Origin of the sequence: Myxococcus sp. XM-1-1-1, assembly GCF_020037095.1 — a bacterium.
Classification (GTDB): Bacteria; Myxococcota; Myxococcia; order Myxococcales; family Myxococcaceae; genus Myxococcus; species Myxococcus fulvus.
This window is the reverse complement of record NZ_JAIQDH010000028.1, coordinates 57,672-115,342: the sequence shown is the minus strand read 5'-3', so window position 1 is coordinate 115,342 and position 57,671 is coordinate 57,672. Positions and strand designations below refer to the sequence as shown.

The window sequence follows — 57,671 nt, the reverse complement described above, 5'->3', positions numbered from 1 at the left end:
GAGCGCCGTCACCCGGAGGAGCCCCCGCTGTCCGCCGCGCTCCAGCTCACCCCCGAGGCCCTCGAGCGCCTCACCACCGGCGCCCACTACCAGCCGCCCTTCGGCCCGGAGTTCCCCGCGCAGCGCATCACCACGATGCAGGGCTGGGAGGACCTGGTGCTCGACGCGCCCCTGCGCGACGACGTCGAGGACATCATCACCTGGGCCCGCCACCAGGGGACGCTCCTGGAGGACTGGGGCCTGAAGAAGCAGCTCAAGCCCGGCTACCGCACGCTCTTCCACGGCCCTCCCGGCACCGGCAAGACACTCACCGCGACCCTGCTCGGCAAGGCCACCGGCCTGCCCGTCTACCGCGTCGACCTGTCCAAGGTGGTGTCCAAGTACATCGGCGAGACGGAGAAGAACCTCGCCAGCCTCTTCGACCACGCGCAGCTCCAACGTTGGATCCTCTTCTTCGACGAGGCCGACGCCCTCTTCGGCAAGCGCACCGAGTCACGTAACGCCAATGACCACGCGGCCAATCAACAAATCTCCTACCTGCTCCAGCGCATCGAGGACTTCCCTGGCATCGCCATCCTCGCCAGCAACCAGCGCGCGCACTTCGACGAGGCCTTCGCCCGCCGCTTCCAGTCGATGATTCACTTCCCCATGCCCGGCCCCGCGCAGCGCCTGCGGCTGTGGGAGGCGTGCTTCAAGGACAAACCCTTCCCGCTGGCCCCCGACGTGGACCTCGCGAAGCTCGCGCGCGAGCACGAGCTGTCCGGCGGCGCCATCATCAACGTGCTCCGCCACGCGTGTCTCAAAGCCGTCATCCGCATGCCCCAACAGCTGCGCGCCGCGGACCTCCTCCACGGCATCCACCGCGAGCTCCACAAGGAAGGCCGCTACACCCTCCCCTCGCGATGAAACCTGCTCAACACGCCGTGTCAGGGAACCTTGATTGACGAATCAATCCCTCTCTACCGTGAGCGACCCCTCGCAGTCCGGTGAGGTGCTCCATGGCGCAGCGTCTGCTCTCGCGGTGGTTCCCCCGTTCGTCCCTGTTCGTCGCATTGTTGATACCCGTCCTCGCGACGGCGGCGGTGCCCTCGCCGCTCCCGGTTGCCCACGGCGTGCTCACGGCCGCGGCGACGACGGACTTCAAGTTCGTGGACATCCCGGTGGGCGACGGGGTGGTGCTCAAGGCCAACCACATCGCCCCGACGACGCCCGGTCCCCACCCGGCCGTCGTGTTCATCTCCAGTTGGGGACTCAACGACCTGGAGTACCTGGCCCAGGCCAAGGCGTTGGCCGAGCGGGGCTACGTGGTGCTGTCGTACACGCCTCGGGGCTTCTGGGCGTCGGGGGGTGGAATCGACACGGCGGGCCCGGCGGACATCGCGGACACCTCGCGCGTGCTCGACTGGCTGGTGGCGAACACACCGACGAACGCGGCGCGCATCGGCCTGGCGGGCGTGTCGTACGGCGCGGGCATCTCCCTCATCGCCTCCGGCTTCGACTCGCGCGTGAAGGCCGTGGCCGCGCTCTCCGGATGGACGGACCTGGTGGCGTCGCTGTACGGCGGTGACACGCGCAGGCCCCAGGCGGTGGCGCTGCTGGACCTGGCCGCGCGCTTCCTCGGCCGTCCCAGCCCCGAGCTGCGGACCCGCATCGACGACTACTTCGCCAACCGGGACATCGAGGGCCTCAAGCAGTGGGGGCGCCTCCGCTCCGCCTCCACCTACGTGGACCGCATCAACGCCAACGCGCCCGCCATCCTCATCGCCAACGCGTACGGCGACAGCATGTTCCCTCCCAACCAGCTCGTCTCCTTCTTCAGCCAGCTCACCGGCCCCAAGCGATTGGAGCTCGCGCCCGGGGACCACGCCGTCGTCGAGGCCACGGGCCTGGTCGGCCTGCCCAACCCCGTGTGGACCAGCGTGACGCGGTGGCTGGACCAGCACGTCGCCGGCATCGACACGGGCATCGCCAACGAGCCGCCGCTCGTCCTGCGCACCTACGACGGCGACGTGGAGGGTTATTCCACCTGGGCCGCTGTCTCCTCCAGCACCCAGCGCCTCGGCCTGGGCGCCATCCGGCTGCTCGATGGCACCGGCACGCTCGGAGGCGCCCCATCCACGAGCGGCGCGCGGACCCTCTGGGGCGGCGTCGATACCATCGCCGACGCGGGGGTGCCGCTGCTGACCAACGGTCTGCAGGCGCTGACGGGAATCCCTCCCATCGTGTGGCTGCCGGGCGTCAACCGGCTGCGCGCGGGCGTGTGGACCTCGCCGCCGTCCTCGCGAGAGCTGGCCCTGCGCGGCACCGCCACGCTGCGGCTGCGCATCACCCCGACGACGGCCTCCGGTACCGTGGTCGCCTATCTCTATGACGCCGTGGGGGACTTCGGCGGCCTCGTCACCCACGTGCCGCTGAGCTGGCACGGCGCCACGCCAGGCACGCCGCTCGACCTGGACCTGGTGTTCCCCGCCACCGCGTATGACGTCCCGGCCTGGCATCAGCTCGCGCTCGTGGTCGACACCGAGGACCCGCTCTACCTCGGCGCCAGCACCCTCAACGCCACGCTGACCGTGGGCGGACCCTCCTGGTTGGATTTGCCACTGCGCTAGCGTGAGGTGTTCCCACCCTCTCGGAGGGGGAGACTCCGGGAGGGTATGCCAGCACCCGCCCCCTTTCGCTGACACGTCAATGTCGCGTCGGTGCGGGCCAATGGACCTCCTGACACGTCAGCAAAGCCTCGCAGGTCCTCACGTCCCATTCGGTGACGCGATGGCCCGTGCCATGCAGCTGTCCATACCCACACAGTCGTGGCAGAAGGCCGTGCGCGCGCTCAGTGCGACGCCCGGACGTGGAGGAACCCTTGAATTCTCGAAGTCATCATTCCCTGCTCGGAGGGCTGGCCGTTCTCTGGGCCCTCTCCGCTCAAGCGCAGGTCCAGCGGATTCCCAACCTGGAGCTGGAACGGTTGCAGCTCAACCCCGGCGCCAAGGACAGCCTGGTGCTGTCCACCGGTGACTTGCTCCCGGACGGCACCTTCCGGATGGGGCTCACGGCCCACTACGAGCGCAAGCCGCTGGTGCTGCTGCGCAACGACGATGAAGTGGGCACCATCATCTCGGACCGCGTGACGGTGCACCTGAGCGGCGCCTACGCCGTGACGGACTGGTTGGAGTTGGGTCTTCAAGTTCCCATCGTCTCGCAGTGGGGCCCGGACACGACGGCGCTCGGCTTCCAGACGCCGTCCACGCTCGCGCTGGGCACGCCGTGGGCGCAGGCGCGCGCGGGGCTGTTGTCCGAGGCGCGCGGTGGCCCGCTGGACGTGGGCCTGCACCTGGGCGCGGCGCTGCCTTTGGGCAGCAAGGACACGCTCACGCGGGACCAGGGCTTCGTCTTCACCCCCCGCCTGGGCCTGGGCAAGAAGGTGGGCGACGGCTGGCGCGTGGGCGCGGACGTGGGCGCGCTGGTGCGCACCAAGAAGTACGCGCTGACGCCCAACGCGGACCCGCTGCAGGACGAGCTGGGCGTGGAGATGAACGGCGGCGTCAACGTGACGGCCCACCTGTTCGGCCTGCGCGAGGAGCTGGTGGTGCGCGGCACCCTGCCGTTCGCGGACGCGCCCGAGTCGATGGAGGTGCTGCTGGGCCTGCGCTCGCCGGTCAAGGCGGGCACCGAGTTCTACGTCATGGGCGGCCCGGGCTTCGGCCGGACGCCCGGCACGCCCGAGTTCCGCGTGCTGGCGGGCGTCAACTTCGGCCCCCGCGACGATGCGCCCGCATGTGTCGCGGGCCAGCCCCACGAGCCCGCGCGCTGTCCCGACCTGGACGCGGACGGCGACGGCGTGACGAACGCGCAGGACCGCTGCCCCACCACGCCCGGCCTCGCCGAGCTCAACGGCTGCCCGGACGGGGACGACGACAAGGACGGCATCCCCAACCTGGCCGACAAGTGCCCCGCCCAGCCGGAGAACATCAACGGCTTCCAGGATGAGGACGGCTGCCCGGATGACCCGGACTCCGACAACGACGGCGTCACCGACTCCAAGGACGCGTGCCCGAAGGAGCCCGAGGACAAGGACGGCTTCCAGGACGAGGACGGCTGCCCGGACCCGGACAACGACAACGACGGCGTGCTCGACGCCAAGGACGCCTGCATGAACGAGGCGGGCCCGAAGGAGAACCGCGGCTGCCCGGACAAGGACCGCGACAACGACGGTCTGGTGGACCGGCTGGACAACTGCCCGGACGAGCCGGGACCGGTGAAGAACCACGGCTGCAAGCAGAAGCAGCTCGCGCAGATTGGCGAGGGCCAGATTCGCATCCTCGAGGCCGTCTTCTTCGAGAACAACAAGGACCTCATCAGCCCGCGCAGCTTCAAGCTGCTCGACGGCGTGGCCGCCATCCTCGTGTCGCACCCCGAAATCGAGAAGGTGCGCGTCGAGGGCCACACCGACAACACGGGCAAGGCCGACTACAACCTGGACCTGTCGCAGCGCCGCGCCGAGGCGGTGGTGAAGTACCTGGAGGGCAAGGGCGTCAAGCGCGAGCGGCTGGAGCCGCGCGGCTTCGGTCCCCAGAAGCCCATCGCGGAGAACACCACCAAGGCCGGCCGCGCCAAGAACCGCCGCGTGGAGTTCCGCATCGTCGGTGACGCCGATGGCGTCGAGACGAAGAGCGGCGAGCCCACCGACACCCTCGAGAAGTGAGGAAAGACCTTCCATGCCATCATCAGACACGCATCCCATCGCCATGAAGCGGGCCCGGACGGGCCCGTCCGTGGCCGCGCTCGCCCTGGCGCTCATCACCACCCTCACCGGCTGCCAGGAGCAGCAGCCCACCGCGCTCGTCTCGACCGAGGCGCCCGGCGCGCAGCGCTCCGAGCTGGCCGCCCCCGTCGTCGGTGACGGGCGCATCCAGCCCGGAGAGGAGTGCGACGACGGCAACACGGTGAGCGGCGACGGCTGTTCCGCCACCGGCACCATCGAGGCAGGCTACCTGTGTCACGTCCCCGGACGGGCCTGTTCGCTCGCGTCGCTGTGCGGCAACAACGAGGTCAACCCGGGCGAGGCCTGCGACGACGGCAACACGACGCAGGAGGGCAACGGCTGCTCGACGACGTGTGATTTGTCCCTGTGCGGCAACGGCGCGTTCAACAACCGCCAGTGGCCCAACTTCGACCAGGAGGTCTGCGACGACGGCAACCGCACCGAGGGCGACGGCTGCAACCGGATGTGCGAGGTGGAGCCCGGCTTCGCCTGCTCCGGCACGCCCAGCCGCTGCGTGAGGGCGGGCATCGCCTTCTTCAACACGGGCGTGGACCAGAACAACCGCCGCCTGGAATCCGGCGCGGACCCGCACTGGTTCTACTCCGGCACCACGACGGGCGCGGCCGTCGGCGCGCGCAGCGCCGAGGACTGGCCGCAGGAGATCCAGACCGCCACCTTCATGGTGGCCCCGCTGGGTGCCCCCACGTGCGTCTACCAGGACTTCATCATCCCCTCGACGACGAACGTCGCGCAGTTCCGCATGCGCATCGCCACGTTCAACGACAACTCGTTCGACGGCGCCACCGTCAACGGGCAGCCCTTCACGCCCGTCACCGTGAGCGAGCCCCCGGGCTCGCCGTGGCAGAAGAGCATCATCCGTGAGTTCGGCACCACGGCGGCCTGGAAGACGGGCCTCAACCGGCTGGAGCTGTGCAACGAGAACGAGGCGTCGCCCCCCAACGCCTTCCGCTACCTCTTCGTGGACGCCTACGACGACCGCTGCGGCGACGGCGTGGTGTCCCCCCGCGAGGAGTGCGACGACGGCGACACGTCCAGCGGCGACGGCTGCAGCGCCACGTGCGGCATCGAGCCCGGCTACGGCTGCAGCGGCCAGCCCAGCTCCTGCGCGGCCACGTGCGGCAACGGCCTGCTCAACTCCGGCGAGCAGTGCGACGACGGCAACCTCACGCCGAACGACGGCTGCAACGCGTCCTGCCGCGTGGAGTCCGGCTACGCGTGCCCCACCCCCGGCCAGGCCTGCGTCGCCACGTGCGGCAACGGCGCGGTGGACCCGGGCGAGCTGTGCGACGACGGCAACAACATGTCCGGCGACGGCTGCTCCAACGCGTGCCGCGTCGAGAACGGCTACGAGTGCTCGGGCGCGCCCTCCAACTGCGCGCCCACGTGCGGCAACGGCGTGCTCAACCCGGGCGAGCTGTGCGACGACGGCAACACGAACCTGGGCGACGGCTGCTCCAACGCCTGCACCCTGGAGCTGGGCTACACCTGCCCCACCGTGGGCCAGCCGTGCGTGAAGACGTGCGGCAACGGCACCGTGGACCCGGGCGAGACGTGCGACGACGGTAACCTGAACCCGGGTGACGGCTGCGCCACCGAGTGCAAGCCGGAGCCGGGCTACTCGTGCAGCCGCCCCGCGAGCGGCCCGTCCGTGTGTGTCGCCACCTGCGGCAACGGCGCGGTGGACGCCAACGAGGAGTGCGACGACAACAACACCTCCAACGGCGACGGCTGCAGCCAGGGCTGCGCGGTGGAGTCGGGCTACCAGTGCTCCGGCGCGCCCTCCACGTGCACCACCGTCTGCGGCGACGGCATCCGCGCCGGCGCGGAGACGTGCGATGACGGCAACACCGTCGCGGGGGACGGCTGCTCGGCCACCTGCGCCGTGGAGCCGGGCTACAGCTGCCCGCCCCCGGGCAACGTGTGCAGCCAGACGTGCGGCAACGGCGTCGTGAACCCCGGCGAGACGTGCGACGACAACAACACCACCTCCGGCGACGGCTGCTCCAACACGTGCGCCCAGGAGCCGGGATACACGTGCAGCGGTCAGCCCAGCACCTGCGCCACCACCTGCGGCGACGGCACGGTGGCCGGCGGCGAGGTGTGCGACGACGGCAATCTGGAGTCCGGTGACACCTGCTCGCCGCGCTGCCTGTGGTCCAACGGCCAGCCCTGCGCCGCGTCCGGCGTCTGCGACAGCGGCCTGTGCAACCCCTACTCGAACGTCTGCATCAGCGCCAACGTCTGCGGCAACGGGCTGTTGGACGAGGGTGAGCAGTGCGACGACGGTGACACCACCGCCAACGACGGCTGCTCGGCCACCTGCACCGTCGAGACGGGCTACAGCTGCGCGGGCCAGCCCTCCGCGTGCGCGGTGACGTGCGGCGACGGCATCAAGGCCGCCGCCGAGGCGTGCGACGACGGCAACACCACCGCGGGCGACGGCTGCTCGGCCACCTGCACCATCGAGGCGGGCCACGGCTGCAAGAACACCGACGTGCACGCCCTCTACACGCGGCTGGGTCGCTCGCAGTGCACCAACGTGTCGGACATCGCCCAGCCGGACCTGGCGGCGCTCGCCGCCGAGGCGGCGCTCACCGTGCCGGGCCGCTACCGCGCGGCCTATGTCTCCGGCGCGGTGAGCTACTCGGGCACCGACAACTGGTACCCGGGCCTGTTCGGCTTCAACCACGTCACGGGCGCGGGGACCCAGCGCTTCACGCTGGGCCGCCTGCCGCTGTCGGGCCCGGCCTCCGCCACCCGCGACGCGGCGATGGGCCTGGGCTTCGGGCATCACCAGGACTTCGACGCGCTCTCGGGCGAGGTGCGCCTGGCGCTCGTCGACACCGACTGCGCCGACAACAACAACACGGAGACGCAGGTGGCCTACCGGGTGGACTCGCTGTCCATCTGCCAGCTCATCCCCGTGCTGACGGACCCGGCGCCGGGCGGTGTGACGGACCCGGTCATCGGCGGCACCGGCTCGCCGGGCTCCACCATCGACGTCTACGTCGACGGTGGCACCACGCCGGTGTGCACCGTGGTGGTGGACGCCGCCGGCCGCTGGACGTGCGATCTGGGCAACATCCCCGAGGGCACGCACTCGGTGGTCCTCACCTCCACGGAGGTGGGCGCCACGGAGACGGCTCCGCCGGCCACCATCATCGTCGAGCTGACCCCGCCGACGACGCCCGTCATCACGGGTCCGGCCAATGGCTCCACGGTGTCCACCGGCACGCCGCCCATCAGCGGCACGTCCGACCCGGGCACCACCGTCACGGTGCGCGAGGGCACCACCGTGGTGTGCACGGCCACCACCGATGCCAGCGGCAACTGGAGCTGCACGCCGACGACGCCGCTGCCGGACGGCTCGCACACCCTCACCGCTACGGCCGTCACCCCGGAGGGCAGCACCAGCGAGACCTCCGCTCCGACGACGTTCATCGTGGACACCACCGCCCCGGGCGCGCCGGTCATCTCGGGCCCCGCGGGTGGCTCCACGGTGTCCACCGGCACGCCGCCCATCAGCGGCACCTCGGAGCCCGGCGCCACGGTGACGGTGCGCGAGGGTGGCACCGTGGTGTGCACGGCCACCGCCGACGCCAGCGGCAACTGGAGCTGCACGCCGACGACGCCGCTGTCCGAGGGTCCGCACACCCTCACCGCCACGGCCACCGACGGCGCGGGCAACACCAGCCCGCCCTCGGCGCCGGTGACGTTCACCGTCAGCACCACCGTGCCCGGCGCGCCCGTCATCACGGGGCCCGCCAACGGCTCGGTGCTGGCCGACGCCACGCCCGCCATCTCCGGCACCGCCACGCCGGGCGCCACGGTGACGGTGCGCGAGGGCACCACCGTGGTGTGCACGGCCACCGCCGACGCCAGCGGCAACTGGAGCTGCACGCCGACGACGCCGCTGGCGGATGGCTCGCACGCCGTCACCGCCACGGCCACGGACCCGACCTCGGGCAACGAGAGCGGGCCCTCCAACGTCGACACGTTCCGCATCGACACGCAGGCGCCGGACACGTCCTTCAGCCGCACGCCGGGCGCAAGCTCCGGGAACACCGAGTCCCCGTTCGCCTACGCCTCCAACGAGGAGGGCGTGACGTTCGAGTGCAGCCTGGACAACGGGCCCTACGTCGCCTGCCAGGACACCTACGACGTCCGCGAGGGTGAGCACGTCCTGCGCGTGCGCGCCATCGACAGCGCGGGCAACGTGGACCCGACGCCCGCCGAGCACCGGTGGACGGTGCTCAACTCGCGCGCCTTCGCGGGCGGCGGTTGCAGCGCGGCGCCGGCCTCGTCGGCGGGCCTGGCCCTGCTGGCCCTGCTGGGCCTGCGCCGCCGCAAGGCGCGTCGGTAGTCCGTCTTCCACCGCCGGGGGGTCCACATCCCTTCCCCCAGTCCCCTGCCCCGGGGACTCGTGGACCTCCCGGCGGGTCTCCCCGCCTCGTCGCGCAACCCCGTATGCTGGGGGCCGTGGACAAGGCGGGGAAGACGCAGGAGAGGTACGAGGAGGAGCTGCTCCTCGCGCTGGACTACGGGCTCGTCTCCGCCCAGGAGGCGACCGCCCTGCGCGAGGAGGCGCTCGGCCTGGGCAGAAGCCCGCTGGAGCTGCTGCGCGCTCGCGGCGGGGTGAGCGAGCACACGCTGAGCACCCTGCGCGAGGAGCTGGGCCCCCCGTTGGAGGACACGGCCAGTGGGGGCGCCCCGCTGGAGGCCACCACGCTGGACCCGCGCACGCCCCCGGTGGCGCCCCCCGTCGCCGCCCTGGAGGATGACGCGAGCGAGGCCCCCGTCTTCCCGGTGCCGGACTGGAACCGCTACCAGCCGGTGCGCTTCCTGGGTCAGGGAGGCATGGGGCAGGTGTTCCTGGCGTATGACCCGCTGTTGCGCCGCAACGTCGCGCTCAAGTTCGTGAAGGGCGGAGACCCGGAGCTGGCCAGGCGCTTCCTGTCGGAGGCGCGGGCCCAGGCCCGGGTGCGCCACGAGCGGGTGTGCGAGGTGTACGAGGTCGGCGAGGTGCAGGGGCGCGGCTACATCGCCATGCGCTACGTGGACGGCCAGCCGCTCGGGCAGCTCGCCGCCACGCTCACGCCGGAGCAGAAGGTGCTCGTGCTGCGGCAGGCCGCCGAGGGCGTGCACGCCGCCCACCGCGCGGGCCTGGTGCACCGGGACATCAAGCCCGGCAACATCCTGGTGGAGCGCACCGAGGACGGGGGTTACGCGCCCTTCGTCATGGACTTCGGCCTGGCGCGCGACTGGCGCGAGGAGGCGGGCCAGAGCGGCGTGGTGATGGGCACGCCGCACTACATGGCCCCCGAGCAGGCCCGCGGGGACACGTCCCGGCTGGACCGGCGCGTGGACGTCTACGGGCTGGGCGCCACGCTGTACGTGCTGCTCACCGGCCAGACGCCCTTCGCGGGGAGCGGCCAGGACGTCATCACCCGCCTGCAGACGCAGGAGCCGCTGCCGCCGCGCGCGGTGGACCGGGACATCCCCGAGGACCTGGAGGCGGTGGTCCTCAAGTGCCTGGAGAAGGAGCGCTCGGCCCGGTACGACTCGGCGCGCGCGCTGGCGGATGACCTGGAGCGCTTCCTGGGCGGGGAGCCGGTGCAGGCGCGGCGGGGCGTGGGCTACCGGCTGCGCAAGAAGGCGCGCAAGCACCGCGTGGCCTTGAGCCTGGCGGTGGCGGCGCTGACGGTGGTGGCACTGGCGCTGGGGCAGGCGGTGGTGGCGCGCAAGGAGGTGGCCGAGCGCGAGCGGCTCACGCGCAGCTTCACCGAGCGGGTGGAGCGCATCGAGGCGGCCGCGCGCTACTCCTTCCTGTCGCGCCTGCACGACACGCGCGAGGACCAGCAGGCCCTGCGCGCCAGCATGGACGCGCTGGAGGTCGAGGTGCGCGAGGCGGGCGAGCACGCGGTGGGCCCCGGGCACTACGCGCTGGGCCGCGCGCTCCTGGCCCTGGGCGACGTGGAGGGCGCCCGGGCGCGGCTGGAGTCGGCGTGGCGCCACGGCTACCGCGAGCCCCGCGCCGCCTGGGCGCTGGCGCTGGTGCTGGGAGACCAGTACCGGGAGAAGCTGCTGCTGGACGTCGAGCGGAGGAGCCAGGAGCAGCGCGAGGCGCGCCGGCGCGAGCTGGAGCAGCGCTACCGCGACCCGGCGCTGGCCTACCTGCGCCAGGCCGAGGGGCCGGACGTGCCCGCGCCGCCCTTGTACGTGAAGGCCCTGTTCGCCTTCCATGAAGGCCGTCACGAGGAGGCCCTGGCGCACCTGGACGCCATGGGCAACACCTGGCCCTGGTTCTACGAGGCGCCCCTGTTGCGCGGCGACGTGCACCTGGCCCGCGCCACCGCGCGCTGGCACCAGGGCGACAGCGCGGGCTCCCAGGCGGACCTGGAGGCGGGGCGGCGCGCGTATGCCCAGGCCATCTCCACCGCGGAGAGCCAGCCGGACACGCACTACGCCCTGGGGCGCCTGGAGCTGGCGGCGCTCGTGATGGAGCTGTACGGCTCCGGCGACGTGCAGCCCCCGTACGAGCGGGGCCTCGCCGCCCTGGGACGCGCGCTCCAGGCCGCGCCCGGACACCACCGCTCGCTCATCGTGCTGTCGCGGCTGCACCGCCGGCTGGGAGAGCAGCACGCCAACCAGAACGCGACGGACGTGGAGGCGCTCTTCGGCAAGGCCATCGACGCGGCCAGGGCCGCGCTGAAGCTCGCGCCCCCCGCCGAGCGCGTCACGCTGGACCTGGCCATCATCCACCGGCTGTGGGCGCGCCACCTGCAGCGGCTCTCCCAGGACCCGCGCGAGCAGCTGGGCCACTCCATCGAGGCCTTCGAGCAGCTGGGGCCCGAGGAGCGCGACTACGCCTTCCACGCCAACCTGGGCGTGACGCATCAGGTGTGGGCCGACTACGAGAGCGGGCTCGGGCTGGACTCGCTGGAGCACCAGGGCAAGGCCATCGACGCCTACCTGGCCGCCATCCGCCTGCGCGACACCCAGGCCGACGCGTGGATCAACCTGGGCAACGCCTACCGCGCGAGGGCGGGCCTCACCCGGGCGCCGGACGCGCAGGGGGACCTCACCCGCGCGCTGGAGGCCATCCAGCGCGCGCTCGCCCTCAACCCGCGCAACGTCATCGCCTGCTACCAGGGCGCGGACGTGTCCGAGCAGCTGGCGCGCTGGCGCCAGGAGCACGGCCAGGACCCGAGGCCCGACCTGGAGCGGGCGCTCGCGCTCTACCGTCAGGGCCGCGACATCAACCCCAAGCTGCCCCAGCTCGCCAACGGCCTGGGCGCGGCCCTGCTGTGGTGGGCCGAGCAGCGCTGGGAGGAGGGCGAGGACGTGGAGGCGCTCCTGACGGAGGCGCGCGAGGCCTTCGAGCAGGCGCGCGAGGCGGCCCCCCAGCAGAGCTACGCCTACAACAACCTGGGCGAGGTGGAGGCGGTGCGCGCGGGCTTCCTCCTGGCGCGCGGGCAGGACCCGTCCTTCGGCCTGAAGACGGCGGAGGCCGCCTACCGCAAGACGCTGGAGATGATGCCCGGCGACGCGGACATCTGGACCAACCTGGCCCGCGTGCACGTGCTCGCGGCCACGCACGCGCTGCAGGAGCGGCGCGCCGTGGCGCCCGGGCTCACCCGCGCGCAGGAGGCGCTGGACCGCGCCCGGCAGCTCAACCCGCGCCTGGGCTACGCGTGGCGCTACCAGGGCGCCCTCCTCGACGTGCACGCGCGCGAGCGGGTGCGCCTGGGCACCGCGAAGGAGGAGGACTTCCGGCGGACCGAGGACGCGCTCGCCCAGGCGGTGGCGCTGTCCCCCCGGCGCCAGGAGTACGTGCTGGCGTCGAGCGAGCTGGCGCTGGCCTGGGGGCGCTGGAAGGCGCGCCAGGGCGGGGACGCGACCGGGAAGCTGACGCGCGCCCTGGAGGGCGTCGAGCGAATCCTCGCCGCCCGGCCGAAGTGGGCCCGGGCACGGCTGCTGCGCGCCGGGCTCCTGTGGGCGCTGGCGGAGGGCACCGCCGTCCCGGAGCAGCGTCAGGCGTGGACGGCGCGCGCCCGCGAGGACGCGGAGCAGGCGCTGGCGAGCAACCCGCACCTGGCCTCGACGTGGAAGGCGCGGCTGGCACCGGACCTGGAGCTCTCCGTCCGGCCCGCCGCGCCCTGAGCCCCACGCCCGATTACTTCTTCGGGTCCTCGGGCGGGTCCGTCGTCACGTCCAGGCCGCCCTTCTTCGTCTCCGCGTTGGAGCCGATGAAGCTCGCGGCCTGGGACGGCGGGGGCGCGGGAACCACGACGTCGAACGGGTAGAGGCGCTTGAGGCACGTCTGCGTCACCTGCTGGTCGCTCTCCTGCGCCAGCGGATTGGACGTGTCCAGGGTGAAGGAGCCCGGCCCCGAGAGGCAGGTGGTCCCGTCCTTGAAGACCACCAGGGCGGAGGAGATGCCTTGCAGCTTGAACTCCACCTCCTCGCCGTGCTTCACGATGTTCGAAGGGCTGTAGATGATGTCGTCGGACGTGATGGTGACGGTGACAGTCATGGGCCGTGACTCCTTCCGGGTTGGAACCGCAGATGCGCGGTGTGGGTTGCAGGCACCGTACCAGAGGCGACCGACGTGTCCGTCCCTCGGAGCGGGTGCTTCACCCGCGCACGGCGCGCGCACGCGGACACGTCAACGACGTGTCACCCCCGGGGACTGACGTGTCCGGCGCGCTCACGCGTCCGACAGGCCCAGCTCGCGCACGCGGCGCTGGAGCGCGCGGCGGGAGACCTCCAGCCGCTGCACCATCTTGTCCAGGTCTCCCGCGCACTCCTGGAAGCAGCGGGTGATTTCCTCCGGGCTCAAGTCCCGCGCGGTGCGGATGAGCGAGCTCTTGTCGATGAGCACGTAGACAGACGGACGGGGGATGCCGAGGAAGTCCGCGGTGGCCTTGAGGTCCCACGAGCACGCGCGCAGCGCCTCGAGCAGCTCGTCCTCCCCCACCTCCGAGGGCTTGCGGCGCGAGGACTTCGCCTCCCCCGCCGCCTCGGGGACACCCGCGCCGGCCGGGGCCAGCACCCGCCCGGGCACCGGCAGCGACTCGGCGTCCAGCGTCTGCTCCAGCCGCGAGTCCACGCGCAGGCCGGGCAGGCCGCGGCTGCCGATGACGAGCTGCCGGGTGATGTTGCGCAATTGCCGCACGTTGCCGGGCCACGCGTAGCGCAAGAGCCGCACCGCGACGGACGCGGGCAGCCAGGGCGCCGCGCGCGGGTCCGTGGGCGACAGCCGCCAGCCCTCGCCCGTCGTCTCCAGCTCCTGCCGGGCGAAGTGGAGGAACAGCGGGCCGATGTCCTCGCGCCGCTCGCGCAGGGCAGGCACGCGCAGCTCGAAGCCCGCCAGCCGGTGGAGCAGCGGCGCCTTGAACAGGCGCTCCTCGATGCGCGCCTCCAGGTTGGAGTCCGTGGCGGCCACCAGCCGCACGTCCACCGGCACCGGCGTGTGCCCGCCCACCGGGTACACCTCGCCCGTCTCCAGCACGCGCAGGAGCGCGGCCTGCACCTCGGCGGGCGCCTCGCCCACCTCGTCCAGGAACAGCGTGCCGCCGTGCGCCGCGCGGAAGAAGCCGTCCCGGTCGCGGCTGGCGCCCGTGTACGCGCCGCGCTGCGCGCCGAACAGCTCCGCGGCCACCAGCTCCTTGGAGAGCGCGCCCAGGTTCACGCTGACGAACGGCCCCGAGCGGCGCGGCCCCTGCTCGTGGATGGCGCGCGCCACCAGCTCCTTGCCCGTGCCCGTCTCGCCGCGGATGAGCACCGGCACCGCCAGGTCCGCCACCCGCAGGATGTCGTCGCGAAGCTGCTGGATGGACTGGCTCTGCCCCACCAGCCCCAAATCCCGGTGGACCGACGGGGCGGCCGTGGACGCCAGGTGCAGCAGCAGCACCACGCGCTCGGCGAGCACCAGCGGCACCCCGGCCACCAGCTCCTCCTGGGTGAACTCCCGGCCCCCGGCCACCGACTCGCCGGCCACGCACACCTGGGTGCCATCCTCCGGCACCCGCAGGCGCAGCCCCCCCTGGGCCGCGGGCTCGAAGAGCACCGGCGTCCGGCTGAGGAAGGGGTCTCCCAACGGCAGCGCCAGCAGCCCCCCGGGCCGCGAGAAGTCCGGGGCGTTGCGCGACAAGGCCGCCGTCCGGCCCACGCTGGCGAGCACCTCCAAGAGGAGCTGCTCTCCGATGCGCTGGGGGTGGGGATGAGACACGACAGTCAGCGCTGGCACACTCCGCGGGGCCGTCGCGGGTGGGCCTTTCGTCTGCACGGCGGTCGTCGACATGTCGGCGGCGAGCTTCTGCTGCATGGGGCTGAGTTCGGTTTACAGGCGCTTCCAACCTATCAGCCTACACCGGCTCGACAGGGGTTGTTCGCCTGGACCGCTTTCACCGGACAACCCTGCGCCTGTCCGCCTCATGCCTCCCGCCGCGCCACCTCATTCCAGGGAGACTGGAAGAGGACCGGCGCGGCCCGGGAGCGTCTCCCCTACGCGGTGGAGGTCATCCACCGCGTGCGGGGCGTCTTCTTCAGGGGGTGGTGCCCGCCGGGGTGGACGCGGGTGCGGACGCGTTCTCCTCGGTGGTGGTGCTGGTGCTCGCCGCGGCGGGCGCGGCGGGCGTCTCGGCGGCGGGCTTCTCGGCGGAAGGCTTCTCCGCGGCGGCCTTCTCGCCGGGCGGCGGGCCGCGCTTGGCCTCGGCCGCGGCGGCGCGGACCTGCTCGCGGGCGCGCTGGGCCACCTTCGGGTTGGGCGCCAGAATCATGAACATCAAGCGCCCTTCCATCCGCGGCGGCTGCTCCACCACGGCGACATCCTTCAGGTCCTTCGCCACGTCGTCGAGGATGGCGGTGCCCTGCTCCTTGTGCGTGATTTCACGCCCGCGGAACTGGATGACGACCTTCGCCTTGTCGCCCTCTTCGATGAAGCGGCGCGTGTTGCGGACCTTGAAGTCGTAGTCGTGGTCCTCCGTCTTCGGACGGAGCTTCACTTCCTTCAGGTGGACCACGACCTGGGCGCGCTTGGCTTCCGAGGCCTTCTTCTTCTCCTCGTACTTGAACTTGCCGTAGTCCATGATCTTGCAGACTGGCGGCGAAGCCATCGGGCTGATCTCGACGAGGTCCAGCCCCTCGGAGCGCGACTTCTCGAGCGCGGCCTCGAGCGGCATGACGCCGAGCTGCTCGCCGCCCGAGCCGATGACGCGGACTTCGCGGGCGCGGATGCGGCGGTTGGTCCTCTGGTCGCGGCTCTGGCCGCGGCTGCTTCTCTGATCACGAAGAATGTTGCGCTCCTTCGAAGGGGTGTAGGACCTGCTACCCAAGGGTGTGGCAGGTCGCGAAGTTACGGCATGGCTCGGGTGAACCGAACCTCGAATCTAATCGCTCCCTTGCCCGGTGAGAAAGGGAGCTGGCGGGGTGAACACGCCCCCGGGGCGAGGACTAGCCCACCGGCGGACATAACACCAGGGCCCCCGTCGTGCCCTGGAATCCCACGCGTGGGGTCAGCCAATGGACGGAGCCGCGCGGCGGGCCCGCCACTCCTCGCGGGTCTGCCCCCACAGCTCCACCGTGGCGGCCTCGAAGGGGGCGGGGAGTCTGCCGGGCCCCCTCAGGCGCGAGCCCAGCCGGAGCGCCACCTGCTGGGAGGGGGCGTTCTCCGGGGCGATGGAGTGGATGATGTCCGTCCAGCCCAGGTGGTCCACCGCCCAGTCCATGGCGGCGCTGGCGGCCTCGGTGGCGTAGCCACGGCCCCACGTCTCCTTCAGCAGGGACCAGCCGACCTCGGTGCCGGGCCAGCCCTCCGGGCACCAGGGCCCCACCCGGCCAATCCACCGGCCCGTGGAGCGCTCCAGGACGGAGAACATGGAGAAGCCCTGGAGGGCCCAGCCTCCGGCCATCCCGCACATGCCGCGCCAGACGACGGAGCGCGGCTGCACCCCGCCGATGTGCCGCGCCGAGTCCGGGTCGGACATCAGGGCGACGAAGCCCTCGAAGTCCTCGAGCGCCGTGGGGCGCAGGATGAGGCGCGCGGTTTCAATCCTCGGTCCGGGTGCTTGCATGGTGTCCCTCGCGAAGAGCCAAGGCGCGGGAGGGTGGCACCCGCCCCCCACCGGGGCAAGCGCCGTGGCGGCCTGCTCCCACAAGGCGGGCTTCTTCGCGCCTTTATTGGAAAGGGGGCATGGCGGGCCGTCTACCCGGACAGGGCGGGGGCGCCTCGCTACGACAGGGCACCTGGAACGACGACGAGGGCTTTTCCATGTGGACCGACACGCGCGTGGCACGGAAGCTGGGGACCCGGCTCCCCCTGGTGCAGGGGCCGTTTGGCGGAGGGATGTCCTCGACGCGGCTGGCGGCGGCCGTGTCCGAGGCGGGGGGGCTCGGCTCGTTCGGTGCCCATCACCTGAGCGCCGAGAACATCGAGGCCACCGTCCGCGAGCTGCGGGGGCTCACCTCGCGCCCGTTCGCCATCAACCTGTGGGTGCCGCTGGAGGGTGAGAAGGCGCTGCGCCCGACGCCCGCGGAGTTCCAGGCGGCCGTCGACCGGCTGAAGCCCTGGTACGACGAGCTGGGGCTGGCGCAGCCCACGTACCCGAGCGCGTTCTCCCAGGACTACGAGGCGCAGGTGGAGGCGGTGCTCGCGCTCAAGCCGCCGGTGTTCAGCTTCATCTTCGGCATCCCCTCGGCGCGGGTGCTGGAGGCGTGCCGGGCGGCGGGCATCCTCACGGCGGGCACGGCGACGAACGTGGACGAGGGGCTGGCGCTGGAGGCCGCGGGGGTGGACCTCATCGTCGCCTCGGGCAGTGAGGCGGGAGGCCACCGGGCCTCGTTCCTCCGGCCGGCGGAGGAGTCCCCGGCGACGACGGCGCTGGTGCCCCAGCTGGCGGACCGGGTGAAGACGCCGCTCATCGCCTCGGGTGGCATCGCGGATGGGCGCACGGTGGCCACGGCGCTGGCGCTGGGGGCCGAGGGCGTGCAGGTGGGCACGGCCTTCCTCGCGTGCGAGGAGTCCAACGCGAGCGACGTCTACCGGCAGGCGCTGCGCCAGGAGTCCGCTCGGGGCACGGTGCTCACGCGCGTGTTCTCCGGACGCTACGCGCGCGGCATCAAGAACCGCTTCCTGCGGGAGATGACGCCGCACGAGCGGGAGGTGCCGCCCTACCCCATCCAGAACTGGCTCACCCAGCCGCTGCGCCAGGCGGCGGCCCGGCAGGGACGCGAGGACCTGCTGTCGCTGTGGGCGGGACAGAACGCGCCCCTCATCCGGCACACGCGCGCGGCGGCGCTGGTCGACTTCCTCGAGAAGGACACCACGCGTGTGCTGGGACGGCTCGCGGGACTGTAGAGGCCGGGCGCTCACGCCTCCGTCACCCGCGCCGGACGACGGGCCTTCAAGCCTCGTCACGACGACAGCGCCCGAGGTGGAGCGCTCCGCTGCCCGCCCCGCCTTGACGGGGCGGGAAGTCCCGTGCTCAAGCACCGCCCATGTCGGACGCGAGTGACTCCAGCACCGCCCTGTCTCCCGCAGCCCCTGCGTCCCCTCCCCCGGAGACGTCGCGCCGACACCCCTTCCTCCGGTGGTGCGACGAGCAGCAGGGACCACTCCTGGCAGCGCTCGCGGGGCTGCTCACGTTCCTGGCGACCCTCGGCGCCGGAGCGCTCCAGCCTGGGAAAATCGGCTGGCTCATCCGCGACGACTTCAGCCAGCACCTGATGGGGTGGCTCTACTTCCGGCAGGCCCCGCTGGGCTTCCCGCTGGGGTCGACCCCCAATTACATCCATCCGCTGGGGACCTCACTCGGGTACACGGACTCGATGCCCTGGGTGGGCCTGCTGCTGCGGCCCCTCTCCCCGCTGCTGCCCACGACCTTCCAGTACGTCGGCCCGTGGCTGTGCCTGTGTCTCATGCTGCAGGGCGCGGCGGCGGCCTGGGTCGCCCAGCGTCTGGGCGCCTCCAAGCAACAGCAGGCGTGTGTCGGCGCGCTGCTGGTGCTGTCCCCCACGCTGCTGTCGCGGATGGCCCTGTCGCACGTCGCGCTCTGCACCCACTGGCCCCTGGTCCTGCTCGTGGGGTTGCACCTCATCCCCCAGCCAGACGCGCGCGCGGCACGCCAGTCCCTCTGGCTCGCGCTGGCGCTCTGCGTGTTCACCGCGGGCATCCACCCCGTCATCGCGGTGATGACGCTGCCGCTCGCCATCTCCCTCTGCGTGCGCACCGCGCTGGAGCGACAGCTGCCCGTGAAGGTGCCGCTGCTCGCGGCCGTGGCGTGTGTCGCGGCCATGCTGGGGCTCTTCTTCGTGTTCGGCTACCTGGGCACCCGAACTCCCGTGGGCGCGGGCGGCTTCGGCGAGTTCTCCGCGGACCTCAACACGCTCTTCAACCCGCACGGCCACCACTACAACTGGTCGCGCCTGCTGCCCTTGCTGCCTCGACTCGGAGGCCAATACGAGGGGTTCGGCTACCTCGGCGCCGGAGGGCTGCTCGGGGCCCTGCTCGCGGCCGTCCTGCTCGCGCGCCAGCCCACGCCGCACCTCGCGCTGTGGCGACGCTGGCTCCCCGTGAGCGTCTTGTCCGTGGGGCTCGCCTTCTTCGCCCTGTCCTCGCGGGTGACCTTCCTGGGCAAGGACGTCGCCGACCTGTCCGCGCTCTATCGGCCCGTGCTGCCGTGGGTCGAGGCGTTCCGCTCCTCGGGGCGCTTCATCTGGCCGCTCTACTACCTGGTGCTCCTGGGCGGAGCGCTGGTCCTCGCCAGGAGGCTGAGCCCCGCGCGCGCCACCCTGCTCGCGGGCCTGCTGCTCGGCCTCCAGGTGATGGACCTCAACCTGGGCGAGGGCCGACAGGCGAACCAGGGCGCGGGCCGCTGGGGCACGCCCCCCTCTCCCGAGCTCACCGCGGCGTCGAAGGGACGCGAGCACCTGGTCCTCTACCCACCGCAGATGCATGACAGCTCCGGCCGTGGCTGCCGCGCGGGCCCCATGGACTACCACCGCTGGGCCTACCGCGCGTACCTGCTGGGCCTCACCTTCAACAGCGGCTACGTGACACGGCTCGACGACGCTCGCGCCCAGGAGTACTGCCTGGGCCTGGACGCGGACATCGCGGCGGGCCGGTTGGACTCGCGCACCGTCTACCTGTCCATCCCCGCGCGCGTGGCCCAGCTCCAGCGAATCCCGGGCACACGCTGTACGCCCGAGGATGGCCTCTGGCTGTGTGTCCACGACGCGCCCTCGGACGCGGCGCCCGTGACGGGCCGCTGAGGGCTCACGTCGTCGGGGGCGGCTGCGTCGGCTGCGGCTGCGCGGGGATGATGGCCGTCAGGTTGGCGTAGATGGTGGAGCAGATGAGGTCCAGCGGCAGGTCGTTGTCGTCGTGGCCGAAGGGGTCCTCGATCTCGACGCCAATCTCCTCGATGCCGAAGAACACGTACGCGACGATGAACGTGGCCAGCACCGTCAGCCCGCCCAGCGCGTCCAGCAAGGCGAAGGGCAGCGTGTAGCAATACACGAGCAGCGCGCGGCGCAGGTGCATGACGTACGCGAAGGGGATGGGCGTCTTGCGGATGCGCTCACAGCCGCCGAGGTAGTCGAGGAGGAGCTGGACGTTCTGGTCCAGTTGCATCTGCACGTACTCGGAATAGCGCCCCTCGCGGCGGCCGGCGTCGAGCAGCGAGCTCAGCTTGCGAGTCACCGCGAAGGGCACGTGCTGGGCGCCCATCACCTGGGCCACCTCGTCCGCGGGGAGCTCCTGCGCCAGCGGGCCCAGCGACGCCTTGCCTCGCAGCGACGACGCGGAGGCGAAGGGGAAGGCCGCGGTCCACCTCAGAATCGCGGTGTAGAGGACGGGCTGGGACTGGAGGAAGACGCCCGAGGCGCGCGCCAGGTTGCGCGTCTCGTTGACGATGCCGCCCCAGAGCTTCCGGCCCTCCCAGAAGCGGTCGTAGGAGGAGTTGGTGCGGAAGACGAGCAGGAGGCTCAGCGAGATTCCGGCCAGGGTGTGCACCGTGGCGGGGATGCTCACCGAGCGGACGTGGGTGTGGAAGAGGGCGACGCCCAGGGACCACAGGACGCAGACCATGACTCGGGCCACGATTTCGCGGACCATCGAGCCCTTGAGGTAGTGGAAGTAACTCCACCAACGATGCGGGTCGTACTCAACCATGGTGTCGGTGGGCGTAACCTGCCACGCCCTCGTCATGAGGCCGCAACCTTTTTCGGAAGGGGTGTCGCGCCAACTACTCCGGCGGCTGTGTGATGAGGCGGGAGAGGAGCGCGAACCCCGGCCCCTCCAGGGGCACGCGTCCCCGGAGTGCGGCGAACAGCGACCACCCGTGGTCCGCCAGGAGCACCACGCCCGTGGCCGCCGTGGGCGCCAGGCCGATGAAGCCCACATAGCCCCCCATCACCGACGAGCACCACGCCACGGTGTGGCCCCTCACCTGGGATAGCGACCAGCCCAGCCCCATGCGCACCTTGCCCGCCTCCGCGCGGGGAACCCAGGTCATCGCGAGCGCACGCGCCAGGCCCGCGTCCTCGCGACCGAGGCACGCGTCGAGGAAGCGCAGCTGGTCGAGCACGGTGGAGTGGAGCGCGCCCGCGCCGGGGAGCGCGGGGAAGGTCCACGGGGGCACGGGGCGGCCTCGCGCGGTGTGGCCCGGAAGGAGCCTGGGCGCCAGCTCCTCCGTCACGCGCGTCGAGGTGTCGCTCATCTTCAGTGGCTTGAAGAGCCAGTCGCGGAGCGCGTGCCCGTAGTTGACGCCCGCGCGGCGTGAGAGCGCATGTCCCAGCACGCCCATGCCGAGCAGGGACTCGGAGAAGGGGCGCGGGGGTGGAGAGGTCGGGTGGTAGCCGCGCAGGAAGTCGCCGAAGCGCTGGGCGGAGTAGTGACCGAACGGGTCCTCCGGTCGCGACTCGGGCGCGTCCAGGTTGGGCGGCAGGTGGGGCATCCCGGCGGTGTGGGTGGCCAGCTGCTCCAGGGTGATGCGCCCCGCGTCGGCGTCGGGAAGCAGCGCGCGGGGAATCACCTCGCCGAGCGCCATGTCCAGCCGCGCCTGGCCCTTGTCCACGAGCAGGGCGAGCAGCGCGCCGGTGAAGACCTGCGTGAGGCCGCCCAGGCCGAAGACCGCCTCATAGGCGGGAGCGTTGCCCTGCTTCCGGTAGGTCTGGACATGCCACTCACCGTGCCAGGTGACGCCGGCGCACAGCGATGCCGAGCGGTAGCTCCGCACATAGCGGCGGGTCTCCTCCTCGATGAAGTCGACGGCGATGGACGGGGGTGGGGTCACCAGGCTCCTCTACACCAAGGCCGCGGGGGTCCGCAGCGTCACTTCCCGGTTGCCCGGACGTGCGCGCCTGTCCATCGTGGGCGGCAAAGGAGATGGAGAATGCTCGCAGGTCTCGCGGCGGATGGAACGTATGCGGCAGGGGCTCGCCACACGATGGACATGAGCGCCGAGGACGCTTGGAGGAACTGGGCCGAGGGCTCGGGCCTGGGGCGGTGGCTCTCCTCGCCGCGCGCGGCGTTGAAGGAGGGTGAGCGGACGACGCTGAAGGATGGGACGGAGGTCCTGGCGGTCCGGGTGCGTGCGCCGGCCCTGCTGCGCATCCGCCTGACGCGCGCGGACTGGCCGCGACCGAGGACCGCGCAGCTCCGCGTCCTCCCGGCCGCGCGAGGGCACACCGTCGCGTTGCACATGGAAGGGCTCCCCGACGCGGCGTCGCGCGCCGAGTACATCCAACAGTGGAAGAAGGCGCTGAGCGGCCTGGAGACGACGCCCGCGAAGAAGTCGGCGGCGAAGAAGACTGGCGCCAAGGCGGCCTCGAAGCAGAAGACAGGCGTCAGGAAGGCCCCGGCGAAGAGGGCCAGCGCGCGCAAAGTGGCGTCGAAGAAGACCGGCACCAAGGCGACCTCGAAACAGAAGGCAGGCGCCAGGAAGACCCCGGCGAAGAAGAAGGCGAGCACCTGAGCCGCTTCCCTCGCGGACGTCTCAGTCCTCGCCCGCCCCGGGCACGGTCCTCACGCGCACCTCATCTGCCCAGTTTGAGCGTCACGCTCGCGGTGTCCTGCTCCCGCCCCGCGAGCGTGAAGCGCAGCTCCCACGTCCCCGGCATGAACAGGTCGAGCTCCGACACCTCGAACACGCCATCCGAGCGCGACGTGACGCGCGGGGCCTCATCGATGCCATGTCCCATGGACGGCATCCACGGCTGCACGCGCAACTCCAGTCCCTGAGCGAGCTTCCCGTTCGCCGCATCCGAGACGCGAACGGTGAAGCGCTGCGGCCCGCGTTTCAGCGGCGTCGCCGTGGACAGCACCTTCACGTGCCACCGTCCCGAGGCACTCTGCGTCATCCCCACCACGGACTCCGCGGTGCTCGCCTCGGCCTGCGCGCGCGGCGTCGCGAACGCCGGCGCTCCCGACAACATCATCCACACGACCCATGTCCTCACGTCGACGCTCCATGGACGCGTGTCTTCATCACGCCCCACGGTGACTGTAGCCAGACAAATCCTCCGTCCCCTTGCGACATGTTGCCGCAACCAGGCATGCGTCCCGCGCCCTGCGACAATTCACCGCGTTCGCCACGACAGAGCTTGAGTCAATGTCGTCAGCACGATGTCCGCGCCCGCTCATCCGCCGACGCATCGTCGCCCGTCCTCGGCGATGCTCTGGTTCCTCACGCTGCTGGAGTGGCTGGGCATCCTCCTCTTCGTGCTGACGTGCGCCGCGCTCGTCGGCGTCATCGGGAAGACGCTGCACGAAGGACGTCCAGCGACGACCCATCCCACGGTCCTCCCCGACTACGGCCCCCTGCCCGCCTTCTCACTGAGCGACGACGCGGGCCGCCCGCTCGAGAACAAACACCTCCGAGGCCGCGTCACCCTGCTCCACTTCCTCTCCGAGTCCGAACTCCAGCCCGCTGGCCTGCTCGCGGTGCACACGAGCCTGGAGGCCTCCGGGCTCGGCGTGGACGTCCTCCTCGTCACACGGGACGAACCACCCGTCCCCCTCCCCAGTCCCCTGCCCCGCGGCTGGCGCAGGCTGTGGCGGGGAGACGCCCTGGAGCAGGCGATGCGCGCGGTGACGCGGGGACATCCCGCCGAGGACGCCACGTCACTGCTGCTCCTGGTCGACCCCCTGGGCTCCGTGCGCGGCATCTACACGAACGCCCTCACCCACCCCGAAACCGCTCGTCAGGTGGAAGAGGACGCTCGATGCCTCGACACCTGCGGGCTCCAGCACTGAGCACCCCGCCCATGAACACCAGGCCCCGCCGTCGCCTCCTCCCCGTGCTCGCCATTGGTGCGAGCCTCAGCCTGCTCGTCGTGGGCGCGTGGCCCTGGCTCCAATCACGGACCCTCGAGGCGAAAGCCCGAAGCCTTCCCGACTTCGGTCCCCTGCCCCACTTCGAGCTGCGGGACCAGGAGGCCCGCGCCTTCACCCAGGCCCAGCTGGAGCGCCGCGTCGTCGTCGCGGACTTCTTCTTCACCCGCTGCCCCACCGTCTGCCCCCTGCTCACCGAGCGCATGGCCCGGCTCCAGCGACGCGCCCGCGAGCAGGACGTCCCGGTGCACTTCGTGTCCTTCAGCGTGGACCCGCGCTACGACACACCTGAACGGCTCGCTGCCTACGCCCGGGACCACGCCCTCGACACCGCCAACTGGAGCCTCGTCACGGGCCCCCTGGAACAGGTGGAGACCACCGTCCTGAAGGGCTTCCGCGTCATGATGGGCCGTGCCGAGGAAGCCGACGAGGACGACTTCCTCTCCCTCTTCCACGGCGAGCACTTCGTCCTCGTGGACGCCGCGGGTCGGCTCCGCGGCTACTACCGCGTGACGGAGGACCCCCAGGGGCTGGAGCAGCTCCTCGAGGACGCCTCCGCCCTCGCCCACGCCGCGCGCTGACGGACCGCTACGCCTCACGCCACCCGCTCACCGTCCCGAGGCCGCCTGACGGACCTCACCGCGCGCGCGGAACGGCGCGAACAGCTCCACCGCCCAGTCCACGAAGGCGCGCAGCTTGGCGTTCATGTGCCGGTTCTGCGGATACACGATGAAGACCGGGAACGGCTCGCATCGCCACTCGGGCAACAGCCGCACCAGCGCGCCGCTCGCCAGATGCGGGCGCACGACGAACTCCGGCAGCTGCGTCACGCCCAGCCCCGCAAGCACCGCCGTCAGATGCGCCGTGCTCTCGTTCACCGCCACGCTGGCGCGCCCCAGCACCTCCAGCCGCTCCTCGCCCTGGAGGAACGACAACGGAATCACCCGCCCCGTCCGCGTGGAGAAGTAGCTCACGATGTCGTGGCCATCCTGCAAGTCGGTGGGCTGCGCCGGAGTGCCCCTTCGCTTCAGGTAGCCCGGCGTGGCGCAGGACACGAACTCCAGCTCACCGATGCGCCGACCGACCAGGGCCGGGTCCGGCAACACGCCGCCGCGAATCACGCAGTCCACGCCATCCCCCACCAGGTCCACCGAGCGGTCCCCCACCCCCAGCTCCAGCTGGATGTCCGGGAACTTCTCCCGGAACGACGGCAGCGCGGGGATGAGCAGGAAGTTGGACACCGACGAGCCCGCATCCACCCGCAGACGTCCCCGGGGCCGGGTCCGCGCGCTCGACACGTCCGCCTCGATGTCCTCCAGGTCCGCCAGCAGCCGGGACGTCCGCGCGTAGTAGGCCGCGCCCTCCGGCGTCACCGTCACCCGCCGCGTGGTGCGCTGGAGCAGCTTCACTTGAAGGTGCGCCTCCAACCCCTGCACCAGCTTCGTCACGGAGGGCTTGGGCATCTTCAAGGTGTCCGCGGCCCGGGTGAAGGTGCCGGCCTCGACCACCCGGGCGAACACCCGCATCGCGGTGAGCTGGTCCATGACGTCGTCCTCGAAGTGTCCAGGGAGGGAGTCCCGGGGACCCCATGATTCTTACCCGAATGAAAACATCCGTGTCCCCAGCCATCGCCTGTCGACAAGGCTGGAACAGCCGCCACCCTGAAACCCATGTCACCGGATGATGTTAGTCTTTGGGCTTCCCTTCACGAAAAGGCGGTCCCCATGAAGACGTGGCTCGCGGTGACGTTGGGCGCAGTGGTCGGACTCGCGGCGGCGGTGGTTCCTCCGGCGGCCGTCGCGGGCGCCTCGGAGCAGGAGCACGAGCAGAAGGACCCCTCGGCCTATCCCGGCCCGTGCTTCCTGGAGCTCATCTGCGAGAACGGCTCGGTGCTCCGGTGCAACGGCACCTGGGAGTGCGACTACGGGAGCAACTGGATTCGCTGCGACGGCGCCGCCTGGGGCTGTGACGGCTCCAGCACCTGACCCACCGGAGTGCTCCCGGGAGCCCGTGGCGGCGCCCGGGAGCACCCCTCCCGCGACTGACGGGCGACGCGCTCGAGCCGGAACGGCGTCCCCGACTCGCTCATGGTGAAGCAGCCCGAGCCGTTCGGCGCGTACTCGAGGGCCTCGCCCTGACCCTCCACCGTGTCCGTGAGGGCAACGGGGTGGCCGCGAAGGCCGTCTCGAAGGCCGCGCCCGGAGACACCGTCTGGAAGGCTCACGGCCTGCTCACGGCGCGACGTCGAGGAGCCCCACGCCCTTCGTGTGCCACTCGGTGCCGGGGGCGGTGCGCAGGTCATCGGCGGGGGGCGGCAGCAGCTCCCAGAGGGCGGCGTTCTGGGGCGGCACCTTGTTGGTGTTCTGCGCGCGCGCCCGGTAGAGCTGGCCGTCGTGCATCACCAGCGCGCCCGCGGCGTACGTCACCTCCGGTGAGTTGGGGGCACGGATGGCGCGGTCCGTCCACATCTCCAGCGCGCGCGTCGCGGTCCCCGCCGGCAGGCCGGTGTTCACGAAGGTGAGCGCGGGGACGGCGCCGTTCACGTTGCCGGTGGCCGTCACGGTGCCCACGGTGCCGGTGCCGCCCGTGAGCCCCGCGATGAGCCGGCGACCGCCCTCCCAGCGGTTGTCCTTGAAGGTGATGGGCGAGGTGACGGTGTTCGCCTTGCTGAGCACCACGCCCGGGTCCGAGGAGGTCGGATAGACGCTCTGGTAGCCGAACTCCAGCCCGCGGAAGGCGTTGCGCTCCCAGAGGAACCTCGAGCCCGTCCCCACGGTGCCACCGAACCAGATGCCCAAAGACAGCGTGTCCGCGAAGTAGTTGTCGGTGAAGTCCACGTCGAGCGGCCCGTCGCCCGACTCGGGCTGGGCGAAGAAGTTGAGCAGCGCGCCCGCGCCTCCCACGAAGACGTTGTGGTGGAAGCGGATGCGGCCCGAGCGCACCGTGGCCTGGGAGTTGTTGTCCTGGTACTGCTGGAAGACGGCGCGCCAGTCGATGGCCCCGAAGGCGAAGACGTTGTGGTGCACCTCCGCCCCGTCGCCCAGGCTCTGGACCTGGAGCGCCTCGCTGCCGGTGCGCACCAGCCGGTTGTTGTAGACCTTGAGGTTCGTGGCGAGCGGCGTGGGCGCGCCCTGCGTGGAGCCGAAGTAGATGGCCTCGCTCGCGGTGTCGTGGATGTAGAGGTCGTGCAGCTTGATGTCGTTGAGCGGCGGCGCCACGCCCCCGCTCGCCGCGCGGTTGATGCGCACGCCGGCGAAGCCCGAGCGGGTGATTTCCAGGTACTCCAGCTCGAAGCTGTGCGCGTCCCCGATGCCCACGCCCATGTGGCCTTCACTCAGGAAGATGCCATCGCTCAGGATGCCGTAGCGGTTGCGCGACGTGGCGTACTGGCCGCAGCGGTGGCCCGGGAAGTCCGCGTGGCCGGTGCCCGAGTCCGGGTCATACCGGCCGGTGAGCACCCAGTTCGAGCCGCCGCCCATGGACCAGATGTAGCCCTGCGTGCTGCCCGCCTTGGGACGGATGACCACCTGGCCGCCCTTGTTGGTGATGACCAGCGGCCGGCTCGCCGGGCGCTGCGGCAGGTTGCCCAGGTTGATGAGCGTGTAGTTGCCCGCGGGGATGTAGAGCCGGTCCAGCGTGCTCCAGTCCACGTCGGGGTAACGCGTCTGCACGTTGGGGATGTACATCTCCCCGTTGGTGGCGTTGGGCCCCGGCAGCGTGAGGGTGTTGCCCGGCGGGCCGAAGCGGCCGAACGGCTCGCACGCGGCCTCGGTGACGCCGCCACCATCCGGGTTGCCCGCACCGCCGTCCGCGGGAGGGTTGCCACCGTCCGGCGTCAGCCCACCATCCGCCGTCCCCGCGTCCCCCAGCGAGTCGGGGCCCTCATCGGGCGGGTCCTCCGAGGAGCAGGCCGACGTGAGGCAGACGACGAGACACAGCGCCCAGAGACTCCGAATCATGAGGTGGCTCCTGAGGGGAAAGGAGGCCACCAGCCTAGCCCGACTCCACGCGGAGTCCGCGCGACCTGCACGCGGACCCGCGGGTCAGTTCTTGTCACACAGTGACATCTTCAACGAAATGGAGGGTTTACCTCCTCCCGCGTCGGGCGGACGGCTCACGCCACCTTGCCCACGATGATGGAGTACGGGCCCTGGGTGGGGACGACGCGGTCCAGCTTGAAGCCGCCCTCGGCGAAGAGCACGTCGTACTGGACCTGGGTGCGCTCGCGTCCGCCCGCCAGCGACAGCATGACGATGTCCATCACCAGCGCGGGGTGCAGCTCCGGCCCCTCCGGCAGCATCATCTCCAGCACGAGCAGCTCCGCGTGGGCCGGCGCCGCCTGGCGGATGTTGCGCAGGATGGAGATGGCCTGCGGGTCCGCCCAGTCGTGGAGGATGTTGCTGACGATGTACGCGTCCGCGCGCGGCAGCGGCCCGACGAAGAAGTCACCGCCCTGCTTCTGCATGCGGGCATGCGCCTGCGCGTGCTCCACGACGTGGGGCAGGTCGAACAGCGTGCCGCGCGAGCGGGGCGTCGCGTCGAGCACCGCCGACAGCACGTGGCCGCGGCCACCCGCGATGTCCGCGATGTGCTCGTAGCGGTGGAACTCCATCGCCTGGAGCATGGCCGCGATGGCCATGTGCGACTTGCCCGTCATCGCCGCGTCGAAGATGCGCGCGTCCTCCGGGTGGGACTGGAGATACGGCCACAGGCCGCCGGGCGTCACCGTGTCGCACGCCGTCTGCCCCGTGCGCGCGGACACCGTCAGCGCCTGGGCGCTGCGCCAGTTGATGTCGTCGTTGAACATCATGACCAGCGCCTTGAGCGAGTGCGGGTGGTTGGCCTTGAGGTGCTCGGAGTAGTCCGTGTGCGCCCAGCCCTGCGCGCGCCGCTCGAACACCCCCTGCGCCGACAGCAGGCGCAGCATCCGGTGCAGCGAGTCCGCGTGCGCCCCCGTCGCCTTCGCCAGCTCCTCCGTGCTCATCGGCGTCGTCCCCAGCACGTCCGCCACGCCGAGCTGTGCAACCGCATACAGACACCGCGGGGCCAGATACGACGTGGTGAGGTTGAAGATGAACGCTGGGGCGGGAAGTCGTTGCATGTGCGCTCCTGGTCGGCAGGCCTTCAATTGCCTGCAAGCTGAAATTCTACCTGGACCCGGGAACGACCCAGACACTCCCGCATACCGCCCTGCCTTCAAATGAACACAGATGCTGTATCCCATGACAATGACTGACATGGCGCACTCCGTCACGGAGCGTTGACTAAGGGGTTGTCGCCAGCCCCGCGGGGAGGGGCCATTCCAACACCGGGGGCGCCGAGGTGCCCGGCCCGGGGCGCCCTTTCATGCGTCCCGCCGGCCCCTTCGCCAAGGTGGCTCCCGGAGCGCCCCGCGCGGGACGGCGCTGGTATTGCCAGGAGGGCGCGGGCACTCGTGGCCTGATGGCAGCACAGGCGCTGGACGCATGGGGACCCCGGGGGTTCTTGAGCCACATCGCGCGAGGGTCCATCGTCGACGAGGCGGCGCTCATCCGCGCGCTCCAGGAGGGCGCATCGCCGACGCCAGCCAGGGTGTCTTCGAGCACGCGCCGGACGTCCCTCCCACCCTCGCGGCCTGTGGGAAGGTCGTCCTGACGTCCCATGCGGCCAGCGCCACCGGCGCCGCGCGCGGACCAGGTCTTCGCCAGCGTGCGAGACCATTTCAGCAGCAAGCTCTGACAGCGCTCAGCTGTCTCGAATCTCGGGGTTCGAGAGGGATTTATCATCCAGACATGTCACTGAGGACTTGGGGTGGGGGCACGCTATGAGACCTGGCGCGAAGCCCACGCCGGGCGGCGCATTCCCCGTTGTCAGATAGACGAGCATCCATGTTCAAGCAGGCAGCAGTCCTCGCCGCGACCGGTGTCGCATGGCTGGCCGGTTGTGGCGGTGTCGAGCCTCAGATGGAGCAGGAGGAGATCATCGCCAACCTCATCGAGGCGGGCTACCCGGCCCGGGACATCCAGGTCATCGACGAGGCGGTGTTCGTGGGCGGCGACGCGCACGTGACGCTCCAGGCGTCCCGCGAGATGCTTCAGGCGACCGAGGGGAGCCAGGAGCAGTTCCGCACGACCAACCTCGTCGGCGCCCACGTGACGAAGATCTGCATCAACCCCGCGCCTGGGTACGACGACTACATCTTCCTGCGCCAGGGGCTCGACCTGGCCATCGAGAACTACAACGCGCTGGGGCTGCGCTTCACCCTCGCGCGCGGTCCGACCGACGGCTGCACCGCGAACATCACCATCGCGCCCACCTCCGAGAACGTGAGCAGGGCGGGCTTCCCTGATCTCGGGCTGCCCTACGCGAACATCACGATGACGACCCAGCTGGGCGAGTTCTCCCTCGACGTCACCGAGCACACCATCACCCACAAGATTGGCCACGCGCTCGGCCTGCGCCACTCGGACTACTACAACATCTACATCAGCTGCCTGCAGTACTACGGCCACAACGAGGGCGACATGGGCGTGGGCGCCATCCCCATCTCGGGGACGCCCGAGGCCGCCACGTGGGACGGCTCCGTCATGAACACCTGCCCTCACGTCAACAGCAGCGGCGAGTTCACCAGCTCGGACGCCGACGCGCTGTTCGCGCTCTATGGAAAGCCCTGCGGGAGCGTCAACGTCGCGGAGTATCGCGGACAGACGGGGAAGCAGCTTCGCTGCGCCTGCTCCTCGGGGGGCTCGGGCTCGGTCTGGGGGACGAACAACTACACCGATGACTCGGACATCTGTCGCGCCGCGGTGCACGCGGGGGTGATGCCCCCCAGCGGGGGGAAGGTGACCGTCGAGGTGCAGCCGGCCCAGAGCACGTTCATCGGAACCACCCGCAACGGCGTCACCTCGTCCTCCTACGGCTACTGGGGCGGGAGCTACCGCTTCATCGGGGCGCAGATTCCACAGCCCCAGACGACGCCGCTCTGCTCGACCTACAACTTGACGTCCTATCGCGGGCAGACCGGGAGGGCCATCCGCTGCGGCTGCCCGACGGTGAGCCTGGGCGCGTCGATCTGGGGCACGGACCTGTACACCGATGACTCGGATGTCTGCGCGGCCGCCGTACACGCGGGCGCGATTCCCGCCTCCGGTGGAGATGTCACGGTCACCATCCAGCCGGGCCAGAGCAGCTACACGAGCACCAGCCGCTACGGCGTCACCTCGTCCTCCTACGGCTCCTGGGCGGGGAGCATCTCCTTGAGCCCGTAGTCCTCCTCGCGGCAACGGGCGGCCCGGAGGAGAATGCTCCGGGCCGTCTCACCCAATCACAGACGCCGCGAGGGACTCGGGGCCGCGTGGTGCCTCCATCGGCGAGCACCTGCCTGCCAATACGGCGCGCTCCCGGGGCACCACCCTGACGGGATGACGCGCCTGGAGTCAGGAGCAGACCTTGGCGCACGAGGAGGCCATGCGGGCATGGGGTTTGAAATGCCACCGCGCCCATGAATGACACCGACGCCCCACCGCCCCTCCCGGACTCCCGCCCGCGCCCACGAAAGGTGTGGCCCTGGGTGGTGGCGCTCAGCCTGCTGTCCTGCTGTGGCTTCAATGTGTTCGCGGTCATCCTCCCCAATTACAAGGCGGCGCAGCTGGACCGGGCCCAGTACGACCTGAAGAACCTCCGGCGCATGCTGGTCGGCTACCGGATGAAGACAGGGCGATACCCGACGCGAGAAGAAGGACTCCAGGCCCTGGTGACGAGCGGGCTCATCATCGGGGCCGTGCCGCTCGACCCCTGGGAGCGGCCCTATGGCTACTCGGTCGAGGCAGACGCCGTGGAGGTGTGGAGCCTGGGCCCGGACGGCCGTCGCGGCTGCGAGTGCGATGACCTCGTGGATGGGTATCCCGAGGGCCGACGTCCACCGTGCGCGGCGCCGCCGCACGCGCGATGACGACTATCGCGCGGGGCCGGGCGGGGACCTCCCGCTCGGCCTCACACGGTGCGAACACGCCACGGACCTCCGCGAGGACTCAAGCGACGCGAGGGAAGTCCACCTCGGTGCCCGCCACGACGTTGAGGTAGTTGGTGAGCACGTTCTGCGCGACGGCGGCCACCACCTCCACCAGCTCCGCGTCGCTCAGCCCCACCTTGCGCGCCTGCGCCAGCTGCGGGCCCACGTCCGCCGCCCGCGTCCGGGCGATGGCCACGGCCAGGTCCAGGATGGCCTGCTCGCGCGGGTCCGCCGAGCGCCCCGAGCGGAACCCCGTGAGCTCATCCGCCTTCACCCCCTGCCCCTTCGCCAGCGCCGTGTGCGCGGAGAGGCAGTAGGTGCAGCGGTTCAGCTCCGCCACCGCGATGGCGATGGCCTCCTGCGTGCGCGCGGACAGCTTCGCGCCGCCCATGGCGTTGAAGTAGCCCGCCACGGCCTCCAGCGCCGCGGGCGAGTGCGCAAAGGTGGAGAACATCTTCGGCACACCCCCGAACTTCGTCTTCAGGGCGGCGAGCGTGGGCTCGGAGGCCGCGGGCGTGTTCGAGGGGCCAACAGGGGCAATCAGGGGCGTCGTCATGGGGTGCTCCCAGGGACTGCGGGTGGTTCAGCGGGTCGATTGGTATCGACTCGACACTAAATGCGCCCGTCCCCTTCGCTTGTCAACTCAGTATCGACACGATACCTTTTGACCCATGGCCGGCGACCGCCTCTACGCGCTGCTCGAGCGACTCGGGAACCTGCTCCGAACGGAGGAGCGGGCGGCGGGGCTGCCCCATGGGTTGCAGCCGGTGCACCTGCAGGCGCTGCGCTACCTGCAGGCGTGCAATCGCTACAGCAACACCCCCGCGGCGCTGACGGAGTACCTGGGGCTCACCAAGGGCACCGTGTCCCAGACGCTGCTGCTGCTGGAGGAGAAGGGGCTGCTCCGAAAGGAGGCGGACACGGAGGACCGGCGCGTCGTCCACCTGCTGCTGACGGATGAGGGCCGCGCCGTGCTGAGGGCGGCCCTGCCACCGGAGCTCTTCAAACGGGCCCTGGCGCGGCTGCCCGGCGATGGCGAGGGACTCGAGGAGGCGCTCACCGGACTCTTGAGCGCGCTGCAGGCGGCGAACGCCCAGCGCAGCTTCGGCGCCTGCGCCACCTGCAAGCACTTCCAGCGCGAAGGCTCGGGGCGCTTCCGCTGCGGACTGACGCGCGAGCCGCTGTCTCGCGAGGACAGCCAGTTGTTGTGTCGGGAGCATGAAGCCCTGCCCGTGCCTCACTGACACGAGGCTCAGTGCGTGCGCCCGGCTGCGATTCCATCCGGTGGAACGGCTCCCGGACACCCTTCCCACCGAGGGCTTCGACTTCACCGTCGCCCCAGCGCCGCACGGAGCGTGCTGAAGACGCGAGACGCCCCGTGGGAGGCAGATGGTTGCCGGATGAGTGGCATCCAGACACCTCCTTGAACCTGTCTCCTCGGAGGAGGTCTCATTGCATCAGGGCACGCGGTGGTGATTCACGGCCCCAACGGAGGAGGCATCGGATGCGGAAGGCGACGTTCGCGAGATTGGGAGCCATCGGCACCGTGGTGATGCTGTCGACGGGGTGCGGCTTCGAGAAGAGCGTTTACGACATCGAGCTGAACGAGGCCGAGCTGAGCGCCGTGCCCTACGTCTGCGACAACGGCCGGAAGGGCTTCTCGGCTGCCTGGGAGGTCTCTACGAAGCAGCGATGGACCATCACCGCGGGAGAGCATGGCGACACGCGCATCGAGGTCCCTGGCTACTTCCGGACCCAGCTCCACAAGGTCCCCCTGGATGAGACGCCCTTCATCGTCAACGGAACCTCGGTCGAACGAGGCCCGTTCCAGTTCGTGGGCCTCGAGACCTTCATCGAAGACGACACCGGCAGTGGGACGGTGGTGCAGCGCTTCGTCATCGAAAGCGATTCGCTCGAGGCAGACCGCGTCGAGGGATTCATCGACCTCAGGACCCAGCTCATGGATGCCAACTTCGACACGCCCACGTGCAACTACGTGGTGAGCTTCACCGGCCGCCGCGTGGACTGAGTCTCGCGATACTCCACCAAGAGGCGCGCCTGGCGCACCGCCAGCCCCTGACACGAGCGGGCTGGCGGCGCCGGAGCAAGCTCAGCGAGTCACCTTCGCGCGGCCCTGCACGGCCAGGGGCCGGGTGGGGCTGGACGCGACGGCGGCGGAGACTCCGAACACGACGTCGTCGTTGTCATCGTAGAAGCCGAAGGTGCAGCTCAGCTGCGGGCTGGACGCCTCCACGAACTGGGCCCGCAGGACGTGCTGGCCCACGCTGCTGCCCACCGTGAAGGTGTGGCTGAAGGTCTTCGCGCCGCTGCCCGTGCACTGCAGGCCGGTGACGAGCGTGGACCAGAGCGGGAAGCCGGACACGGGGGCGTAGTAGAGGTTGAGCTTGTCCGTGGCGTCGTAGCACCACACCGTCACGTCCACCTTGACCTGCTTGCCCGGGGTAATCGGCCCGCCGTCCACGCTGCGCAGCACGACACGGTCGATGCTCTCGTCCAGGTGGTAGAAGCCGAACGGACCATCCGGGCAGCCATCCAGCGTGTTGGGCTCGTTCGGCTCCGCCGCGAGGAACTGGCTGCCACGGCTGTTGACCAGCGTGCCGGTGTCGCAACCGCAGCCGTTGCCACAGACGGGCGTGCCGAGCGCCGCGTCATAGGTGGCCACGGGCGGCGTGGTGCACGTGCCGCCTCCGCCCGTCTGGGTGGTGAAGCTGAAGCCCGCGCTGTAGTTGCCCGCGCCGCACGCATCCACCGCGCGCGCCCGCCAGAAGTACTGCGTGCCGGCCGTCAGCGCGGGCGTCACGCTCCAGGTGCTGTTGGGGAGCGTCGAGGCCGAGCGGACCACGCTGGAGAAGCCCGCGTCGGTGGCCACCTGCACCTCGTACGACGTCGCGCCCGTCACATCCCCCCAGTCGAGCACGGGGGACAGCGCGACGCCCGTCGCGCCATTGGACGGCGTGGCGAGCACCGGGGCCGCCGCGGGCTGACAGGTGGTGTCCGCGGTGGTGAAGCGGAAGGCCGCGCTGTAGTTGCCGGCGCCGCAGCCGCTCACCGCTCGCACGCGCCAGAAGTACTGCGTATTGGCCGTCAGCGCGGGCGTCACGCTCCAGGTGCTGTTGGAGAGCGCCGTCGCCGAGCGCACCACGGTGCCGAAGGCCGCGTCGGTGGCCACCTGCACCTCGTACGACGTCGCGCCCGCCACGTCCGCCCAGTCGAGCACGGGCGACAGCGCCACATTGGCCGCCCCATCCGCCGGGGTGGAGAGGGTGGCGACACCCGGGGGCGTGCACGGACCGCCGGCCGTCGCGCAGGTGCACGCGGCGGCGGGGCCGTAGCAGGCGCTGGAGCTGGCCGGCACGACGGAGTAGCAGTACTGCCGGCCATTGGCGACCTCACCATCCGTGTACGTGGTGCCGGTGACGGTGGCGACGCGCACCTTGCCGAAGTCACAGCCCGCGTAGCCCTCCGTCTTCATCACCCAGTACTCGCTGGCGCCGGGCACGCTGTTCCAGCCGAGCGCCACCTGGCCGTCGCTCGGCGTGGCGGTGGCGGTGGGCGCCGTCTTCGGGCCCGTGGCGCAGCCGGAGTTGGCGGGCGCGGGCGTGGAGCAGGCGATGCCGTGGCGGTTGAACGCCGCGTGGATGGCCGTCATGTGCGGCGTGCCGTCGTTGAGGTTGCCGTTGTCGTCGTCCGCGGCCAGCCACTGCATGTAGCCGTGGCTCGCGCCGCAGCCATCGGACGTGCCCGCCGAGCAGTTGCAGGCGTGCCACGAGCCCACGTTGCCGCTGCCCTGGTAGAAGACCTTGTTGCCGATGATGAACGCCGTGTTGGAGTCGTAGTTGAACGGCGCGGCCTGCAAGTCACGAGCGACCAGGTCCCACGCGGCCTGACGCACGGGCGCCGCGGCGCAGTGCACCTGACGGCCGCAGGGGCCGGTGCCGGAGGAGCAGCGCGAGCACACGAAGTTCTGCGGCGTGGCCGGCGTCTGGTTCGCGTGCGCCAGGTAGTCCGCGTCGCGCACGCCGGAGCAGCGGGTGTTGCACCACGTCCCGCCCGCCTGCGCCTCGTTCTGGTTGTAGCCCGTGCCGTCCGGCGTCATGCCGCAGCCCAGGTTCGTCGTGGCGAAGAAGCCATAGCCCACGCACGAGGCCTGCAACCGGTAGATGGACGCGATGTCCGCGTACGCCTCGCTGGAGTTGCTCAGCGCGCCGCCGGAGTCGAAGTCATCCATGCCGTGGCCCCACTCGTGGTCGAACACGGCCGCGATTTCGCCCGTGTTCCGGCAACCACCGCCGCTGCGGTAGAAGTTGACGGTGGAGCCGTTCCAGAAGGCGTTGCACGTGCTGTTGATGTTCACGTTGGCGGTGAGCTGGTTCTGCAGCCACGTGTTGTTGGGCAGCCAGCCGCGGCCCAGCTCGGCGATGCGGTTGAGCTCGTAGAAGGCGGAACGGGAGGCCGGCGTGTTGCCCGCGCCACCGCCGCCCGTGGTGCAGTCGTGCTGGTTGTTGGCGCCGCCCAGGTTGAGGTTGCCGGTGGCCGAGCTGGTGCTGGGCGAGCCGCACGTGTCGCTCACGCGCACGTAGCGGCCGGCCAGCGTGGTGGTGACGTTGCCGGAGGAGTAGTTGAAGACGCCGGCGCCGTCGGTGAAGTTGTTGGGCGAGGCCAGGCCCGTGTTCGCCCAGGGCATGGGCGTGTCCAGCTGCATGGTGCCGCAGGTGGTGTTGTCGGGGCAGATGCCGGTGCTGCTCAACGGATAGATGCCGCCCTTGATGGTGGCGTCCAGGTAGTGGTTGTCGTCCTCGAGCGCGAGCACCTCGCCGGAGTGCGCGTCCACCGTCACCTTCCAGCGCTCCACCTCACCGGGGTTCTGGAAGCCATACGTCCAGACGAGCTGGTGACGGTAGCCCTCGCCGAAGGCCGCGTCGGCGCGGGCCAGGGGGGCGAGCTCCAGCGTGGGCTCCTGCCACAGCGTGCTCGGCGTCTCCAGGAGGCCAAAGCGCTCACCGCCGAGCGTCAGGGCCTGCTCGGGGCTCAGCGTGGGCTTCGTGGCCGCGGTGACGTTGCTCCACGCCTCCGTCCCCAGGAGCACCATGTTGCCGTGGCTGAGCGTGGCGACCAGCTTGCCGTGGCGCACGGGGATGCCGTCGACCTCCTGCGGGATGAGCACGTGCCACAGCACGTCGGTGACTTGCTTCACGCGGGGCTGGCCCAGCTGGCGCAGGTCCACGCCGAGCGCGGCCTCGTTGTCGCTCAGGAACTTGAAGAGTGCATCGGCGACGACGGCCTCGTCGACCTCGCCGGTGGAGCGGCCCAGCTGCTGCTGGAGCGAGCCGAGCGTCACGGTGTTGCCCACGCCCTTGCCGGGGATGAGGGGGATGGCGCCCTGGACGGCGGAGGGCATGCCCGTCAGCGGGTCCAGGTACACGTGGAAGTCGCGCCCGTTGCGGGCGAAGAAGTCGTCCCACGCGCCGGGCGCCGCGCCCTTCAGCTTCGAGCGGGCTTCATCCAGGGACACGTTGGAGACGGGCAGGTACAGCTCCGGCTTGAAGAACGCCTGGCTCGCCAACGGGCTCGGTTGTGAGGGCTGGAGTGCCCACGCCAGCGCGCTGCAACACAGCACGAGACAGGCGACCCACTTCGACGATTGACGCATGCGGTCCTCCCGCGAAACGCGAAAGACAGACACTCCCCTCTGGGAGCACGCGTCCAGTCGAGCCCGCATCTGCGGGGCGTGAAAATCGCTATTTTCAGGAACTGTCGGACTTGCGGAAAGCCCTCTGGCGACGCGGAGCTAGACGGCCAAGGAGTGAACACTCACAAGGACTTCAAGTCTCACGTGTTCAAGACGGCGGGAAAGCAGCCGTTGCACTGGAGTTGACGCTTCGCGCCGGAGGCGGGGGCTCAGGAGGGGAAGAGCAGCCGCGTGTATTGCTTCACCCAGGCGCGGCGGGTGTCGAGGGTGCGGAAGTCGAGCAGGAGGACCTGGTCGAAGACGCGGGGGAGCATGGACACGAGGAGGATGGAGGACCAGACTTGGGTGAGCGCGAGTCGGCGGCGTGCTTCCTTCAGGTGGGGTGTGGCGGGGGCGAGCTTTCGGGACAGCGCTTCGAGGAAGGTATTGAGGCGTTGGACGGCGGCGCCGTCGTAGCGTTGGTGCACGAGCGCGTCGTGCAGGTGGGCGTGGGCGATGCGGGGGTAGCGGCCGACGTTGCCGACGACGTCCTCGAGCAGGGTCTCGAAGGCATCACGGACGGAGAGGCCCTCGTCGAGGAGCCTGTCGAAGTCGAGGAGGACGTGGGTGAAGGCCTGGTCCAGGGTGGAGTCCAGGGCCTGGGTGATGAGCTTCTCCTTGCTGCGGAAGTAGTAGCTGATGGCGGCGCTGTTCACCTGCGCCTCGCGGGCAATCTCGCGGATGCCGGTGGCATCCAGCCCGTCGCGCTCGATGCAGATGATGGTCGCCCGGAGGATGCGCTCCCGGGCGTCCTGTTCCTTCGTTCCCATGCGCCACCATACGGTGGACCTCAGACCTCAGTGAAGCGCATCCCCGTGATACCGAGCGCCTCCAGCGCGAGCTTGAGGTCCTCGGAGATGATGAGCGCCACGGACCAGCCCCACGTCCGGAAGAGCTTCGCGTCACCCACCTTCGAGGGGTCGATTCTCAGCCCGTCCACGTCCCGGTACTGGCCCACCTTCTCGGGCCGGCCGTCCTCGGCGGTCCACCGCTCCACCTCCCGGGACGCCGCGTCGTCGATGCACTCGATGAGTTTCGTCGCCACGAGGATGCTGTACTGCTCGGGGTACCCCGGAATCTCCACCGGGATGACCTGCACATCCTCGGGTGCCAGTTCCGTGAGCAGCGTCGCCACTCGGACGTGGACGACGGGTGTCGAAATCCCCGCGAGGGTGAAATCGAAAGTCCTGCCCGGGACGTCCACGGGAATCCTCAATCGACCCGGGTTCTCGATGCGACGCCCCTTCTTGAACAGCCAGGGGTCCTCGACCTCGCGGCCACTCATGTCCGTGGGGATTCCGAGAGAACATCGCCCAGGGAGCGACATGTCGGGAGCAAGCTCGAAGAACCGTTTCGTCATGGGCTTTGAGCAGAAGGCTGCAAGTACGTAGCACCCATCAAGTCCCCGGGAGCGCCTCCGCACGCCCCAGCATCTGCGCGCTCCTCGACCACAGCACCGCGCAGAGCGCGCCAATCACCAACTCCGCCACCATCGCCGCGACCAGCTCCGGCGCGGGCGTGCCGTCCACGGCCAGGCTCAACAGCCGCGACATGCCGTAAGACAGATACAGCGTCGTCGACACCGCCAGCGACGTGAACGTCAGCCGGCTCCAGATTCCACCGGCCATGATGAGCAGCCCACACGCCAGCAACGCCCCTCCCGGCGCGCGCACCTCGCTCAACAGACTCACCTGCCCTCCATGGTCGATTCCACTCCACCCGTGGAACGCCTGCGGCGTGAACAACAACGCCGCGCCAATCGCCCCCCCGATTGCGCCCACGACCAGCAACACCCCCTTCGTCATCCGGTTTCGCATCGCCGTCCCTCGCTTGACACCGTGTCAATTGACTCCGCGAGAGATATTCGCGACTTTACATCATGTCAAGTGAACCGCCGGAGACCCGGACCCGCATCCTCGCGGCCGCGCTGCACCTGTTGGAGACACGACAGGGGCAGGCCGTCCGGATGAGCGACATCGCGAAGAAGGCCGGCGTCAGCCGTCAGGCCGTCTATCTGCACTTCAACACCCGGGCCGCCCTGCTCATCGCCACCACGCTCTACCTGGACGAGCTCAAGGACGTGCGCACGCGCCTGGTCCCCAGCCGCACCGCGAAGAGCGGCGCGGAGCGCCTGGACGCATACGTCGGCGCCTGGGCCGACTACATCCCCGAGATTCGCGGCGTGGCCAAGGCGCTGATGGCCATGGCCGACACCGACGAAGAGGCCGCCGAGGCCTGGAAGAAGCGCATGGAGGACATGCGCGAAGGCTGCGCCGCCGCCATCGAGGCCCTGCGCGCCGATGGCACCCTCTCCCCCGACTACACGGCCCGCGAGGCCACCGACCTGCTCTGGACGCTCCTGTCCGTGCGCAACTGGGAACACCTCACCCTGGAGCGCGGCTACTCCCAGCCTCGCTACAAGGACCTGCTGCTGCGCACCGCGCGCCGGCTCTTCGTCCGCGCCCCGCGCTCGACTTCATGAGCGTGCGCCAGCCGCTGCGCACCGTGCAGTCCCCTGCACACGTCCCACCCCCTGCCTCCGCTGCAACTTCCTCCAGGTCCGTGCGTTGCAACTCCAACACGCCATGAACCCACGCCTCCTCTGCGCCCTCCTCGTCCTCCTCCCCTTCGCGTCGCAGGCCCAGGTCTCCTTCCCCAAGAACGAGACCTGGCTCACCGTCGGCCCCCTCGTCAGCATCGACGACCTCACGGGCAAGCCCCGCTACGGGCTGGGGCTGGAGTCCACCCTCAACTGGGTCCATGAAGTCCAGAGCCTGGGCGCCTTCGCCCAGGCCCAGTGGATGACCCAGGGGGAGGCCCGCCTCGCCGGCGGCATCCAGGGCACCCTCCTCTTCGCGGGCCTGGAGCTGGGCGCCTACCACCTCACCGGAACCGAGGACCACCTGCCCACCACGGGCCTGCAGCTCACCCCCTTCCTCACGGGCATCTACGGCTCGCTGGGCGTGCGCATCAGCCTGCCCCTGAGCGACAAGGGCGGCGCGCTCGGCCCGGACGGCGTCCCCGGCCGCGTCCGACAGGGCCGCGAGGTGGGACTCGTCCTGACAGGCAAGCTCCCCTTCCTCCTGGGCGGCACGAGCACCTACGAGCCGTCCTATCCCTGGAACTAGGAGCGCATCCCTCCTCGGGCCCCCTTCCCTCCCTCGCTCCGGGTGCTATCAAGCACCCACCATGCCTGAGTCAGCGCCCCCCGCCCTGTTCGACGCCGTACCCGCGGAGATGGACTTCCCGGCCGAGGAACGCCGCATCCTCGCCTTCTGGAAGGACCGTCGCATCTTCGAGCGCTCGCTCGAGGCGCGCGAAGGGGCCAAGAGCTTCGTCTTCTACGAGGGCCCGCCCACCGCCAACGGCCTGCCCCACAACGGCCACGTCCTCACCCGCGTCATCAAGGATTTGTTCCCCCGCTACCAGACGATGCGCGGCCACTACGTGCCTCGCAAGGCGGGCTGGGACACCCACGGCCTGCCCGTGGAGGTGGAGGTGGAGAAGGAGCTGCGCATCCACGGCAAGGCGGAAATCGAGCGCTATGGCGTGGAGCCCTTCACCGAGCGCTGCATCGAGTCCGTCTTCCGCTACACCTCCGAGTGGGAGCGGCTCACCGAGCGCATCGGCTTCTGGGTGGACCTGAACCAGGCCTATGTCACCTACCACCGCCCCTTCGTGGAGAGCGTCTGGTGGGCGCTGGCGGAGCTGCACCAGAAGGGCCTGCTGTACCAGGGCCACAAGGTGGTCTGGTGGTGGCCGCAGGGCGGCACCGCGCTGAGCTCGGCCGAGGTGGGCCTGGGCTACAAGACGGTGGACGACCCGAGCGTCTACGTCGCCTTCCCGCTGCGCGACGCGCCGGACACCTCGCTGCTCGTCTGGACGACCACGCCCTGGACGCTGCCGTCCAACATGTACGCGGCCGTCAACGCGGGCGTCGACTACGTCACCGTGGACGCGGGCGACCGCAAGCTCATCGTCGCCGCCGCGCTGCGCGAGGAGCTGGCCAAGAAGCTCAAGAAGGACCTGCCTGTCCTCGACACGCAGCCGGGCCGCGCGCTGGTGGGCCAGCGCTACCTGCCGCCCTTCGACGTGTACTTCTCCAAGGAGGGGGACACGCGGCTGGCGCTGCGAGACGGCGGCGACGACGTGCGCGCCTGGCGCGTGCTGGCCGCCGACTTCGTCACGCTGTCGAGCGGCACGGGCATCGTCCACATCGCCCCGGCCTTCGGCGAGGACGACTACGACGCCTTCCGCAAGGACCGCGAGCGCTTCGCCCAGCCGCACGCGATGGAGCTGTTCTGCGCGGTGAAGCCGGACGGCACGTTCTCCGAGGACGTGCCGCTCGTCACCGGCAAGTTCGTGAAGGACGCGGACAAGGACATCCAGCGCAACCTCAAGGAGCGGGGCCTGTTGCTCGTCACCGAGCAGTACAAGCACGAGTACCCGTTCTGCTGGCGCGCGGATGACGACCCGCTCATCCAGTTCGCCCGCCCCGCCTGGTACATCCGCACCACGGCGGTGAAGGACCGCGCCATCGCCAACAACCGCGCCGTCAACTGGGTGCCCGAGCACATCAAGGAAGGCCGCTTCGGCGACTTCCTGGCCAACAACGTCGACTGGGCCCTGTCGCGCGAGCGCTACTGGGGCACGCCGCTGCCTTTGTGGGTCCACTCGGAGACGGGCGAGGTGGAGGCGGTACCCTCGCTCGAGGCGCTGCGCCAGAAGCCCGGCAGCAACCTGGGCGCCGTGGAGTCGGAGCTCGCCGCGTTCCTCAAGAACAAGCCGCACGAGGCCAACGCGCGCCACCTCATCGTCCACAAGCCCTGGATTGACAAGGTGACGTACGAGAAGCCGGGCACCCCGGGCCGCTTCGTGCGCGTGCCCGAGGTGGTGGACGTGTGGTTCGACTCGGGCTGCATGCCCTTCGCGCAGTGGGGCTTCCCGCATGCGGAGGGCTCGCACGCCATCTTCAACCGCGCCTTCCCGGCGGACTTCATCTCCGAGGCCATCGACCAGACGCGCGGGTGGTTCTACTCCCTGCTCATGGTGAGCACGCTGGTCTTCGACGAGGAGACGCAGGCGCGCCTGGGCCTCGTGCCCCAGCGGGAGTGGCCGCACCCGTACAAGAGCTGCATCGTGCTGGGCCACGTCTCCGACAAGGAGGGCCGCAAGGAGTCCAAGTCCAAGGGCAACTACACGCCGCCCGAAATCATCCTCGACGAAGTGCGCATGGACTTCGCGGTGCTCACCGCCGCCGAGGCGGGCATGCCGGGTGAGCCGGGCGTGGCGCTCATCGCGCGCGAGGACCTGGAGGGCCTGGACCTGGTGGAGGGCGCCAAGGTGCAGGTGTTCCGCCCGGACCGGCCGGACGTCTTTGTCACCGTGACGGTGAAGGCGCACAAGAAGCTCAAGCGCCGCGTGGTGCTGCTCGGGCCCGCGGAGCACGAGAAGCTGGGCGTGGCGCCGTCCGCCAAGGGCGCGGGCGTGATGCCGGTGGAGGTGCCGAGGCTCGCGGCCTCCGAGCGCGTCACCGTGAAGGACCCCAACGCCAAGGCCCCCGGCGCGGACGCGTTCCGCTGGTTCTTCTACGCGGCGAGCCCCACGTGGTCCAACACGCGCCACTCGCTGGCGAACGTGCGGCTGTTGCAGAAGGACTTTCAAATCAAGCTGCGCAACGTCTACTCGTTCTTCACCATCTACTCGAACATCGACGGCTTCAACCCGGCGAAGGGCAACCCGGACGCCAAGGCGGCGCCGTGGGAGGCGGTGAAGCAGAGCCAGGGCTGGCGCGAGGTGAAGCAGCGCCCGCTCCTGGACCGGTGGATCCTCTCCGAGGTGCAGCTGGCGCTGCGCGACGTGGAGAAGGCGCTGGACACCTATCAGGTGTACGACGCGGCCCAGCGGCTGGTGGCGCTGGTGGACGGCCTGTCCAACTGGTTCCTGCGCCGCAGCCGGGACCGGTACTGGACGGCCGGCCTGGAGCAGGACAAGCAGGACGCTTACTTCACGCTGTACGAGGCGCTGACCACCATCGCCGCCATCTCCGCGCCGTTCATCCCGTTCTTCGCCGACGAGATGTGGGGCAACCTGGTGCGCAAGCCCTGGCCCGCGACGCAGCCGGAGAGCGTGCACCTGGCGGACTTCCCCAAGGCGGACGCGAGCCTCATCGACGCGGAGCTGGCCGCGGACATGGCGGCGGTGCGCGAGCTGGTGTCGCCGGGCCTCAAGGTGCGCACGGACAACAAGCTCAAGGTGCGCCAGCCGCTGGCGCGCGCGGACATCATCCTCGCGCGCAAGGAGCTGACGCAGCGGCTGGCCGCGTACAAGGATTTGCTCGCGGACGAGCTGAACGTGCACGAGGTGCGCTTCGTGGAGCCGGGCAGCCCGGACGCGGACGTGGTGCGCTTCCGGGTGCGGCCGAACCTGCGCGCGGTGGGCGGGCGGCTCGGGCCCAAGCTGGCGCCGGTGCGCAAGGCTTTCGACACGGGCGACGGGCGCGCGCTGCACCGCGAGCTGCTCCAGACGGGGCAGGTGGCGCTGGAGCTGGGCGGCGAGAAGCTGGTGTTCACCGGCGAGGAGCTGGAGACGCTCGTGGAGGCCAACCCCGGCTTCGCGGCGGCGGGCACCGGCGCGGGCGTGGTGGTGCTCCACACGCAGCTCACCGAGGCGCTCGTCGACGAGGGGCTCGTGCGCGAGCTGCTCGCGCGGGTGCAGGGGGCTCGCAAGGATTTGGAGCTGGGCTACACGGACACCATCCAGCTCTGGGTGGACGGTGATGCGCGCGTGAAGCGCGTGACGGACGAGGGCCGCGCGTTGATTGCGCGGGAGACGCTCGCCTCCGCCATCCACGTGGGGCCCGAGGGCTTCACCGGGCAGGAGGAGGAGGTCAGCCTCAACGGCCTGCCGGCCCGCCTGCGCGTCCAGCGCGGCTGAGCCTCACCGGCCCGCGTGCTCGACACGCGGGCCGCGCCCCGGGGTGCGCTATTTCGCGCGAGCGCGCGGGCGCCAGGCACGCCCCGGGCCCACCCTCACGAAGCTCGCGGGCTCAGCGACACCAGGCCCTGGCGCGAGGGCAGGAGCAACATCCGCGCGAAGCGCGCATGGCTCCGCCGGCCCCTCATCGCGGCGCGAGAGCAAGGTCGACACCGGCGCGAAGCCCTTGTGAACCGGCGACGTCCTCGCGAGCCCGCGCAGCCTCAGCGCACCAGCAGGAACAGGAAGACGCCCAGGAACACCAGCAGCAGGAAGCCCACGTGGCTCAGCCGGCTCAGCCCCTCCTCCCCGCGACCCACCGCGCGGAGGAAGAGGTCCCGCACCCGCTCGAACCCGCGCAGCGTGCGCACCGTCAACTCACTCGGCTTCGAGTCCTCGCGCTCCGCCCCTCGCGTCAAGAGTCGCCACCCGGGGAGCACCCGCCGCGACAAGGGCCACAGCACGTCCCCCGCCGGTATCTCCGGCACGCTCCGGCCCATGCGCCACGCCACGACGCTCACGGCCACACCCAGCGCCACGGGCCAGGCCGCGGACAGCAGATTCTTCGGCTCCAGGAGCTTGGGCAGGAACTCCGAGCCCACCGGCGGCCCTACCAGCAGCACCGTGTCCACGACGAGCAGCAGCACCCACGACAACCACATCCCTCCGGTGGCGCGAGTCCCCTGCTCGGGCGCATCGGGGAGCACCGTCACCAGGAAGCGCGCCATGATGAGCGTGCTGCCCACCGCCGCCAGCGACAACAGCGTCGGCACCACCTCCGGCGCGTGCGCCACCGCCTCCGCCGACTTCAACGACAACTTCGCCAACGCCCCGCTCGTCAGCGGCGCTCCGGCGATCTCCAGCCCGGCCCACACCAGCCCCACCCACACCACCACCGCGCGCCAGCCCCGGCGCCCCGTCTCGTGCACCAGCCCCGCGCCCAGGAACAACAACCCCTTCGCCAGGGAGTGGTGCGTCGCATACACGAGCACCGCGCCCACCAACACCGGCGCCGCCTCCGGTGCGCCCAACGCCAGCCCCACCGCGAGCGTCAAGAACCCCATCTGGCTGATGCTCGAATAGGCGAGCACCGTCTTCGCCTCCCTCTGCGTCAGCCCCACCAGCACGCCGTAGAAGCTCGCCGCCAGGCCCAGGACCACGAGCACCTGGCCCACCTGGGGCACGCTCGCCTCGCCCAGCGGCAGGAAGCGCAGCCAGCCCAGCACGCCCACCTTGATGATGGTGCCGCTGAGCACCGCGCTGCCCGGCGCGGGCGCCACCGGATGCGCCAGGGGCAGCCACATGTGCAAGAGCAGCACGCCCACCTTCACGCCGAAGCCCGCGAGAATCAGGACGCAGATGAGCGCGCGCTCGGGCGACTGCGCCACCACGCGCGGCACCTCGTCGAACGTCAGGTTGATGCGCGTGCCCGCGATGAGGAAGAAGGCCGCGAGCAGCAGCACCTCGCCCACCAACGCCATGATGATGTACACGCGCCCCGCCCGCGCCGCGCGCTCGTCCCGCGAATGGACCACGAGCCCATACGCGCAGAAGGTCATCATCGCGAAGAACAGGTAGAAGCTCGCCATGTCCCGCGCGAGCACCGCGCCCACGTTCCCCACCAGCGTCGCCAGGTAGAAGCCCCAGAACGAGGCCTTCCGCCCGTCCTCGCGCAGATACCCTCGCGCGAAGAGCCCGGAGAACAGCCACAACACGCCGGTGAAGAGCAGGTACGTCCGCGTCACCTCGTCCGGCGCGTACAGCCGCATGCCCAACAGCACGTGCGGCCAATACACCGTCGCCCCGGCGCTCAAGCCCAGCACCACCGTCGGCAGCGCCGCCCACGGCGCCAGCAGGACGCCCCCCTTGCGCGTCGCCGGCAGCAGCACCGCCACCGTGAGCAAGAGCGGCACGCCCAACGTCGCCATGACCAGCAGCGAGGGCACCTCCTCCCAGCCGCTCATGGCCGGAACTCCCGGTCCGTGATGAGCCGCGTCCAGCCCAGGGGACTGAGCTCCGCGCCCGCGAACAGCCCGGCGGCCACCGACAGCGCCGCCGTCACCACCGTCGGGAACAGCAGCGCCCAGCCAATCTCCCACCCGTGGGGACGCGGGCTCGGCGTCCAGTCCTCACGCGGCGCCTGGAACCACGCCGAGTAGACGATGGGCAGGAAGTAGCCCGCGTTGAGCAGGCTGCTCAAGAGCAGCACCACCACCAGCCACGACTCGTCCGCCTCCAGCGCGCCGATGCCCAGGTACCACTTGGTGATGAAGCCCGCGACGGGCGGAATCCCAATCATCCCCAGCGCGGCGATGGTGAAGGCCGCCGTCGTCAGCGGCATCCGCCGCCCCACCCCACGCAGCTCCTTCACCCGGTGCAGGTGCAGCTCCTCCGCGTAGTTCCCCGCGCAGAAGAACAGGGTGATTTTCATCACCCCCTGATGCACCAGGTGCACCAGCCCTCCAATCGTCGACACCGTGCCGAAGATGGAGATGCCCGCCACGATGTACGCCACCTGGCTCACCGTCGAGTAGGCCAGCCGCTTCTTCAAGTCCCCCTGCTGGAGCGCCTTCAGCGAACCGTAGAGGATGGTGATGGCCGCGACGACGGCCAACGGACGGGTCACCCCCAGGTCGTGCACCAGGTAGACGCCATACACGTCGTAGATGACGCGGGTGATGCCGAACGCCCCCGCCTTCACCACCGCGACAGCGTGGAGCAGCGCGCTCACCGGGGCGGGCGCCACCATCGCCACCGGCAGCCAGCCATGGAACGGCACCAGCGCCGCCTTCACCGCGAGCCCGCCGATGAGCAGCGCGAAGGCCACCGTCAATTCCGCGCGGTGGCCCGCCACGGCCGACAGCGCCCCCCGCTCGGTGAACTCCACCGAGCCCGCCAGCGTGTAGAGCAGCACCACGCCCGCCAGGAGCAGCGTGGCGCCGCTGAGCGTGTAGCGCAGGTACACGTTGCCCGCGCGCAGCGCCTCCTTCGTCCCGCGGTGGATGACCAGCGGATACGTGGACAGCGTGAGCATCTCGTAGAAGAGGAAGAACGTCAGGAGGTTGCCCGCCAGGGCGATGCCCATGGTCGAGGCGACGCACAGCGAGAAGAAGCCGAAGAAGCGGCTGCGGTGCCCGGTGCCCTCCAGGTAGCCCACCGCGTAGATGGTGGTCACGAACCACAGCACCGCGGACAGCGTGATGAAGAGCAGGCTGAACGAGTCCGCCCTGAGCACCAGGTCCGCGTTGGGGAAGAAGGTCACGCGCGACTCGTACTGACGCCCCTGGAACACGCCCCAGGCCATGGCCGCCGTGAGCAGCAGCTTCGTCGCCGCGGCCGTCAGGTTGAGCACCGTGCGCGTGCGCCGCGCCTCCTCGGAGAGCAGGAAGATGATGAGCCCCGGCAACAGCGAGCTCAAGAGCACGCACATGGGCAGCCAGGTGTTCATCGCGCCGCCCCCACCGCCAGCAGCCCCAACGGGAACCAGGGCACCAGCCCCAGCACCAGCGCGATGAGCGCCAGCGCGAACGGCGCCAGCTCGTTGCCCAGCGGGATGGCGCGCACCGTGACGCCCTCGGGCAGCGGCAGGAACGAGCCCCGGAGGATGCGGAAGACGTACGCCGCCGCCTGGAGGCTGCCCACCAGCAGCACCACGCCCCACCACCACTGGCCCGTGGAGATGGACGCGTTGAGCAGCAGCCACTTCGCGATGAAGCCCCCGCTCGGGGGAATGCCAATCAGGCTGATGCCTCCCAGGCCGAGCGCCAGGAAGGTGAACGGCATCCGCCCCGCCAGGCCCTGCACTCCGCCCAGCGTGGTGATGCCCACCGCCTGGTGGATGTTGCCCACCGCCACGAACATGGAGGCCTTGGCCGCCGCGTGCGAGACGACCAGGTAGATGGCCCCCGCCCTCGCGTCCTCCGTCGCCATGGGGAAGACCAGGAACAGGTAGCCGATCTGCGCGACGCTCGAGTACGCGACCACGCGCTTGAGCTGCGACTGGAGCAGCGCCAGCAACGAGCCCCAGATGACGGCGGCCGCGCCCAACAGCCCGAGCAGCTGCGCCACCTGGGCGTCCATCACCGGCGCGAAGACCTCCATCCACAGCCGGAACAGCACGTAGTAGGAGCCCTTGGAGATGAGCGCGGACAACAGCGCCGTCACCGGCGTGGGCGCGCCCGCGTACGTCGGCGGCAGCCACACGTGCAGCGGGAACAGCGGCGTCTTGAGGCACAGCCCCACCGTGACCAGCGCCGCCGCCACCCACGTCACCGGCCCGGGCTGGACGCGCTCGGCGAGCAGCCCCACGTCCAGCGCCGCATAGGCCCCATACAGCAGCGCGATGCCCAGCAGGTAGCAGAGCGAGCCCGGCAGCGCGAAGAGCAGGTAGCGCAGCCCTCCGTCCAGCCCCGGCGAATCCCGCCGCACCGCGATGAGCGCCACGGCGCCCAGCGTGGTCAGCTCCAGCGTGACGTAGAGGTTGAAGGCGTCCGCCGACAGCACCAGCGCGTTGAGCGCGCACCAGACCAGCAGCCACAGCGGCAGGAACTCCCGGTCCTCCCGGTCCGGCAGGTGGTCCAGCGCGTGGACGCTGGTGAGCGAGCCCACCAGGGCGATGGTGAGCAGCATCAGCACGGCGAGCCCGTCCGCCCGCCACTCGATGCCCAGCGGCACGCCCCAGCCGCCGATGCTCTGGCGCAGCACACCCCGGTGCGCCACCTCCCACGCCAGCACGGCGGACGCGCTGAGCGTGGCCACCGACGTCACGCCCGAGATGAGGCGCACCGCGGGCCGTCCCACCAGCAGCGCCAGCACCGCGCCCAGCAGAGGGATGACGACGGGCCACGCCATCAAGGCCGAGGCTCCCGTCATGAGAGCTCCCCATCGGAGACGGGCTCCCGCTCCGGGGTGTGGGACTGCTCGGCCTGCAGCCGCGCCATGCGCCGCGCCAGCGCCACCGCGAGCGCCGTGGCGCTCACCGACACCACGATGCCCGTGAGCACCAGCGCGTGCGGCACCGGGTCCGGCACGCCCGTGGGCACCCGCCGCGCGAGCGCCACCAGCACCAGCAGCACGCCGGAGCCCGCGATGTTCGCCGCGAGGATGCGCTTCACCACGTGCTGATGGGAGAAGAGCCCCACCAACCCCACGCTGAACATCGCCACGCCCGAAAGCGCATAGACGGCCCACGGGCTCACGGCGTCTCCTCCGGCAGCGCCCGGGGCGGCCGCGTCCCGGGGAAGAACATCAACAGCACCATGGCGATGGAGACCGTCAGCGCCGCCTCCACGACGAAGATGAGCGTGCCCGCGTACTTCTGGGGGTACTCGAGCAGCCGCCCTCCGGAGACGAGCGGCGCCACCGCCACCAGGATGAACATCAACGGCCCGGTGAGCAGCGCCCAGCGCACCCGGGGGGACGACATGCGCGGCGTGCCCATGCGCGCGGTGAGGATGGCCACCACCCCGCCGCCCGCGAGGATGGCGCCCGCCTGGAAGGCTCCGCCCGGACCGTGGTCGCCCACCCAGACCAGGTAGCCCGCCACCAGCAGCAGCGCGGGCGTCATCATCCGGAACAGCTCCCCCGTCAGCGGGTCCTCCATCGCCTCCTTGTCCGGCCGCTCGCTGCGCGGGTTCACCGCGCGCGCGCCCAGCGCGGCCACCAGCAGCACCGCGATTTCCAGCAGCGTGTCGTAGCCCCGGAAGTTCAAGAGCACCGCGGTGACGGGGTGCTCCACGCCGCTGTCCCCCTGGCGCGCGGCGATGAGCGGCCCCAGGCCCCGGCTGTCGGCGGGCAGCGCGAGCACCGCCCAGCCCAGCGGCGCCGCCAGCGCCACCGTGCACAACAGCGCCCAGGGCCTGCGCCGCGCGCGGGCGCGCACGTCCGAGGAGTCCTCCTCCGTCCAGCTCAGCGTGTGCATCAGCAGCGCGCCCGTCAGGCCCGTGCCCACCGCGGCCTCCACCAGCGCGATGTCCGGAGCGTCCAGCCGCGCCCAGCCCAGCGCGGAGAACAGGCCGAAGGCCACGAAGAGCACCACCGCCTGCGACAGCGCCTCCGTCCTGAGCACCAGCCAGGCCAGGAGGGGCAGACAGATGGCGAGGCTCGCGTCGAGCAGCCCGTCCATCATGACTCCCGCCGTCCAGTCCAGGCGGGCGTGCCCCGCCGCAGCGCCGCGCGGGCGATGAGCTGACACGTGAAGGCGCTGGCGACGAGGACGAACAGCCAGACCAGGAACAGCTTGAGCGCCGTGGCCCACGAGCCCGACTGGAGCGCCAGGCCCACCACCACCAGGCCCAGCCCCAGGTTGTCCACCTTGGTGAGCGCGTGCAGCCGACAGTACACGTCCGGGAAGCGCAGCACGCCCACCGTGCCCGCCAGACAGAAGCCCGCGCCCGCGAGCATGAACGCCGAAGAGACACCGTCGAGGAGGGTCATCGGCGCGGCTCCTCGCCGCGAGCGCGCGCGTCCTCCGCGTCGCTGCCCACCGCGAAGCGCACGAAGGCCACCACCGTGACGGGCGCGAGCAACGCGAAGATGAGGGCCACGTCCCGCAGGGGAGCGCTCCCCTCGTTCCCGGCGAGCAGCACCAGCACGCCCACGCCCGTGGTGCCGAAAAGCTGCGCCACGATGAAGCGGTCCGTCAGCGTGGGCCCACGAACGACGCGCACCATGCCGGCCAGGATGTTCAGGAGCAGGAAGAGGGCCAGGCCCGTGCGCAGCTCATGCATGGGCGCCCTCCCGCGGCGGAGCGGACGCGTCCAGGCCGAACAGGCGGCGCACGCGGCGCTCCAGGTCCTCCAGCTCCTCATGGATGCCCTGCCCCCGGTCCACGAGCGCGTGCACCACCAGCTCCTCGCCCTCCACGTCCGCGTTCAGCGTGCCGGGCATCAGGCTGAGGGTGATGCGGAACAGCGTCTGGGGCGCGCCCTCGGGCAGGCGCATCGGGTAGCGGACGAAGACGGGGGAGATGGGCAGGCTGGGCGAGAGGGCTCGCTTCGCCACGTCGAAGCCGCCGTGCACCGAGCCCTTCAGGAAGAAGAGCGCGAAGCCCGCCACGCCCAGGAGCGTCCACGCGTGGCGACGCGGCGGACTCAACACGAAGCTCACCCCGGACACGACGCCCACCACCACCAGGCCGAACGTCAGGCTGCTCGGGTCGCCGTCACACAGCGCCCACCACGTCAGCGCCAGGAAGACCACGCGCGCCACCGCGCTCTTCCAGGCCCCCACGTCCAGCCGAGGCGTCCGACTCCGGCCCTCCTCCGCGCTCGCGCGCGCGTCTCCAGTATCCACGGGGTCCACGCGTCGGACCCTAGGCCAGCCACCCCGCACGCGGCGGACGGAGTCCCTCGTCACGTTCGTCATCGGACGCTTGGTGGACGCAGTGGCGCATAACCGACGAAGCCCGGAGGCTCCAGGGGCGCGCTCGGGGCCTTTCGATTCCAGACATGCGCGGAGGCGCTCTGTCCGGGGCCCGCAAGCAGCTCGCCCTGCGGGGCATCGCCCTCGAGGACTGTCCGTCGGTTCAATGGGCAACGGAACCTCGGCGCCGCAAGTTCGTCGTCCCCAGCCCCCTCGATGAGGAGCGTCGCCGATGACGAAGCCCCAGGTCCTGCCCGAGCCCTTCCGCATCAAGATGGTCGAGCCGCTCGCCCTGCCCTCGCGCGACACCCGCGAGACGGCCCTGCGCGCCAGCCACTACAACATGTTCCAGCTCAAGAGCCGGGACGTGTATCTGGACCTGCTGACGGACTCCGGCACCGGCGCCATGAGCAAGGCGCAGTGGGCCGCGCTGATGAACGGCGACGAGTCCTACGCGGGCGCGGACAGCTTCTACACGTTGAAGAAGACCCTCCAGGAGCTGCTCGGCTTCGACCACTTCCTGCCCATGCACCAGGGGCGCGCCGCGGAGCACGTGGTCTTCAGCTCGCTGGCCCGCGAAGGGGACCTCATCCCCATGAACATGCCGTTCGACACCACGCGGGCCCACATCTTCCAGGCCCGGGCCCAGCCGCTCAGCTGCGTGGTGGAAGAGGCCTACCAGCCGGAGGTGGACGCCCCCTTCAAGGGCAACGTCGACCTGAGCAAGCTGGAGGCGGCCCTCGCGCAGCATCCGCACTCGCGGCGCATTCCGCTCGTCATGGTGACGGTCACCAACAACTCCGGCGGTGGCCAGCCCGTCAGCCTGGAGAACCTGCGGGCCTGCGCGCGGCTGACCCGCGCACGCGGCATCCCCCTGTTCCTGGACGCCGCGCGCATGGCGGAGAACGCGTACTTCATCCAGCAGCGCGAGGCGTCCTGTCGGAACCTCACGTGCGCGCAAATCCTCCGCCGGATGATGGACTGCGCGGACGCCATCACCGTGAGCTGCAAGAAGGACCCGCTGGTGAACATCGGCGGCCTGGTGGCCATGCGCACCGAGGCCCTCTACTACCAGCTGGCGCCCCGGACCATCCTGCACGAGGGCTACCTCAGCTATGGCGGGCTCGCGGGGAGGGACCTGGAGGCCCTGGCGATAGGGCTGCGCGAGATGGTCGACGAGGAGTACCTGGCCCACCGCGTCTCCCAGGTGCGCTACCTGGGGGACCTGCTCACCGAGGCGGGGGTGCCCATCCTGCGCCCGGTGGGCGGACACGCGGTCTTCATCGACGCCGGCGCGTTCCTGCCGCACATCCCCCAGCGGTGCTACCCGGCGGACGTGCTCAGCGTGGAGCTGTATCGCGAGGGCGCCATCCGTGGCGTGGGGCTCGGCGCGCTGGCGTTCGAGGACACCGACCCGGTCACCGGCAGGAAGAAGCTCCCGCGCCTGGAGCTGTTCCGGCTCGCCATCCCGAGGCGGGCCTATACGAACCACCACATGGCCTACGTGGCGAAGTGCGTGGCCGCCGTGCATCAGCGCCGCGCCTCCATCCGCCACGGCCTGAAGCTGGTCCAGGACTCGCCCGTGCCGGGGCTGTCGCACTTCGTCGCGAGGCTGGAGCCCACGCCGCTCTGAGACACCCTCCCCCATCCGGGGGAGTCGGGCGCGCCTCGGCTTGGGGTGGGGCGCGACCGTGCACCTGGCTACGGTGGCTCTCGCGGAAGTCACTTCCCGAAGGAGCCGGCACGATGAGCATCGTCACGACGAAGGATGGAGCGCGCATCTTCTACAAGGACTGGGGCACGGGTCAGCCCGTCGTCTTCAGCCATGGCTGGCCGCTGAACTCGGACAGCTGGGACGAGCAGCTCCAGTTCGTCGCCTCGAACGGCTACCGCGCCATCGCGCACGACCGCCGGGGCCATGGCCGCTCCACCCAGACGTGGTCCGGTCACGACATGGACACCTACGCCGACGACCTGGCCGCGGTGCTCGACGCGCTCGACGTCAAGAACGCGGTGCTCGTGGGCTTCTCCACCGGCGGCGGCGAGGTGGCGCGCTACATCGCCCGGCATGGCACCCGGCGCGTGGCCAAGGCGGTGCTCGTGGGCGCGGTGCCTCCGCTCATGGCGAAGACGGCCAGCAACCCGGGCGGCCTGCCCATCGAGGTGTTCGACAACATCCGCGCGGGCGTCCTCGCCGACCGCTCCCAGTTCTTCCAGGACCTCACCACGCCCTTCTTCGGCGCCAACCGCCCCGGCGCCAAGGTCTCCCAGGGCGCGCGCGACGCGTTCTGGCTGGCCGGCATGCAGTGCGGCCTCAAGCCCGCCTACGACTGCGTCAAGGCGTTCTCGGAGACGGACCAGACCGAGGACCTGAAGAAGTTCGACGTCCCCACGCTCATCATCCACGGCGATGACGACCAGATCGTCCCCATCGAGGGCGCGGCGCGCGCGGCGGCCCGGCTGGTGAAGGGCTCCACGCTCAAGGTCTACGCCGGCGCTCCGCACGGCCTGACGGTGACGCACCGCGAGCAGTTCCACGCGGACCTGCTCGCCTTCCTGAAGTCCTGAGCCTGAACGGGCCCGTCGTCAGGGCGGGCCCACCTGGATGACCTGCGTGGCGAAGGCGCTCGCCCCCAGGTCGTCCGTGGCGGTGAGCGTGACGGTGTAGCGGCCCACGCCCGTGTAGCGGTGCTCCAGGTACGCCGCGTCGGACGTGGTGCCGTCACCCAGCTCCCACCGGAAGCGCTGAATCCAGCGGCCCGCGCCCGTCGCGGTGCTCGTCGTCGCGTCGAGGAACACGTTCAAGGGCGCGCTCGTCCCGGAGAAGGGTCCACCGGTGATGCGCGGCACGGGACGCGAGCCTCCCCCCGAGGCGGGCGCGAGCAGCTTGCGCACCGTGGACGCGCCCTGGTCCACCACCAGCACGTCCCCGTTGGGCAGGCCCGCGATGCCCGCGGGCAGGCTGAAGGTGGCCTGCTCCGCCGCGCCATCCCGAGCGCCATGCGCGCCCGTGCCCGCGTACGTCCTCGCCCGGCCGGAGGCGACGGCGCGGATGCGCTCGTTGCCCGTGTCCGTCACCAGCAGCCGGTCCTGGACGTAGGCCGCGCCGAGCATCGGCAGGAACAGCGCCGCGCTGCCCGCCCCGTCCGAGAAGCCACCGGTGACGGCGCCCGCGGCGGTGGAGGTGGTGAAGGAAGCGTCCAGCGCCACGCGGCGGATGAGGCGGTTGCCCGTGTCCACCACCCACAGCGCGCCGCCGCCGAAGGCCACGCCCGTGGGCCGGTGGAGCTTCGCCTGGCTGGCGGGCCCGTTGGTGCTGCCCGAGCCGCGCGCGCCAATCAGCGTGCTCACCCGCCCGTCCGGGGAGATGCGCGCGAGCCGGTGGTTGAAGGTGTCCGCCACATACAGGTCCGTCCCGGCGAACGTCACGCTGGAGGGTGTCTGGAAGCGCGCGGCGGTGCCCACGCCGTCCACCTTGCCCTGCCGTCCGTCCCTCGAGCCCGCGAAGGTGCTCACCGTCCAGCGCTCGTCCCGGGCGATGCGGACGACGCGGTGGTTGCCCGTGTCCGCCACGTAGAGCGTGCCGTCGGTGGCGATGGCGATGGACTGCGGCGAGCGCAGCGCCGTCGTCGCGCCGGCCCCCTCGCCCACCCCCGGCGTGCCCGTGCCCGCGATGGTGGTGACGGTGCGCGCCGCGTCGTTGGCGATGCGCCGCACCGCGTGGTTGCCGGTGTCCGCGACGAACACGTTGCCCTGCGCGTCCACCGCCACGCCCACGGGCCGACGCAAGCGCGCCTGCGCCGCGGGGCCGTTGACGAACCCCTCCTGGAACGCGGCCCCCGCGAAGGTGGACACGCCCGCGGACTGTCCGGTGCGGTCCACGGGCCTGGGGTCGTCCGCGCCGAAGGTGTCGCCCGCCAGCGGCGGCACGAGGCCCGCCCTGCGCAGCACGTTGTCGGTGATGCGCTGCACGCGCAGGTCCGCGAAGTGTGGATGCGACAGGCCGTGGGACCAGGAGATGCCGCCGCTGGCGAAGACGAACGCGCCCGAGGGCGCGGTGTAGAGGGTGGAGGTGTGCCAGTTGGGCTCGCCCCTGCTGCTGATGGCCGGCGACTCGGCGAGGGCGACGAGCCCCGGCGGCGAGGCCCCGTTGCTCCACGCGCGGTCGATTTCGTAGCCCACCACGGAGAGGAGGGAGTCGCCCTGCGCGAGCCCCGTGCCGGCGAAGGGCCAGGCGCCCGGCGTGCGCACCACGTAGGGCTGCGGGATGAGGCCCCACGCGTCGGACATCACGCCCACCAGGCCGTTCTCCGGCTCGCCCAGGCGCGCGTTGCGCCAGCGCACCGTCATGAGGTTCGTGCCCGCCTTCGGGTCCTCCTGGGGCGCCTCGTCCTTGTAACAGACCTGCCTGCGCCGCGACGTGCCCGTGGGCCCCGCCTCCAGGCGGATGAGCCAGCAGCTGGTGTCGCTGCCCAGGAACGCCAGGTTCACCCCCGACGCCAGCGCCGCGTCCACCGCCTGCTTGAGCGGACGCGACCAGTACTCATCATGCCCCACGGAGATGAACAGCTTCTGTCCCAGCAACAGCGAGGGGTCCCGGTCCAGGTCCACGTTGGTGACGTAGTTGAGCTCGTAGCCCTTGGACTCGGCCCACAGCACGAAGTGGTGCGAGGCATGGAAGTACTCGCCCGCGCCATTGCCATCCAGGTACGGCCGGTCGAACGAGGCGACCTTCGCGTGGCCTCCGGACAGTCCCAGGGAGGTGGCGTAGAGGCTCTCTCCGCCCCAGGCGTTGTAGGCCTGGAACGTGGTGAACGGAATCAGGACGACGCCCGTGTTCTTCCGCTCGTCGGCGCGCACCACGAAGATGACGTAGGACTGCGGCCCGTCGTCACGCACCAGCTTGAGCAGGTACACCCCGCTGGGCCACGAGGCCTGGGTCGCCACGGTGAAGCTCACCGGCCAGCGACACTCGACCAGCCCCGTCGTCCTGTCCGCCGCCGGCGTGGGCTGCGGGCCGAGGGTGACGGGACCTCCGGACGCCATGCGCCGCGAGCCCGCGCCGCCGTAGTGGCCCATGCGGTACAGCTCCCAGCGCACCGCATGCGGGCTGTCGGTCCGCACGTGGATGTCGATGGACTGGCCCCGCTGCACGCTCGTCGCGCTGGCGTAGCCCTCCAATTGCGCGCCCGTCGCCGGTTGGCTGAGCGCCCACTCCGTGCTGCCGGGCAGCCGGGCCTCGCTGCCCGCTGGAGCGACAGACATCAGCCCCACCCACATCGTCAGGAACATCGACAGTCCCATGCGCGCTCCTCCCCACGCGCCGTTGTCCCCGCACGCCTCGCGCGCCTCAACCCTCCGGGCCCGCGAGTGGGCGCCCCCGGACAGACTTCGCACGCGATGTGCCGGGGCCGACGCGGCGACTGTCCGTCATGACCCGCCTGCATGTCCCGCGCGACTACGGGGTTCCCGCGGG

45 protein-coding genes (1 of these 45 only partly in view) are annotated in these 57,671 nt (G+C 70.9%); 21 read left to right on the top strand and 24 right to left on the bottom strand.

Annotation, left to right across the window (positions count from 1 at the left end; all coding sequences use genetic code 11):
* From K8640_RS36940 to K8640_RS36920, 5 genes are all read left to right on the top strand, one after another.
* Positions 1 to 906 carry the 3' portion of an ATP-binding protein gene (locus K8640_RS36940; protein WP_223751402.1) on the top strand. The gene continues 462 nt to the left of window position 1, outside the view, so only the last 906 of its 1,368 coding nucleotides appear in the window; its start codon lies beyond the left edge, outside the window; the stop codon is at positions 904 to 906.
* A gap of 92 nt (positions 907 to 998) precedes the next feature.
* Positions 999 to 2,609, top strand: coding sequence for a CocE/NonD family hydrolase (locus tag K8640_RS36935; RefSeq protein ID WP_223751401.1), 1,611 nt, complete (start codon positions 999 to 1,001; stop codon positions 2,607 to 2,609).
* Positions 2,610 to 2,860: 251 nt separating this feature from the next.
* A complete protein-coding gene (locus K8640_RS36930; protein WP_223751400.1) occupies positions 2,861 to 4,702 on the top strand; it encodes an OmpA family protein in 1,842 nt (613 codons plus the stop codon).
* Between the two features lie 13 nt (positions 4,703 to 4,715).
* On the top strand, positions 4,716 to 9,146 hold the full coding sequence (locus K8640_RS36925; RefSeq protein ID WP_223751399.1) for a DUF4215 domain-containing protein: 4,431 nt from the start codon (positions 4,716 to 4,718) through the stop codon (positions 9,144 to 9,146).
* Positions 9,147 to 9,250: 104 nt separating this feature from the next.
* The gene (locus K8640_RS36920; RefSeq protein ID WP_223751398.1) at positions 9,251 to 12,946 is read left to right on the top strand and encodes a serine/threonine-protein kinase; all 3,696 of its coding nucleotides are present in this window, start codon (positions 9,251 to 9,253) and stop codon (positions 12,944 to 12,946) included.
* Between the two features lie 13 nt (positions 12,947 to 12,959).
* Here the strand turns inward: K8640_RS36920 and K8640_RS36915 are convergent, their stop codons facing one another.
* The 4 genes from K8640_RS36915 to K8640_RS36900 all read right to left on the bottom strand — a co-directional run bounded on the left by K8640_RS36915 (position 12,960) and on the right by K8640_RS36900 (position 16,860).
* The gene (locus K8640_RS36915; protein WP_223751397.1) at positions 12,960 to 13,319 is read right to left on the bottom strand and encodes a hypothetical protein; all 360 of its coding nucleotides are present in this window, start codon (positions 13,317 to 13,319) and stop codon (positions 12,960 to 12,962) included.
* A 174-nt stretch (positions 13,320 to 13,493) separates the two neighbouring features.
* Complete coding sequence (locus K8640_RS36910; protein WP_223751396.1) at positions 13,494 to 15,113, bottom strand: sigma 54-interacting transcriptional regulator; 1,620 nt, start codon at positions 15,111 to 15,113, stop codon at positions 13,494 to 13,496.
* 220 nt (positions 15,114 to 15,333) lie between these two features.
* Positions 15,334 to 16,083 carry a translation initiation factor IF-3 gene (gene infC, locus K8640_RS36905; RefSeq protein ID WP_223751407.1) on the bottom strand — a complete coding sequence of 250 codons (750 nt, stop codon included), beginning with the start codon at positions 16,081 to 16,083 and terminating at the stop codon, positions 15,334 to 15,336.
* Between the two features lie 219 nt (positions 16,084 to 16,302).
* Entirely contained in the window at positions 16,303 to 16,860 is a 558-nt protein-coding gene (locus tag K8640_RS36900; protein ID WP_223751395.1) for a GNAT family N-acetyltransferase, read from the bottom strand.
* 197 nt (positions 16,861 to 17,057) lie between these two features.
* On the opposite strand from K8640_RS36900, the gene K8640_RS36895 reads away from it, so the two are divergent.
* Both K8640_RS36895 and K8640_RS36890 read left to right on the top strand, forming a co-directional pair.
* Positions 17,058 to 18,143, top strand: a complete 1,086-nt coding sequence (locus tag K8640_RS36895) for a nitronate monooxygenase family protein (protein WP_223751394.1) — start codon at positions 17,058 to 17,060, stop codon at positions 18,141 to 18,143.
* 140 nt (positions 18,144 to 18,283) lie between these two features.
* Positions 18,284 to 20,056: a DUF6311 domain-containing protein gene (locus K8640_RS36890; protein ID WP_223751393.1), complete on the top strand. Its 1,773-nt coding sequence runs from the start codon at positions 18,284 to 18,286 to the stop codon at positions 20,054 to 20,056.
* 4 nt (positions 20,057 to 20,060) lie between these two features.
* On the opposite strand, the gene K8640_RS36885 is transcribed toward K8640_RS36890, so the two are convergent.
* Positions 20,061 to 20,957 carry a bestrophin family protein gene (locus tag K8640_RS36885; RefSeq protein ID WP_223751392.1) on the bottom strand — a complete coding sequence of 299 codons (897 nt, stop codon included), beginning with the start codon at positions 20,955 to 20,957 and terminating at the stop codon, positions 20,061 to 20,063.
* A 73-nt stretch (positions 20,958 to 21,030) separates the two neighbouring features.
* The gene (locus K8640_RS36880) at positions 21,031 to 22,080 is read right to left on the bottom strand and encodes a serine hydrolase domain-containing protein (protein ID WP_223751391.1); all 1,050 of its coding nucleotides are present in this window, start codon (positions 22,078 to 22,080) and stop codon (positions 21,031 to 21,033) included.
* Between the two features lie 99 nt (positions 22,081 to 22,179).
* Between K8640_RS36880 and K8640_RS36875 the strand changes: the two genes are divergently transcribed.
* Positions 22,180 to 22,761 (top strand): hypothetical protein, encoded by a 582-nt coding sequence (locus K8640_RS36875; RefSeq protein ID WP_223751390.1) that lies wholly within the window; start codon positions 22,180 to 22,182, stop codon positions 22,759 to 22,761.
* A 61-nt stretch (positions 22,762 to 22,822) separates the two neighbouring features.
* Here K8640_RS36875 and K8640_RS36870 read toward each other — a convergent pair whose 3' ends face one another.
* Positions 22,823 to 23,245: a FixH family protein gene (locus K8640_RS36870; protein WP_223751389.1), complete on the bottom strand. Its 423-nt coding sequence runs from the start codon at positions 23,243 to 23,245 to the stop codon at positions 22,823 to 22,825.
* 166 nt (positions 23,246 to 23,411) lie between these two features.
* On the opposite strand from K8640_RS36870, the gene K8640_RS36865 reads away from it, so the two are divergent.
* Both K8640_RS36865 and K8640_RS36860 read left to right on the top strand, forming a co-directional pair.
* Positions 23,412 to 24,041 carry a hypothetical protein gene (locus tag K8640_RS36865; protein ID WP_223751388.1) on the top strand — a complete coding sequence of 210 codons (630 nt, stop codon included), beginning with the start codon at positions 23,412 to 23,414 and terminating at the stop codon, positions 24,039 to 24,041.
* A gap of 11 nt (positions 24,042 to 24,052) precedes the next feature.
* Positions 24,053 to 24,700 (top strand): SCO family protein, encoded by a 648-nt coding sequence (locus K8640_RS36860; RefSeq protein ID WP_223751387.1) that lies wholly within the window; start codon positions 24,053 to 24,055, stop codon positions 24,698 to 24,700.
* Positions 24,701 to 24,727: 27 nt separating this feature from the next.
* Here K8640_RS36860 and K8640_RS36855 read toward each other — a convergent pair whose 3' ends face one another.
* A complete protein-coding gene (locus K8640_RS36855) occupies positions 24,728 to 25,663 on the bottom strand; it encodes a LysR family transcriptional regulator (protein ID WP_223751386.1) in 936 nt (311 codons plus the stop codon).
* Positions 25,664 to 25,843: 180 nt separating this feature from the next.
* Here K8640_RS36855 and K8640_RS36850 point away from each other — a divergent pair, with 180 nt between their 5' ends.
* The gene (locus K8640_RS36850) at positions 25,844 to 26,104 is read left to right on the top strand and encodes a hypothetical protein (RefSeq protein WP_223751385.1); all 261 of its coding nucleotides are present in this window, start codon (positions 25,844 to 25,846) and stop codon (positions 26,102 to 26,104) included.
* 246 nt (positions 26,105 to 26,350) lie between these two features.
* Here K8640_RS36850 and K8640_RS36845 read toward each other — a convergent pair whose 3' ends face one another.
* Together K8640_RS36845 and K8640_RS36840 are read right to left on the bottom strand one after the other, a co-directional pair.
* Positions 26,351 to 28,078: a right-handed parallel beta-helix repeat-containing protein gene (locus tag K8640_RS36845; RefSeq protein WP_223751384.1), complete on the bottom strand. Its 1,728-nt coding sequence runs from the start codon at positions 28,076 to 28,078 to the stop codon at positions 26,351 to 26,353.
* A 155-nt stretch (positions 28,079 to 28,233) separates the two neighbouring features.
* Entirely contained in the window at positions 28,234 to 29,220 is a 987-nt protein-coding gene (locus K8640_RS36840; protein ID WP_223751383.1) for an acetylserotonin O-methyltransferase, read from the bottom strand.
* A gap of 245 nt (positions 29,221 to 29,465) precedes the next feature.
* Between K8640_RS36840 and K8640_RS43350 the strand changes: the two genes are divergently transcribed.
* The 3 genes from K8640_RS43350 to K8640_RS36820 all read left to right on the top strand — a co-directional run bounded on the left by K8640_RS43350 (position 29,466) and on the right by K8640_RS36820 (position 32,049).
* The gene (locus K8640_RS43350; protein WP_223751382.1) at positions 29,466 to 29,753 is read left to right on the top strand and encodes an NAD(P)-dependent oxidoreductase; all 288 of its coding nucleotides are present in this window, start codon (positions 29,466 to 29,468) and stop codon (positions 29,751 to 29,753) included.
* A gap of 233 nt (positions 29,754 to 29,986) precedes the next feature.
* Complete coding sequence (locus K8640_RS42990) at positions 29,987 to 31,366, top strand: M57 family metalloprotease (protein ID WP_305070711.1); 1,380 nt, start codon at positions 29,987 to 29,989, stop codon at positions 31,364 to 31,366.
* 302 nt (positions 31,367 to 31,668) lie between these two features.
* The gene (locus tag K8640_RS36820; RefSeq protein ID WP_223751381.1) at positions 31,669 to 32,049 is read left to right on the top strand and encodes a type II secretion system protein GspG; all 381 of its coding nucleotides are present in this window, start codon (positions 31,669 to 31,671) and stop codon (positions 32,047 to 32,049) included.
* 79 nt (positions 32,050 to 32,128) lie between these two features.
* Here K8640_RS36820 and K8640_RS36815 read toward each other — a convergent pair whose 3' ends face one another.
* Positions 32,129 to 32,665 (bottom strand): carboxymuconolactone decarboxylase family protein, encoded by a 537-nt coding sequence (locus K8640_RS36815; RefSeq protein ID WP_223751380.1) that lies wholly within the window; start codon positions 32,663 to 32,665, stop codon positions 32,129 to 32,131.
* Between the two features lie 115 nt (positions 32,666 to 32,780).
* Between K8640_RS36815 and K8640_RS36810 the strand changes: the two genes are divergently transcribed.
* Both K8640_RS36810 and K8640_RS36805 read left to right on the top strand, forming a co-directional pair.
* Entirely contained in the window at positions 32,781 to 33,353 is a 573-nt protein-coding gene (locus K8640_RS36810; RefSeq protein ID WP_223751379.1) for a MarR family winged helix-turn-helix transcriptional regulator, read from the top strand.
* 260 nt (positions 33,354 to 33,613) lie between these two features.
* A complete protein-coding gene (locus K8640_RS36805; protein WP_223751378.1) occupies positions 33,614 to 34,138 on the top strand; it encodes a hypothetical protein in 525 nt (174 codons plus the stop codon).
* Positions 34,139 to 34,219: 81 nt separating this feature from the next.
* On the opposite strand, the gene K8640_RS36800 is transcribed toward K8640_RS36805, so the two are convergent.
* The 4 genes from K8640_RS36800 to K8640_RS36785 all read right to left on the bottom strand — a co-directional run bounded on the left by K8640_RS36800 (position 34,220) and on the right by K8640_RS36785 (position 39,675).
* Positions 34,220 to 37,780 carry an endopeptidase gene (locus K8640_RS36800; protein ID WP_223751377.1) on the bottom strand — a complete coding sequence of 1,187 codons (3,561 nt, stop codon included), beginning with the start codon at positions 37,778 to 37,780 and terminating at the stop codon, positions 34,220 to 34,222.
* Positions 37,781 to 38,028: 248 nt separating this feature from the next.
* Positions 38,029 to 38,628 carry a TetR/AcrR family transcriptional regulator gene (locus K8640_RS36795; RefSeq protein ID WP_223751376.1) on the bottom strand — a complete coding sequence of 200 codons (600 nt, stop codon included), beginning with the start codon at positions 38,626 to 38,628 and terminating at the stop codon, positions 38,029 to 38,031.
* Positions 38,629 to 38,648: 20 nt separating this feature from the next.
* Entirely contained in the window at positions 38,649 to 39,218 is a 570-nt protein-coding gene (locus K8640_RS36790) for an imm11 family protein (protein WP_223751375.1), read from the bottom strand.
* 37 nt (positions 39,219 to 39,255) lie between these two features.
* A complete protein-coding gene (locus K8640_RS36785; protein WP_223751374.1) occupies positions 39,256 to 39,675 on the bottom strand; it encodes a DUF4345 domain-containing protein in 420 nt (139 codons plus the stop codon).
* A gap of 62 nt (positions 39,676 to 39,737) precedes the next feature.
* Between K8640_RS36785 and K8640_RS36780 the strand changes: the two genes are divergently transcribed.
* From K8640_RS36780 to ileS, 3 genes are all read left to right on the top strand, one after another.
* The gene (locus K8640_RS36780) at positions 39,738 to 40,340 is read left to right on the top strand and encodes a TetR/AcrR family transcriptional regulator (RefSeq protein ID WP_223751373.1); all 603 of its coding nucleotides are present in this window, start codon (positions 39,738 to 39,740) and stop codon (positions 40,338 to 40,340) included.
* Between the two features lie 103 nt (positions 40,341 to 40,443).
* Complete coding sequence (locus K8640_RS36775; RefSeq protein ID WP_223751372.1) at positions 40,444 to 40,986, top strand: hypothetical protein; 543 nt, start codon at positions 40,444 to 40,446, stop codon at positions 40,984 to 40,986.
* Between the two features lie 61 nt (positions 40,987 to 41,047).
* Positions 41,048 to 44,794, top strand: coding sequence for an isoleucine--tRNA ligase (ileS, locus tag K8640_RS36770; protein WP_223751371.1), 3,747 nt, complete (start codon positions 41,048 to 41,050; stop codon positions 44,792 to 44,794).
* A 263-nt stretch (positions 44,795 to 45,057) separates the two neighbouring features.
* On the opposite strand, the gene K8640_RS36765 is transcribed toward ileS, so the two are convergent.
* Genes K8640_RS36765 through K8640_RS36730 form a run of 8 tightly spaced genes read right to left on the bottom strand, consistent with a single transcriptional unit; the run spans position 45,058 to position 52,126 of the window.
* Positions 45,058 to 46,797 (bottom strand): complex I subunit 5 family protein, encoded by a 1,740-nt coding sequence (locus K8640_RS36765; protein WP_223751370.1) that lies wholly within the window; start codon positions 46,795 to 46,797, stop codon positions 45,058 to 45,060.
* Entirely contained in the window at positions 46,794 to 48,281 is a 1,488-nt protein-coding gene (locus K8640_RS36760) for a proton-conducting transporter membrane subunit (protein ID WP_223751369.1), read from the bottom strand. The genes K8640_RS36765 and K8640_RS36760 overlap by 4 nt, the downstream gene beginning before the upstream one ends.
* Positions 48,278 to 49,705 carry a complex I subunit 5 family protein gene (locus K8640_RS36755; protein ID WP_223751368.1) on the bottom strand — a complete coding sequence of 476 codons (1,428 nt, stop codon included), beginning with the start codon at positions 49,703 to 49,705 and terminating at the stop codon, positions 48,278 to 48,280. Before K8640_RS36755 ends, K8640_RS36760 begins: the two co-directional genes overlap by 4 nt.
* On the bottom strand, positions 49,702 to 50,031 hold the full coding sequence (locus K8640_RS36750; RefSeq protein WP_223751367.1) for a cation:proton antiporter subunit C: 330 nt from the start codon (positions 50,029 to 50,031) through the stop codon (positions 49,702 to 49,704). Before K8640_RS36750 ends, K8640_RS36755 begins: the two co-directional genes overlap by 4 nt.
* Complete coding sequence (mbhE, locus tag K8640_RS36745) at positions 50,028 to 50,960, bottom strand: hydrogen gas-evolving membrane-bound hydrogenase subunit E (RefSeq protein ID WP_223751366.1); 933 nt, start codon at positions 50,958 to 50,960, stop codon at positions 50,028 to 50,030. Before mbhE ends, K8640_RS36750 begins: the two co-directional genes overlap by 4 nt.
* Positions 50,957 to 51,268 (bottom strand): monovalent cation/H(+) antiporter subunit G, encoded by a 312-nt coding sequence (gene mnhG / locus K8640_RS36740; RefSeq protein WP_223751365.1) that lies wholly within the window; start codon positions 51,266 to 51,268, stop codon positions 50,957 to 50,959. Before mnhG ends, mbhE begins: the two co-directional genes overlap by 4 nt.
* Complete coding sequence (locus tag K8640_RS36735; RefSeq protein WP_223751364.1) at positions 51,265 to 51,561, bottom strand: monovalent cation/H+ antiporter complex subunit F; 297 nt, start codon at positions 51,559 to 51,561, stop codon at positions 51,265 to 51,267. The genes mnhG and K8640_RS36735 overlap by 4 nt, the downstream gene beginning before the upstream one ends.
* On the bottom strand, positions 51,554 to 52,126 hold the full coding sequence (locus K8640_RS36730) for a Na+/H+ antiporter subunit E (RefSeq protein WP_194869425.1): 573 nt from the start codon (positions 52,124 to 52,126) through the stop codon (positions 51,554 to 51,556). Before K8640_RS36730 ends, K8640_RS36735 begins: the two co-directional genes overlap by 8 nt.
* Before the next feature lie 301 nt (positions 52,127 to 52,427).
* Here K8640_RS36730 and K8640_RS36725 point away from each other — a divergent pair, with 301 nt between their 5' ends.
* Complete coding sequence (locus K8640_RS36725) at positions 52,428 to 53,828, top strand: tryptophanase (protein WP_223751363.1); 1,401 nt, start codon at positions 52,428 to 52,430, stop codon at positions 53,826 to 53,828.
* Positions 53,829 to 53,941: 113 nt separating this feature from the next.
* On the top strand, positions 53,942 to 54,763 hold the full coding sequence (locus K8640_RS36720) for an alpha/beta fold hydrolase (RefSeq protein ID WP_223751362.1): 822 nt from the start codon (positions 53,942 to 53,944) through the stop codon (positions 54,761 to 54,763).
* 18 nt (positions 54,764 to 54,781) lie between these two features.
* Here K8640_RS36720 and K8640_RS36715 read toward each other — a convergent pair whose 3' ends face one another.
* Entirely contained in the window at positions 54,782 to 57,499 is a 2,718-nt protein-coding gene (locus tag K8640_RS36715) for a N,N-dimethylformamidase beta subunit family domain-containing protein (RefSeq protein ID WP_223751361.1), read from the bottom strand.
* Between the last annotated feature and the right edge of the window lie 172 nt (positions 57,500 to 57,671).

Bases quoted from the DNA above. Each gene is read 5' to 3' on its own strand.
- K8640_RS36805 (WP_223751378.1), top strand. From the start codon at position 33,614: ATGCGGAAGGCGACGTTCGCGAGATTGGGAGCCATCGGCACCGTGGTG.
- K8640_RS36790 (WP_223751375.1), bottom strand. From the start codon at position 39,218: ATGACGAAACGGTTCTTCGAGCTTGCTCCCGACATGTCGCTCCCTGGG.
- K8640_RS36840 (WP_223751383.1), bottom strand. From the start codon at position 29,220: ATGCAACGACTTCCCGCCCCAGCGTTCATCTTCAACCTCACCACGTCG.
- K8640_RS36725 (WP_223751363.1), top strand. From the start codon at position 52,428: ATGACGAAGCCCCAGGTCCTGCCCGAGCCCTTCCGCATCAAGATGGTC.
- K8640_RS36890 (WP_223751393.1), top strand. From the start codon at position 18,284: ATGTCGGACGCGAGTGACTCCAGCACCGCCCTGTCTCCCGCAGCCCCT.
- K8640_RS36865 (WP_223751388.1), top strand. From the start codon at position 23,412: ATGTCCGCGCCCGCTCATCCGCCGACGCATCGTCGCCCGTCCTCGGCG.
- K8640_RS36900 (WP_223751395.1), bottom strand. From the start codon at position 16,860: ATGCAAGCACCCGGACCGAGGATTGAAACCGCGCGCCTCATCCTGCGC.
- K8640_RS36920 (WP_223751398.1), top strand. From the start codon at position 9,251: ATGCTGGGGGCCGTGGACAAGGCGGGGAAGACGCAGGAGAGGTACGAG.
- ileS (WP_223751371.1), top strand. From the start codon at position 41,048: ATGCCTGAGTCAGCGCCCCCCGCCCTGTTCGACGCCGTACCCGCGGAG.
- K8640_RS36715 (WP_223751361.1), bottom strand. From the start codon at position 57,499: ATGGGACTGTCGATGTTCCTGACGATGTGGGTGGGGCTGATGTCTGTC.
- K8640_RS36935 (WP_223751401.1), top strand. From the start codon at position 999: ATGGCGCAGCGTCTGCTCTCGCGGTGGTTCCCCCGTTCGTCCCTGTTC.
- K8640_RS36785 (WP_223751374.1), bottom strand. From the start codon at position 39,675: ATGCGAAACCGGATGACGAAGGGGGTGTTGCTGGTCGTGGGCGCAATC.
- K8640_RS36875 (WP_223751390.1), top strand. From the start codon at position 22,180: ATGCTCGCAGGTCTCGCGGCGGATGGAACGTATGCGGCAGGGGCTCGC.
- K8640_RS36860 (WP_223751387.1), top strand. From the start codon at position 24,053: ATGAACACCAGGCCCCGCCGTCGCCTCCTCCCCGTGCTCGCCATTGGT.
- mbhE (WP_223751366.1), bottom strand. From the start codon at position 50,960: ATGATGGACGGGCTGCTCGACGCGAGCCTCGCCATCTGTCTGCCCCTC.
- K8640_RS36735 (WP_223751364.1), bottom strand. From the start codon at position 51,561: ATGCATGAGCTGCGCACGGGCCTGGCCCTCTTCCTGCTCCTGAACATC.
- K8640_RS36845 (WP_223751384.1), bottom strand. From the start codon at position 28,078: ATGATTCGGAGTCTCTGGGCGCTGTGTCTCGTCGTCTGCCTCACGTCG.
- K8640_RS36765 (WP_223751370.1), bottom strand. From the start codon at position 46,797: ATGAGCGGCTGGGAGGAGGTGCCCTCGCTGCTGGTCATGGCGACGTTG.
- K8640_RS36775 (WP_223751372.1), top strand. From the start codon at position 40,444: ATGAACCCACGCCTCCTCTGCGCCCTCCTCGTCCTCCTCCCCTTCGCG.
- K8640_RS36720 (WP_223751362.1), top strand. From the start codon at position 53,942: ATGAGCATCGTCACGACGAAGGATGGAGCGCGCATCTTCTACAAGGAC.
- K8640_RS36910 (WP_223751396.1), bottom strand. From the start codon at position 15,113: ATGCAGCAGAAGCTCGCCGCCGACATGTCGACGACCGCCGTGCAGACG.
- K8640_RS36760 (WP_223751369.1), bottom strand. From the start codon at position 48,281: ATGAACACCTGGCTGCCCATGTGCGTGCTCTTGAGCTCGCTGTTGCCG.
- K8640_RS36885 (WP_223751392.1), bottom strand. From the start codon at position 20,957: ATGGTTGAGTACGACCCGCATCGTTGGTGGAGTTACTTCCACTACCTC.
- K8640_RS43350 (WP_223751382.1), top strand. From the start codon at position 29,466: ATGCGTCCCGCCGGCCCCTTCGCCAAGGTGGCTCCCGGAGCGCCCCGC.
- K8640_RS36800 (WP_223751377.1), bottom strand. From the start codon at position 37,780: ATGCGTCAATCGTCGAAGTGGGTCGCCTGTCTCGTGCTGTGTTGCAGC.
- K8640_RS36780 (WP_223751373.1), top strand. From the start codon at position 39,738: ATGTCAAGTGAACCGCCGGAGACCCGGACCCGCATCCTCGCGGCCGCG.
- K8640_RS36855 (WP_223751386.1), bottom strand. From the start codon at position 25,663: ATGGACCAGCTCACCGCGATGCGGGTGTTCGCCCGGGTGGTCGAGGCC.
- K8640_RS42990 (WP_305070711.1), top strand. From the start codon at position 29,987: ATGTTCAAGCAGGCAGCAGTCCTCGCCGCGACCGGTGTCGCATGGCTG.
- K8640_RS36795 (WP_223751376.1), bottom strand. From the start codon at position 38,628: ATGGGAACGAAGGAACAGGACGCCCGGGAGCGCATCCTCCGGGCGACC.
- K8640_RS36925 (WP_223751399.1), top strand. From the start codon at position 4,716: ATGCCATCATCAGACACGCATCCCATCGCCATGAAGCGGGCCCGGACG.
- K8640_RS36755 (WP_223751368.1), bottom strand. From the start codon at position 49,705: ATGACGGGAGCCTCGGCCTTGATGGCGTGGCCCGTCGTCATCCCTCTG.
- K8640_RS36895 (WP_223751394.1), top strand. From the start codon at position 17,058: ATGTGGACCGACACGCGCGTGGCACGGAAGCTGGGGACCCGGCTCCCC.
- K8640_RS36815 (WP_223751380.1), bottom strand. From the start codon at position 32,665: ATGACGACGCCCCTGATTGCCCCTGTTGGCCCCTCGAACACGCCCGCG.
- K8640_RS36850 (WP_223751385.1), top strand. From the start codon at position 25,844: ATGAAGACGTGGCTCGCGGTGACGTTGGGCGCAGTGGTCGGACTCGCG.
- K8640_RS36810 (WP_223751379.1), top strand. From the start codon at position 32,781: ATGGCCGGCGACCGCCTCTACGCGCTGCTCGAGCGACTCGGGAACCTG.
- K8640_RS36915 (WP_223751397.1), bottom strand. From the start codon at position 13,319: ATGACTGTCACCGTCACCATCACGTCCGACGACATCATCTACAGCCCT.
- mnhG (WP_223751365.1), bottom strand. From the start codon at position 51,268: ATGACCCTCCTCGACGGTGTCTCTTCGGCGTTCATGCTCGCGGGCGCG.